Consider the following 57,671-nt stretch of genomic DNA (forward strand, 5'->3'; position numbering starts at 1 on the left):
CGATTATACTTTTTTTCTTAGGCGTACAATCGACGAAACCGACGTTAGAAATCAGAGTTCTTGCCCTAATTTTATTTTCTTTCAGAATATTCAGAAGCGAAAAGAATACGGTGATTTCTATAGGCCTACATATCGTTAGATATCTTTTGTTTTCGATCCTAAATCGTTCATTGAGCAATTCCGCGAATCCCGGAGCGTTTCCGTTCAAATTACTTCCTCTCGAATCGAAGAGACAAAAATAATCCAGATCTTCGAAAGAATGAGAATTGGTTTTAAATAGAAAATCCAACTCCGAGTTCGGCATTCCAATCGGATATTTAAACATTAAACTTGTCGGTTCGGATTTTTCGAAACGGAATGAAGAAAAACGGAATCGATTCCGTAGGCAATAAAACTGTAGTCCTCTTTGATCGCGGTTTCTAATTTTTGAATATCCGGTTGAACCACGTGAATCCCCATACCGATTCCATGTCGTTTCGCGCTTTCCTTTAATCTTTTCAGCGCGTCCTTAAAATCGTAATGTTCGAAATCTCCTGTGATCCCCATCGAAGCGGACAAGTCGTAAGGACCGACCATAATCGCGTCCACTCCTCCGTTTTGCAGAATCATATCGATGGAGTCAACGCCTCGAATGTGTTCAATTTGAGCGACCAACACCAGATTCTCGTTTATATGAGTTTTGTATTCTTCAAAGTCTTTTCCGAAAAGGTTTGCCCTGGAAAACCCTACGCCGCGGGAACCTTCCTTCGGATATTTTGACCAGGATACGAAATTAGAAATATCTTCGGGAGTTTCGATCATCGGACATATGATTCCGAGAGCTCCCGCGTCCAAAGCTTGTTTAATAAAATTAGAATCGTTTTTTGCGACACGAACGAAAGGAACCGTTCCTCCACATTGAATCGCACGCAATAGATCCGGAAGAATGTCGAGAGAAATGGAGCCGTGTTCCATATCGACGGCGACCCAATCGTAACCAGAATTTCCCATAATTTCGGCGATCGATCCGTTCGGAATTTGAATCCAACTTCCTACGGTACATTTACCGGCTTTTAATTTTTCTTTGATCGAGTTCGATTGATAACCGGGTCTACTCCAAAACGTACGATTCATTTGGAATTTCCCATTATATCCGAAACTTCGGCCAAACATTCTATCAATCCCTGTCCCATATCGGTAAATATCTCGGGCGCGAATTTTTCCCCGATTTTCGGAACGTAACTATAGGGAGTCACTTTGTAGTGATCCGAATTAGAATTGTTATCGAAAACTATTTCCACCCCGCCTTGTAGTATTTCCTGAATCATACTTAACATCGTAGCCACCGGAATCGCTTGATGTCCGGTAATCGTAAATCGTTTATTCAAAAACTCTGAACTAAGTATTTTAGCCGAAACTTTTGCCGCATCACGAACGTGGATGTATTCTCGAATTTCTTGACCGGAAAAATTACAGACGATCCGTCCCGTTTCCAAGGCTGATTTTAGATATCTATAGATAGAATTTCTTTCGTCCGCTCTCGGTCCGTAGAGGGTGCCGTATCGCAGTATAGTATAATTTAAATGGAATCTCTTATGATATTCTTCGATGAAAATTTCGGAAGATTGTTTGCTACATCTGTAAAAACCGCCTGAATCCGAATATACGTACATGGTACTTGCGTATACGAATTGTTTAACGGAGTGTTTTACACACGCATCCAAAATATTAAGATTACCTACGATATTCAAATTCGCTGTACGTTTCGGATTCAAGGAGGCCGTATCGATGTCCGCGTATCCCGCGAAATTATAAACTACATCCTTACCCTCAATGACCTCTTCCACTTGTGTTTCGTCCAGGATATCTCCGATAACCATCGTCTGATCCGGACGTATATACCGCGATCCGTGTAAATCGAATATCGTAATCTCGTGTCCGTAATCCGAAAGTTTATCGGCGATATGCGAACCCAAAAATCCGGATCCGCCGAATACGACGATTCTCTTTCGATTCAAAGAGGTTTCCATCATCTATTTCGAATCACCTTCGCAGGAACTCCTGCGGCCACAGAATACTCGGGAAGATCCTTAGTGACTACGGAGCCGGCCGCGATTACACAACCTTTCCCGACTTTGACGTTTGAAGTAATGACCACGTTAGCGCCGATCCAAACGTCGTCTTCGATTCGGATGATTCCTCCTTTATGACCTTGTTCCATAATGGGTCGAGTGGAGTCGGCAAATATATGATCGGCCGCGCGTAAAACGACGTTCGGACCGATTAGAACCTTATCTCCGATCTCGATTTTTCCATTGGAGGCACCGATGAAAACGTTATTGTTAAACGAACATCCGTTGCCGATTTTCAATTCAGCGTTATTCGCGTGGATTTTACATCCTTGCATAAAAGAAACCCCTTCGCCCATTCTTATATTCTCGACACCCGAAAATGTCACGTCCTCGTCCACGTAAATAGAACGAATTCGAAAAATTTCCTTATATCTCGATTCGCGTTCCATTTTGAAAAAAGGGGCATCCGAATTTTTGATCAATAAAGAATATATGTAAGACCAAATTTTAAAATAAGACGACATTCGAGAGAAATTTTTTTTAACTCTATATAAAAAAGAAACCACGTTAAGAAACTCCGAGAAACAGTATTCCGAAGCGGCTCGCAGTTTCGAAATCGCCAACGGCGTCTCCGATAAAAAGGGAACGACTCGGATTGATGTCATAGTTTCGAATCAAATTTCCGGTGATTTCGACTTTTGATTTTGGACTTCCGCAAACCTCGAGAAAAAAATCGTTCAACTTCTTCTCTTTCGTTATATAACGTAATTCCTCTTCCGGAGTTCCGGAAACGACGAACGAACGGATACTCGATTGGCTCAAATCGGTTAGTAGTTCCGAAATCCCGGGAAGAAGATCGCATTTCACAACCTTCTCGACGACAAGGGAGGCGAAATCGGAAGCCAAACGTTCGACCAAACTCGAATCATATTCAACTTTCATAAAATTCAACACGTATTCGATTTTTTTATATCGATCGATGCCTCCGTTCGATCGATGATATTCAAGAATACAATCCACAGCCTCGTTTCCGAATTCCTTAAACAGATCGGCGTAGGCTTCCGTTTTGATCCCGACGCTATCGACTACAACTCCGTCGAAATCGAAAAAAACAGAATCTATTTTCTCTTTTCTTAAAACGAAAAAATCCTGGATCACCTACAGCCCCACGTTTCCGAAAACCGTACACGGAGATCCGTCCGCACCTTCCAGCCAAAGCGGCGCGATCAGCACATTCTGTAATTTTAATATGTCCGATCCTAAATTTAGAAAATTAACATCTTCTAATATTAGAATGGGATCCTTCCTATTTAGGAACTTCCGGTGGGCGGTCCTTCCCACCTCCCGATTCGTATAACTCGAGAGGGAAATCAAATCAAAACCGAATATTCTAAGGTTTACGAAAGTGTTCCGTAAAAAGTCGGACATATCAGGCGCAATCCCCGGAGGGTTCTTCCAATATTCTTCCGAAGAACGGGAATCTCCCCAATGCGTTTTTAGAAAAAGAATTTCGGTTTTAGGATCGAGAAGATTCGCCTTTGTTCCTATGTGTTCCGGACCGATCAACGTCCCCGCTTCTGGTTTTTTATCGAGATCCAAAAGGGAAACTTTTGTGGAAAACCAAAATTCGGCCGGATAATCGGTAAGCCTTTTGCCGTTCGGATCAAAATGAAACGGACAATCGATATGAGTTCCGGTATGATTCGAGAAGTTTAAATTGAGAGTATTGCAAGAATCCCCGTGATCCAAACATTTCCCCTGCGTAACTTCCGGAAAACCGCTTCCTCCGTAGACGGGAGTATTTTTGCCGATTTCGTAAGAAAGAAGAATCATGGTCTCTCGAAATATTCCGCAATCGATTTTATTGCGGCTGTCCCCATCGCTTCCACGGCTTCCTTTGCGTTTCCTCCGATATGCGGAGTTACGATCAGGTTTTTTAAGGATAAAAATTCAAGATCGGTCGGAGGTTCCTCTTCGAAGACGTCAAGTGCGGCGCCTGCTATAACATCATTCTCTAAAGCCCTTTTGATATCGGATTCCTTTACGATATTACCTCTACTCGTATTAAGAAGATAGGAACTAGGTTTCATTTGCGACAGAAACTTGAAGTCCACCATATACAAAGTCCGTTCGGTAAGGGGTAGATGAAGGCTTACGAAGTCCGATTCGTTCAATAAATTCTCGATAGAAACCTGAGTCGCACCGTAACTTTCGCAAACTAATTTTTTATCCAAGATATCGTGAACCAACAATTTACAATGGAACGGTTGCAACAAACGTAACAAATCCTCGCCGATATGACCGCAACCCACAATTCCGACCGTTTTTCCGGAAAGCAAAACGCCGCCTTCTTTCTTCCACGACCCGCTCTTTAACAGATAACTCGTAAAAAAGACGTTCCTGCTCAAAGCCAAAAGATAAGAAAGAGCCAATTCGGAAACGGATCGACGATTTACACCCGGCGTCCAACCGATCGGCTTATTTAGAAAATTCGCATATTCTGTATCGATATTGTCGAGACCGACCCCGTATTTAGCGTATATTCGAATATTGGGCAATGAATCGATCACCCTACGGGAAATTTTTTCCAATCCGACGATGGCAGCATCCGCGTCTTTTAAAAATTCGATGACTCCGTCCTCGTCGAAACGTCTTCCCTCTTTGTTAAAGACGGAATCCGGATACAACTCTTTCAGCTTTTTTTCCAAAACTATATGATTGGAAAAAGAAGGTGATAAAACTTTAACTACGATTTTGCGATTGGACACTGAGACGATTATCCTTGGTACGAAACTTTCCCGGACAAACCGGGCTTTTAAAATTTGAGTTCGATACTTTCACTGGTCGAGGATATATAATCTTCCACTTGCGGCAGCATTTTAGTTCGAAATTCTTCTTGCTTGCCCAACCAGTAAAATACGTTGTCCTTAAGAGTATCATAATCTTCTGATACGATTTCTCGAATGGAATCCAAACCGACCGCATTTCTCCCGCGTTTAGGATTGTGGAAAATCGAAGGAACACCCAAGGCGACGGCTTCGAATCCGGTCGTAGCGAATCCAGGAGAAACGACCAAATCGGAAAGTAAAATAGGATATACCGAACTATATCGAAAATCGAAAACTTCGACGTTTTGTTGCGTTTTAAACTCCGAAAATATCGTATAAAAAGGAAGCCCCGATCTTTTTTCACTTTCTACAAAGGAAGAATAACTTCCGGATTCGGGAATTTTCGGTTTTAGAATGAATAGGTAATCGGGAAACTCTTTTACCAAACGCAAGACATCCGTATAAAAATTATAGAGTTCCTGAGCCGTAGGAAGACTGATTTCTAAATCCCTGCAAACTATACTTTCGTCGAAAATACAAATGATTTTATCGAAACGACTTGAATACAACCGCTTCTCATTTCGAACGAACTCCTTCATTTGGACGTTTGCCTGCGCTCTCAGGATTCCGGTGATGACCGAATCACCTCCGGGATAATACATCTTTTCCCGAAATTGAAGTACACTTTTTTTCCCTGCTAGAAAATACTTAGAATAAAGAAAATCCACCATATAAAGTTGGGTTCCGGCTCCCTCGACGAACCAACTTAAACTATCCTGAATATAAACATTATGAATCCCTTTTTTTTCAAGAGCCGCCGTTCTTAAAACTTGCTCCGGATCTATATCCAAACTCGTAAAATGGGCGACGGGACGACCAAATCCGACTAACGCAGTGAATGAGAAGTATTCAACCATTCCTTTGGCGATCCCGACCGCGAAATATTTTAGCGCGGAAGATGATAAAAGCGGAAGGAGTAAGATGCTGCAAACGAGCTCGAATCGATTTCGAAAACTTAGCTCAATATCTTTTGTACTTAAACTCAGAACCGACAATCCCTTTCGGTTTTTTAGAGATTCGATCGTTTCCGGAATCTCGTGCGATAACACGATCCGTATTTGTTTAGGATCGACGGAAAGACAATTCAAAAGATACAACGGATCTCGGTATTTCAAAGCGCCTTCGTCATTGTCGGCGTTCAAAGAATACGAGCGCGGGTCTAAGGACTCGATTCGAAGTAAATATTTATAACGCTCCTCTTCCGGTCTTCGAACGAAATTCGTTCGAAAGGAGCGTTTTAAGAGGATCAACAATGCCTTTATCGGTGACCTGAGGTTACGAAAAACTTGAGGAGAACTAATATCCGCACCGTAAAAGAAAACCGTTTTTTTCCAGGTTTCTTTTTGAACCTCCGATAAGTACGGAATATATTCATCGATCTTCTCCCGCTCAAAACGAGAGTAACAATGTATTTGGTCGTAACGCTCCGATAAATATTGTATCTTAATCGATAGCTTTGTGAATTCATAACAATCCCAAAGCACCAACTTATTGACGAACATTCGAAAGTATTTCGTCCCGATGACTAACGCGAAAAATCGGATAAGTAGACTATTGAAAAACTTCTCCGAAGTTAATCTTGAAATACGATACGCTTCGTCTTTTGCCTCCGCGATTTTTGATCGATCGATATCGGAAAGGGATAAAAAATCCTCGGAAAAATCCTCGGACCAAATCGAAGCGTAAATGTCCCAGTCGGAATACTCGTCCCTTTTCGAGTCCGGCAGAACGTCATAGATCACAGCTCTGGATGTCGAATTTTTCGGTTTCATACGTTTAATCACGGTGACACCTAACGCGCGAGGATATTTTAGAACCTAAAACCCGCGATCGGACCGTAAACGGTATGGATCGAGTCAAGGTGTTCGCGCAAAGAACACAGTCTCACGGTCTCACCTTCCAACCAATGTTTCACCTGGAGATACAAACCGGGCTTGTGAAGTCGGTCTAAACCGGATTCGTCGCAGACGACCTCTTCAATCGAAACGCTTTTAGTCATTTGTATATGCAATTTTTCTAAAGGTCGGAATATTATCTTTCTATTTTTAGTCTGAATTTCAAGCCCCCAACGGCCTGCGCTTTCCCAATTCGAGTGATACGAAAATGGAACGTGATTCTCGCAGACTCCGACTCCCACGAAAATAGATTTCGGCGTCCAGTCCAACCCGCCGAAAGATCTCGGGATTAGTTCGATCGGCCTTCCACAAAGATGAAAAGCAAGATCGATTACATGCGATGAATTTCTAAGAACCCAATTTCTTTTTTCGAGGATGGGCAGAGACAAAGATTCGATGGTATGAGGCCATTCGGTAAAATCGAAAGTAAACGATGTGACACCCCGGTCATCCTCTATCATCCGCTGCGCGGCGATAACGGAGGAATAAAATCTTCTATTATAAGCGATAAAAATCTCACCGTTGAAAGCGGAAGAAAGAGAGTATAATTTTTCAATATCGTCGGTCGTGATACCGCCCGGCTTTTCTACGAGAAGTTTATGAATCCCGCTTTTAAGACAAAGTGCGGAATGTTCTCCGAGAAATTCTGTGTTCGAGGACACGATCGCATGGCTATAACTCTGGTCCTTATCGGACGTCAGAAAGTTTTCCAAACCGCCGACGATTGCTTGTACTCCGGTCTTCTCGAAAAATACGTCACAAGAAGTCCGGCTTCTACCCACGGCCCGAAACGGAATCTTAAGCGCGTTCAGAACACGGGCGTATTCCGCTCCCATATATCCGGTCCCTACCAACAGGACGTTCGTTCGTTTTAAGTGATCGGACATTGAACTTCCGGATCCTTAAAACCGATCTCGTCTAAATGCCGAATCAGCTCAACGAGCATTTTTTTATGAAGAACGGAGTTCTCTTGGAACGAAGGTAAATCGCAAGTTCCTCTCGTGAACAAATCGTCCGCGATTTCAGAGCTGAGCTGACTCTGATATCGAATCGGTATCTGTCTAAGACCGGATCCGTCTTGGATTTCATAAAGATCGGATTTCATATTGATCTTCCAATTGAGTTTTGAGGTTGCTAGACTCATCGTAAAAGGAAGTTTCATCCCTCTTCTATCTTCGATTTTGATTGTATCCCCGTTGATCGTGCTACCCGATAGAATTCCCGAAAATTCGACGTATCCTGATCTTTTGGAGGAAAGGATTTCACGATCCAACAAAGAGGCATTCAGAGTAAGTTCGTTATTTTTAGTTAGGTGTGCAAACACGTCCAGAAAATGTATGGAATTGCAAGCCAATCCCCAATCGCTACCCGAAACGGAAAAATCGATTCGACCATCTCCGTCGTAAACGTTTTCAAAATCCGTAAACAGAGTTGAATTCGATCTTTTGTTGCAGTTCACCCAAACCCGAATACCGGAGGAAAGAAACATTTTTTCCGCTTCGTCAAAATCGGAAAGATTAGGAAACAATATTTTTTCCAGAATTAGATCGTGAATTTTTTCCACATTCGAGATCAGCGATCGGATAATCCCCAATCTCTCTTTGGAATTGCAGGCGACGATAACAAGATCCATTTTTTTCGGTAGATCGGCGATAGAAGTCAACGGTTCCAACTTAGGAGAATCAACGGTCTTGAATTGATCGTATATCTTTTTAGCGGAGTGTAACGATTCTTTACTGGGATCCACCGCGAAGAGTTCCGCTTTTTCGTTCAATCTTCCTAAGGACTGTAAATGGCGGCTTCCTAATTGTCCCGTCCCGACAACGGCAATTGTTTTCATCTTATTACGTTATCCGATGATCGACGGCAAATGGCGTTTTAAAGATTCGCCTACCCGATACATATCCTCTTCCGTCAAATTGACGGAACTCGGTAAACTAAATCCCCTTCGGGAAATAGATTCCGAAACCGACAAATCCGATCGAATATAACCTTGATAAGGCGGCATGGAATGGATCGGATAAAATACTGGGCGGGTTTCGATTCCGTCCAAATTCATACGTTCGGTCAGTTGCATCCTAGTTTCATTTCCTTCGGGTAACAAAAACGTATACAACCAATACGAATTCCAAGCCCAGCTCTCCTCCGGGGGAAGCGTAATTCCGGATATATTCTTTAATATAGAATTATAATATTCTGCTATACTTCTTTTTCTAAAAACGAAATGATCCAACCTTTCCATTTGCGCGACTCCCAACGCCGCCTGCAAATTGGTCATACGATAGTTGAATCCCACCTCCACGTGCCAATAGCGTTTTTCTTTGGACATACCGTGATCGCGCAAAACGGCGGCCCTTTCTGCCGATTCGGAATTTCGAAACAACACCATTCCTCCTTCACCCGTAGTGATCGTCTTATTTCCGAAAAAACTGAACGTAGCCGCGTCTCCGAAGGAGCCTACTTCGACTCCCTTATACTTGCTGCCCAATGCTTCCGCACAATCTTCGACGACTAAAAGATTTTTTTCCTCCGCTAATTTCAATATGGGAGCCATATCGCAAGGATGACCGTATAAGTGGACCGGCATGATCGCCTTGGTCTTTTCGGTCAAAAGTGGAATGATCGTCTCGACGGAAAGATTCCAAGTTTTAGGATCGATATCCGCCAAGACTGGAACCGCCCCGGCATACAAGATCGCATTTACGGAAGCCGCAAAGGTGAAATTAGGAACGATCACTTCGTCTCCTTCTCCGACTCCCAAAGCGACAAGAGCAAGATGAAGCGCCACGGTCCCGTTACTCACGGCCAAGGCACCGGCAACTTTCATCTTCTCTTTAAAAATACTTTCGAACTCCCGTACGTATTTCCCTTGCGATGAAATCCAGGAAGTTCTTATACAATCGGTGACGTAAGCCAATTCGTTTCCGTCCAGTTGCGGAGCCGCGACCGGAATTTGACGGACTTTTTTATTCGTCGCAAAATCTACGACCCGTCCTTCCGAATCTAAGAGCGGAATGATCTTAATCTGCTCGGAGAAGGAACGGACGATCCGTTCGTTATCGGTACCGACCGGTAAGGAAAAAAATTTCCGATTCATAACCGTTACGACGGAATCCGTTAAAACGGCCCCGTTTAATAAGGCACGACGAACGTCTCCGTCGCTGAGCGCTCCTAAAAGTTTCCGATTCCGATCTACGACGAAAACTATTCCGAGCGCGATTCGATCCAAGGACTCCAACGCTTCTTTGAGTGTGGTCGTTTCGAAAACTGTGATTTCCGTGGCTTTCAATTTACACCGGCCGCATTCTTTAACAAATCGAAGTGTTCTAGGATTTCATCGATATTCAGTCTTTTTATCTCCAAAACGTGCTGAGCCTCGCGGAAAAACCGCATATGTTTCAAGAACCAATACTGATTCGTCAAACGATCGTTGGTGTCGAGCACCCCCTCGTTATCGCTGTGGTGCAATCCGCGTATAACGGCTTTTAGTCGAAGCACGGCCTCGTCCGCATCGAAGGAAAGAGTGCCTGCGGAAACCTTTAAATGCGCCGTGTCCAAGAGTATTCCGAAATTTTCGTCTTTTATTATATTCACTGTTTCTAAAATTTCATCCGGATCGGCGCAAAGGAGCGGATTCCTACCGTCTTCCCTTAAATTCATTGCCGCGACGACGTTATTTTCTATTAAAAAAGGCATATTAAGAATATTAGAATAATCTAACACTTTGCGGATCGATTCTATGAAAATCTCCTTATTGGTTGACCTATTAAATTCCCGATCCTGCTTCAATTTTCTCCCGAGCTCTTCCGGTTTCGGATCGATACAAAATCCGGCGTGCGCGGCAAAAAAGGGAGACCGGGAGGCCGCCGCCAACTCCAAACCCCGTTTACAATGTTCAATGGACTTTTCCCTTATTTCCCGATCAGTACTCGCAAGATTGAGTACGAAAGGTTCCTTAGGGGCCGGAAAATAATTGTGCGGAAGTCTTTCTATTCCACTAGAAAGATAGATTGCTTCCATATTTTCCATGTAAGGCAATCCGGAGCTAAACTCGATTTGAAACGAATTGTTTGTCGCCAATTCAACGACGTCTTGAATCGGTATGCCGATAAAGGCCAGTGTACTAACCGCGATTTTCATTCAACCACTCGTAGATTTCGTATTTTTCAGTCTCTCCGACTTTTACGAATCCGTTCTTTATATACAACCGGATCGCAGTCGAATTGGGTTTATCCACGGAAAGGGTTAACTTTTCGATCTTGTGTTCCGTCGCAAACCGAATCAAATAATTCATCATTAATTTTCCGTAACCTAGACCTTTAGCGGATTGAACGACCGCAATCCCCAACCAAATTTTCGAATCATCCGGATCCAAGTGTCCGTAGGCAACCGGATGATCATCCGCGAGAAGTAACACAGTGACGATATGATTTTCGATCGCGCTCGTCGGTCGATTCCGGAAGTAACGGAAGGTACTCAAAGAATCTCCGGCTAACGATAAAAAACGATCCAAAAGATCCAGTTTGTTTCTATCGATCCTGACCCAATCCAAATTCAAGTCCAATCCACCATGGACAATTCCAATAAAGTATCGTTCGTTATGTTTTGAGTCGCCCTTTTACCTATGATGTCGGCGAGTTTTGACGGAGCAAGCCCGGTGTTCGGTCTTTTGAAACAAAGCATATCGTAGGTGAACGTCTCGCCCATAACGATATCCCGATTCGCCGCTACACTTCTTCGCATTCCTATCTTATTCCGCTCTTCCGCTTCCGTAGGTTCCTTAATGGAAGAACCCAAGGCAGCCTCCACTTCGCGGATTCCCCGAACCAATTCCGAAAAGCCGGACTGCTCTAACGAACAAGAATGATCCGGTCCGGGCAGCTTACGATCCAAGGTAAAATGTTTTTCGATCACCTGCGCCCCCAATGCCACAGCCGCAAAACACGCGTTATTCGATTCTACGTGATCCGAATAACCTACGACAACTCCTAACGCTTCTTTCAGCATGGGAATAGTCCTTAAATTTGCGTCTTCGATTCTGGAGGGATAATTCGTCGTACATTGCAAAACGACGATCTTTTGGTTCCCGACGTTTCTAACCGTTTTTACTCCGTCGGCAATTTCGGCTAACGTCGCCATTCCGGTCGATAAGATGATCGGTTTTCCGAACTTAGCCACGACTTCCAAAAAATAGGGTTCCACTAATTGTCCGGAAGCGATTTTAAACGCCTCCACTCCCAAAGAATTGAGGAAGTTCGCGTCCCCGATACTATAAGGTGTGGATAAAAAATCGATTCCGATAGACTTACACAGTTGCATCAATTCGGGATATGACTTTCTAGGAAGTTCCAATTTCCTCAACATATCCAATTGTGATTCCTGCGCGTCCGTCACTTTCAATTGGTAATCGGCTTTGGGAGCGCGCGCGCTTGCAACCTCTTCCGCCACGAAAGTTTGAAACTTTACGCAGTCGGCCCCCGCTTCCTTGGCGGAGTATATCAATTTTTTTGCAAGTTCCAAATCACCGTTGTGGTTTACACCCGCTTCCGCGATGATGTAGGACGGCTTCGGTTTAAGGTTTTGAGAATTCGGTATTTCGAGCATAAATCGTTTCACAAATATTTAAAGTATAAACTCACAGGTCGTTTTAGGATTTCAGTACGGTTTCGACGGCTTTTGCAACGGCCATATGACCGTCGTAGGAAAGATGTATACCGTCTTCCAAAAGCATTCGATCCGCATCCTTTGCGGGATACGGGTCGATAAAAGAACTTCCGAATAATTCCTTAAGTATTCCGTTATAAATTCCGACGGCTTCCGATAAAAAAGGATTTTTCTTTGAAAGCGTTGCGTTTGGAAGAGAAATGGCTACGGCGAAAACGCGGGCGTATTTAAAAATTTCCTTAAACCGTTTTAGATTGTCCTTAAACTCGTCCGGATGAACGTATTTAATCCTACGTTTAGTTATCAATTTGATATGATTGCGTTTGACGTAGGAGTGAATGATATTCGAAATTCTATCCGGTAAAAATTGAAATAGTTTCAATTCCTTCTCACTCACCGATCGAGGTGTACAATCGACTATACCTATCTGCAGGATGATAATATCCGGAGAGTAGCCCGCTAGATAACCGAATTGACTGTGACTAACCAATTCCCTCGTATGAAGACCGCCGATCCGTTGAAAATAAAAGGAATATTTTTCTTTCAATCTTTCCGCGACGGAGTACGTCCAGACATCGGAATCCTGAATCGTAGGAGTATTCATTCGAGGAAGTCCTAAAGAATCGGTCAGCAACAACACCTTCTTTCTCATACTTCCCACACCTCAGTACTTCCCGATCGACCTTTTGTAAGTGACGCCGATTGCATCGGCGATCTTCCTCATTTCCGAATCCGGATCCTCCGCGTGACCGATCCTTTTATGAAAATCACGGATCAATAAATCGGGAAATGCCGCCTCGCACGCCGCGTACAAATACTCTCGTATTTCTTTTTCATTCGGTCGATAACCGGTTTGAATTTTATCCAAGGCCCTTTTTAAATCCTCTCGCGAGTGGATACGAAAAATGGACTTCATTCCGCAGAACCAAGATTCGCCGAAAAGTAGTCCAGGTTTTCCTCTGACGACACCTTCTAAAACGGCGGTTCCGGTAGCCGAAGCGACGGCGGCCGCATGATCAATCAGATCGAAGGAAGGAACTTCGGTAGGTATGATACGTAATTTCGGAATTTCAGACAAAAGTCGGTAGTATTCCTCATCCCTGGACATATGCGCTTCCGTAATCGACCAGAAGGTCGCAGGATGTTCTTTATAATAAATTTTCCAATCGGCGGGTAATAAGGAGGACAAAAGCCGGATAATTAAAACTAAATTGGCGTAAATGCCAGAACTCGGGGAAGTAGTGGCTTCCGGTTGATAATTGGCCGCGAAATAAATATACTTCTCATCAAACGAAGGGGAAGCGGAAAGATTTCGATACAATCTAAGCAGCCTTCGCCGATTATGGTTGGACCAATATTTATATAAGATAAAGCTAATTTGATTGAGAGTAGCGCCGTTCCGTTTTATGGGAATCGTATTAAATTTAACGTGTTGTTTTCCGAAAGGACGCGACTTGGAAAAAATTCCGTCGATCAAAATTTTAAAGTCGTCCCACTTCTCTTTCCAAAAGGGATTCTTAGAGGAATGGTCCTTCTGCATATTCATGTATTTCGGAATGGCAAGTTCATAAGAAGATTTTAATTTTCCGATAAATTGCTCGACGTCCTTTTCGATCGTTTCGGACTTTTTTTTGCGGTTTGTTTTTAGTCTTTCAGAAATAAAAAAAGAGTGGTTCTCGATCGAGTTGATGATCAAAAAATACCGATCAACGACGGCGGTCGCGTCCACCATAAGAACCGGAATTTTTTTCTCTTTGCAAACGGCATACAAAATATAATCGGTAACCGCGTGCGGAATAACGTAAGAAACGAAAACGTCCGGTTTTAGAGAATCGACGATTCCGATCCAATATCTCAGTTCCGAATAATAGTATTCGATTCGCTGTCTATAAGGAAACATCGATCCGGTCGCATCAAACCGATCCATCATGGTCAGTGCCACCGACTCGTATCGGCTATACTTATGGATCTCAGTTTCGTCCAATGCGGGAAACTCCGAATCTTGGATCGAATCGGGTCGAATCCCCCTCCTCGCGGAAATTACGTCATGTAGAATCGCATCGGGGTATTCACGGGATATTTTATCGAACGTACTCACGGAAGACAACCAATAGATCGGTTCGAAATTATAATTCCGCTTCAGACTCGAAATGACCAGCTCGTGCAAATCGTACATAAACGAGCCGTAAATCGCACGGATATTTTTCGTGTTCTTTTTCATTCTGAAATTCTAGAATATTTATCGAATAGAGACTGGTTCGTTCGTACTCGACGGCAGGAACCTGGAAAGAAACATCACCGTTCTAAACTCCATTGGAATTGAGGTCGTATCGGAGTGCTTCCGTTTACGTATTTCGTAATTCCGTTGTATCCTAAAAAATTGACTTCGAAAGCGAATACGTTTTGAAAACGAACGTGATGAATGGAAGGATCTGAAAGATAGACGGATGCGAAAAATTGATTTCCGCCGAACGTATTCTTCTTTAAGACACACTTCCAATTATACTTTCCGGGTTTCAAACGTTTATACGTTTGCATTTCGGGATCATCCGTCGAACACGTGGCTAAAATTTCGTTACCGATCCTATCGTTCACCACGATTAACAATCGGAAATCCGCAATTTCTTCGATCACCGAAAAACCGACGTTAATGACGATATCCTCGTCGCTTTTAAACGAACCCTTAAGAAGTCCCGCCGAATCGGATATCGATAAGGATTGTACGGAAATAATCTCCTTATCGACAAATCGTTGTTCTTCGAGTGCGTTTTTGAGTTCGTCCGCTTCCAATTTCAACCGCGTCGCTTTTCCTTCCTGTCCTAAATATCGAGCGACGGCGCCTTCGGTTTCCCCGTCGTATAGAACGGAACCCTGGTGTAAGACAATTCCTCGTTTGCACAATTTTCGGATCGATGCCATGTTGTGGCTCACCACCAGAACCGTACGCCCCTCTTGTTGTGTTGCGGCTTGCATTCTTCCGATCGCTTTTTGTTGAAATTCCGCATCACCCACGGCGAGAACCTCGTCCACAATCAGAATATCCGGCTCGAGATGCGCCGCCACTGCAAACGCCAAACGAACATACATTCCGGAAGAATATCGTTTCACGGGAGTATCGAGATATATACCGACGCCGGCAAAGTCCACGATTTCATCTAACTTAGAAAGTACTTCCGACCTACTCATTCCGAGAATTGCCGCGTTTAAAAAGATATTTTCTCTACCCGTTAAGTCGGGATGAAATCCCGTACCAACTTCAAGTAAGCTGGAAATTTTACCTCTGACTTTGATGGAACCTTTCGTGGGGTTCGTCACGCGGGAAAGGATCTTGAGTAGTGTTGACTTACCCGCACCGTTTTTTCCGATGATTCCCACGACCTCGCCTTTTTTTACGGTCAAGGAAACGTCTTTCAAACCCCATACGTAATCCGTCTTCTCGGTGGAATTTCTGTCGTTGGTCTTTACGTTTTCAAAATTGGGATTCGATTTGCCTCGAATCAAATGCCACCATCGATTTAAATCATCACCTAACGTATTCACCCCGACTAATCCGAGTTTATACAATTTGGATACGTCTTCGATTTTAATTGCGATATCGTTCATAACTTTCCTAAAGTATAAAATACGATCTAATTTGTTTCACGACTGAAAAAGCCGTTACTTGATATTTTTGATTTTTGTAGCGTTCGAAAGATACATTTTATAAAAAAGAAAGCAACAAACGTCTCTCCCGCTCCGATATTTCCGCATCCTAGAACCAAGGATCGATATTTTTTCAAAATTCTCCCCAATTTAGATCCTCGTTCGCCCTTCGATAATCCTCTTTGCGACCGATGTCCAACCAGTAATCTTCCATGACGTAGGCGTATAAGCCGGAGTTTGTCGTTTTAATTTTTTCGAGTAAATCGGGCATGTCGAAATACGAATCCGAAGGAATCAGATCCAAAACTTCCGGTTTAAAAACGTAAATTCCCGCATTGGCGAAATATTCGACGGTCGGCTTTTCCTGCACTTCTTCGATCAGAAAACGTTCGTCGAAATTGATTTTAGCAAAGGGAATCTGATATTGATTCTTCTTGACGCAAACGGAGCCGATCGCTTTGGATCGCTTGTGGAATTCCAAAAACGAAACGAAATCCACCGTGGTCAAGATGTCCGCATTGGTAACGAAAAACGAATCGTCGATTTTGTCCTTAGAGATCAGACTTAACGCACCGGCGGTGCCCAACCTTTTTTCTTCTACTGTGTAATCGATCACTACGCCCCACTGCGATCCGTCCCCGAAATAGTTCCTTATGATTTCGGATTTGTAATTTAAGCATAATATAAATCTGTAAAATCCGAAGTCTCTAAAACATGTGATTATGTTTTCCAAGATGGGGCGATTCCCCACTTTGAGCATGGGCTTCGGAACGTCTTTGGTCAGATCGCCCAATCGAGTTCCCAAGCCGCCCGCCATAATGACCACGACGTTCGTTCTCGGGGCGAATTCATAATCGTCGAGAATAAGAATATCCTTTAGAACGCCCAGATCGTCCACGATCGGTATTTGTCTTCTATGCGCGGATCTTAATATTTTAAGCGCTTCTAAGCGTGATGTGCTCGAAGACAACTTCAACGGATGAAAATTGATAAAATCCTTGAGATCGGTTTTTTTATTTAAAATTCCCCTTCTTACGTCGCCGTCGGTGATCAATCCGATTAAACGTCCCTGGTCATCCACGACCGTCAAAGTCCCGTTTCCGTTATCGTCCAATATTTTCAACGCCTCTTCCAACGTAGAGTTTTCCGAAAGAACGAGACTTTTTTTCATTTTTGATTTACGCTTCTTTCCATTAAATATTCTGCATATTCGAAATCTTCCAAGGTATCGATATCCACCGAACGGGATCTCGGCATCAGATATGCGTAGGAACGATCCGAATAATACTGTTTCTTACGGATCATCTCCGAATTAAAAACGAACACACAACCGTTGGGATAATAAGACTTTCGATTGTCCTGTCGATTTTTAATATTCTCTTCGAAGATGTTTTGAAAACTCAGATCTTCGTTCACGTATCTATGCCACACGACCGGGTGCGCTTCTTCCGTATAACTGACCACCGAATCCGCGTTCCGTTCACGGAAGAGACGGATCGCTCCGTCTATGTCTTCGGAAATTCTCAACGGTGAAGTCGGTTGAAGCACCACAAACGATTTTATAATTTCGTTTCCTTCCCTCTCCAATCGTTCGATCGTATAAATGTAGTTATCCACTCCTAACGCGGTATCGGTCGCCAATTCGGGCGGCCTCATAAACGGCAATTCGGCCCCGTAAGATGTCGCGACTTCGGCGATTCCGACGTCGTCCGTCGAAATTACGATCCTCGTTATCTCTTTAGAACGTTTAGCGGCTTCTATCGTATATGCGATGAGCGGCTTTCCGAGTAAGGGACGTACGTTCTTTCCCGGTAATCCTTTCGATCCGCCGCGCGCCGGTATAATGGCCAACATGATTAAACGAAGTCCTCCCAAGACACAACCTGATCCTCGGCGATGTCCCGCGAAACGATCTTACCTACCAAAGAGTAAACCTCGTTCGGAGAAATTCCGGTTCCGGGTCTTTTAAATAGGAAATCGTCTAAAGAAACTTTTTTACCTTTGGAAATCGATTTCGCGGCGACGACGGATCTTCTAAACTTGAATTTCTTTTCCTGCTCCGCCTTTGAAACGGTTCGTCTCCAACTCCCGAGCGATCGAACGATGTTTTTAGACTGAAGACATATCTCCTTCATCTCGTTCGGATCCGCGGAAATTTCATGATCCCAACCGGGTAAGTTCTTATCGGTAGTAAAATGTTTCTCTATGATACAAGCTCCCAGAGCAACACTCGCCAAAGGAATCGAAGTGCCTATCGTATGATCGGAAAATCCCACGGGATAACCGAACGTCTTTTCCAACATGGGAATGTTATTCAAGTGAATGTCCTCGTACGCGGGAGGATAAATGGAAATACAATGCAACAAAACTATATTAGAATTTCCTTGTTTTTCGATCGTCTCCACGGCGGTTTCGATTTCGGCCAAGGAGCCCATTCCGGTGGATAGGACGACCGTCTTCCCAAAAGATGCCGTATATTTTAGCAATTCCAAGTTATTCAAATCCATGGAAGCGATTTTAAAAAATGGGACGTTCAGATTTTGAAGCAAATCCGCCTCTTCCTTTGAGAAAGGAGTGGAAAGAAAATCTACGTCGTGCGCCTTGCAGTATTCGGCCAGTTCGTAGTGTTGTTCCTTATTTAGATAGTAGGCTTCCACCATTTCCTTTAAGGAACCGAAGTGTTTCTTTTTAGAATCGTTATACGTCTGGTTTCTATCGTATTCCTCTTTGGAAATCAAAGAGTCGGGGGTCCAGGACTGGAACTTAACTGCGTCCGCTCCCGTGGATACGGCGGAATCGATCATACGTTTTGCTAGTTCGATGTCTCCGTTATGATTCGCTCCGATTTCCGCGATTATGTACGGTTCGCAGTAATTGTAAACTTCCTTACTCGGCGTTAATTGTATTTTCATCAAATTCCTCGAATAACATTCCTTCTTCCCACCAAAGCGGATTTGCGGGAAGAAAACGGATTACTTTTTTATAATATTCTTCGAATATCGCTCTGGATCGAATCGCTTCGATCGTATCCCTGGTTCTTTTGGACTTAGTTTTAAAGACGCCAGAATCGACCGACAACGTTTCGTAGTGTTTGAGTTTTACGTTCAACGACCTCAACACACTTTCTTCGGAGACAGTTCCCAAACCGACCGAATTGGCTCCGTACTGCCGATAGAACGTTTTGGCTTCCGAAGTAAACGAAGCCTCCCCGCTCCAGTATTTCGTAAAAAAAAACCAATCCACGGCGAGCAAATCCGGCGGAATTTTTACCGCCGGAAGACCGGACAATCGCATAGCGGAATTCCCCAATCCTGCAAAATTATAATTTTCTAATGAACCTTGTGTAAAATCGAAACTCTTTCCGAATCGTTTGCCGATATAAGATTCATTCTTTTTTTTCCCATCTACGTCGGTCAGATCGATGTCGTTGACGACTAAATGCCTACTCTCGAGAAGGTCCAAAGCCGCTTCGACCCGATTTTCCGAAAACGTATCGTCAGTATCTCCGAAGATCGCGTATTCATAACCGGAGGAACGAAGATAATTCAATCCGAACTCGCGTATGCCGGCGGGAGTTCCATCACACGAAAGCAAAACCAATTTTTCTTCGGGAAAGGAAGCCAGGATTCTATCCAGGGATTCACATCCGTCGTTGACTAAAACCAAATCGAACTTAGAATAACTCTGTTTCGTTAAGGAATCAATGAAATATTCGAAAAATTTAATATTGTTCGGAAAAATTACCGAAAAAAAGGCGACCGTATTTGCAGACACAGTTTTTTAAACTTCGAAATCGAAAGTATCGACTCGAAATATTTTAATTATGTTTAACAAGTTTTTGAGAGGGGCTTCCGACATAAATACCGGGTTCCGAAATATCCTTAATCACAACCGAGCCCATACCGACGGTCACGTCATCGCATACCGTTACGCCCTGACGAATACTGGAATTCGTTCCGAAATAAACTCGATTCCCTATTTTACAAGCTCCGCTTATATTCGCCGCGGGTGCGGTTGTAAAATAATCGCCGCAAATCGTATCATGTCCGATGGTCGTATGTAGGTTTAACTGGGAGTGCATCCCAACGGTAATATCGCATGTTAAAATCGAGCCGGCCGTAACGACACTTCCGTCTTTTATATTCACCCATTCGGAAATTACCGCACTCGGATGAACGACGGTCGCAAAATGCGTATTATGCGGTAAATGACCGACTATTTTTTCTCTTTTTTCCGGATTCGAAACGCTTACGACGGCCGACCAAACCGAAGGATCAAAGAGAGATTGGGGGATCACCTTAAAATCATGGATATTTCTTTCGGTAAACCCGTCATCCGGCTCAACAAAAATGATTCTATCGTGAATTTTTTTGGACGAGTATAATATATCTTTAATACAAGTCAAAATTTCACGGGCAAAATCACCTGCTCCGATAATGGCAACTTTTTCCAAAGGATATCGTTTCTCATGTTTATTCAAAAATCTTCCATCCTCTATTTCAAACTCGCGCGCTGCTCGGCAAATTCACCACAGTATCGTAGAGATGATCCGTAATCCTAAGATCTCCTCTGGGACACGAAGCATAAACGGAAAGTCGATGCATCGGCCTCCAAAGCGAACGTGTAGCGACGCCTGAGTCGTTGGAGAAATTTAAGAATTCGTCCTTTTCGGAATGATTCCTAAATTGGACAGAATTCAACCAGTAATTGGATTTTCCGAACGGGGGTTCCGAAACGAATTTCCATTCCGTATTCGAAAAAAAATCCGCGTATCTTTCCGCGATCTCGCGTTTCGATTCCAACAAACGGGGAAGTTTTTCCATCTGTGCAACGCCTAACGCCGCGTTGATGTTCGGAAGTCTAAAATTATAACCTACTTCATCGTGAATAAACTCGAAACGATGCGGAAGTTTCGCGGTTGTGGTGAGATGTTTCGCTCTTACACCCGTCTCCTCGTCGTCGGTTAGGATCATTCCTCCGCCCCCGGTTGTGATCACCTTATTGCCGTTAAAACTCAAGGTTCCCAAAAGTCCGAATCTACCGGTATGTTTACCGTCCACAAAACTACCCAGACTTTCCGCGGCGTCTTCGACCAACGGCAACGAGTATTCTTCGCAAATACGCGCTATTTCGGAAATTCGACAAGGATGACCTAACGTGTGCATGGGAACGACGGCGGATATCGCCCTTCCGGAAACTCGGTTGTACAACTTTCCGTTTTTGTTATGCGTCGAATTTTTCAAAAAGTTAGAGAGAACCTCCGGACTCAATCCCATCGTATCGGGATCTACGTCCAAAAAATGCGGAATCGCGCCCGTATATTGGATCGCATTTGCGGTCGCGATAAAAGTCAGAGATTGCGTGAGCACTTCCGTTTCAGGTTCGACACCGGCCAATTTCAAGGTTATAAAAAGGGCCTGTGTGCCGTTGACTACCGCGATCGCTTTTTTTGCGCCCGTATACTCGGCTATTTTTTTTTCGAATTCGTCAACGTATTTTCCCACGCTGGAAACGAACGTAGAATCGATACATTCCGCCAAATACGACTTTTCGTTTCCGGAAAAAACGGGCTCATGAAGAGGGACGTTTTCGCGATTAGGATAAAGGGAACGTATAAACTTTAGAATTTCAGAATATTCCATTTGAATTATACGTTATAGATGCCGGACTTGTATCCCGCTCTATTTTGAGGGACGCGGAACCATTCGATGGTTTTGGACAGACCTTCCCTGAGTTTTACTTCCGGAACCCATCCCGTAAACGATTTTAATCTGGTATTATCGCCGATCAGTCTTTCCACTTCGCTTTTGTCAGGGCGTTTACGCCTCTCGTCGGAAACGATCTTGGCCTTCGGATTGATCTGAGAGATGATTTCTTGCGCCAGTTCGCCGATCGCGATTTCGAAATTGGTAGAAATATTGACTTCCTGTCCGAGGGCGAGTTCCGATTTAGCGAGTTCCACAAAACCTTTCGCGGTATCTTTTACGAAAACCAAATCCCGAGTCGGATCCAATGCCCCCAATTCTATCTCCGTCTTTCCATCTAACAATTGTGTGATGATCGTCGGTATCACGGCGCGAGCCGATTGTCGGGGACCGTAGGTGTTAAAGGGGCGAACGATAACGACGGGGAGCTGGAAACTCCGATAAAAGGATTCCGCAAGCGAATCGGCGCCTATTTTTGTCGCCGAATAAGGTGATTGTCCTTGGCGCGGATGTTTCTCGTCGATCGGAGCGTACAACGCCGTGCCGTAAACTTCGGAAGTCGAGGTAACGACTATCTTCTCCAAACCGAGATCCCTTCCCGCCTGTAACACGTTCAACGTTCCGCGGACATTCGTATCGACGTAACTGTCAGGAGAATGGTAACTGTACGGGATTCCTATCAGAGCCGCAAGATGAAATACCGCGTCAACTCCCTTCAAAGCCGTCCTTACCCCGTTTGGATCGCGGATATCTCCGGAAAAAATCTCTACGGATTCCTTTTTGTCGGCAGGGAGAGTGTCGATCCATCCCCAACTATTAAATGAATTATAATATACGAATGCTTTTACCGATGCACCTTCTTCGAGAAGAGTTTCGACGAGATGAGAACCGATAAATCCGTCTGCCCCGGTAACCACGACTTTTTTTCCTTTTAACTGCATAAAACCCCGTATCTTATCCGATCAAACAGTGTCCACAAAGGTCTTTTCGATTTTATTAAACAGAAACACGCCGAATGTAAGAACTAAAAGCGTGATAAACCAACCGAACAGATACGACTGTAGATTGACCGTACCTTTTCCGAAAAATATAAAGCGAAATACTTCCAAGATCTGAACGATCGGGTTCCAATCCACATACTTACGCATATCCACGGGAACTTCCGCCAAAGGATAAACCACCGGTGATGCGTACATCCACAGTTGGACTCCGAATCCGATTAAATAAGTAAAGTCCCTGTATTTCGTGACCAAAGAGGAAACTAAAATCCCGAAACTCAACCCGAGCACGCCGAGTTGAACGATTAACAAAGGCACCAAAGGAAGATAGGCGAAATTCAAGGAAGGGATCGTTCCTTGGGATCTATAATACACCCATATGATCACGAACAAAGAGGATTGAATTCCGAGTTGGATCAAATTGGAAATGATGACGGAGACCGGAACCGTCAGCCTAGGAAAATAAACCTTTCCGAAAATAGCGGAATTGCTGACGAACGTGTTGGAAGTTCCGAGTAGGGAATTGGAAAAATACCCCCAAAGTACGATTCCGGACATATAAAACGCGATATGCGGAATTCCGTCCGTGGGAATTTTAGCGAAATTCCCGAACACGACGCTGAATACGAACGTGGAGAACAAAGGCTGAATGATATGCCATAACGGTCCGAGTATGGTCTGTTTGTATTTCGCAACTATATCACGATATACGAATAAACGGATCAGATCCCTGTATTTCCATAAACCCGATAGATTTAGATTCCACCAACGATTTTCGGAGGAGATCACAAGGTCCCAGTCTTCTTCTTTTTTCATCCTAGGTTCCTTGTTAAGAAATCTTCGTACGCGATCCTAATTCCGTCTTTCAACTCGATTTGATGTTTCCAACCCATCCGATGCAGTTTACTCACGTCCAAAAGTTTTCTCGGTGTTCCGTCCGGTTTGGTGAGGTCAAATTTCAAAGTCCCCGTATAACCGACCACGGATTTAACCGTCTCCGCAAGTTCTCGAATACTTACCTCGATACCGGAACCAACGTTCACGATTTCTCCGCCGTTCGGTTGTCCTTTCGCATCGTAGGAATTCATCAAAAATACGCAGGCCCGGGCTAAGTCTTCCGAAAACAGAAACTCCCGCAACGGATTGCCCGTTCCCCAGATCACCACCTCGGGAAGCGCGTTTTTTTTCGCCTCATGAAAACGACGGATGAGCGCGGGTAAAACGTGCGAATTTTCAGGATGATAGTTGTCGGCGGGGCCGTAAAGGTTCGTGGGCATCGCGGAAATAAAATTCGTTCCGTATTGGCGATTGTAACTTTGGCACATGACGATCCCGGCTATCTTCGCGACCGCATAGGGTTCGTTGGTTGGTTCGAGTTTTCCGGATAACAGTTGGTCTTCGTCCATCGGTTGTGTGGCGAATTTCGGATAAATACAAGACGAACCTAAAAAAAGCAGCTTTTGGGTTTTCGTCCGAAAACACGCGTCTATGATATTGTTTTGGATCTGAAGGTTTGAATAGATGAACTCTGCGGGATACGTATTGTTCGCGATGATTCCGCCCACCTTCGCCGCGGCTAAAAAAACGTATTCCGGTCGATTCTCTTTAAAAAATTCATCCACTGCGGCTTGATCCGCCAAATCCAACTCGGAGCGGGTTCTTAAAATCAGATTTTCATAACCCGCTTCTCGGAGAACTTTCACCAACGCGGAACCTACAAGCCCTCTGTGGCCGGTTACAAATATTCTTGAATTCTTCTGCATAAACGATCCTAAGTAATTATTCCCCTTCCCCTATTTCCTTTTTCAGTTCTTCGATTTCCTTTTGAATTTGTTCGTATTCCTGCAATTTGACTTTGAGATAGCGGACGGTTAACACCGCTTTTTCTTCGAGCCCCATAGGCGTCAGAAAATACGCATAGGCCAATTTGTTTTTGCTGTTCTTAAAGTTTCTGGCCTTTACCCAACCCTTATCCATCAACGCTTTGATACAATAATTGACTTTTCCTAAACTGATTCCGAGGATTTCGGAAATTTCACGCTGATTGACCTCCGGATTTTCCTCGAGAATTTTCAGCAGCTTGTGTCTGAGTGCGTCATCCATAACTGGGTTCGGGTGAAAGGAACGAAACTAGGATCGTACGAAAACGAAATCGGATCGGATTCGACCAAAACCGAAGATTCGGTCCGGTTTATACAAACGGAAAGATCCAAGTTTCGGAGATACGGGACTACGATCGAATGAATTCCGCAAAGGAAGGTTTCGACAAACGTTTGTAAGTCGATCCGGAGACGCTCGAAACGTTTGCCGGCCGGTTTGAAACCGGTAAAACCGAAGTGCATAGCTTCGCCGGGTGGGTCCCAAAGTCCTTCCTTTCATTGCGTACAAGGGAAGTAAGGAAGTCAAGGAAATTTGTTCAACTATTGAACGAATTGAGGTTCGGAATTCTGTCATTGATTCTTGTCGTTTCTTGTCGATTCCCGAGAAGACGGGAGCGAGTTCGTACGACTTCCTTGCTTTTTTTGCGTTCCATTCTGCGGAATACTTGCCTCTTCTTGGGAACGTTGCCTGGAACAAAGGAAGAGACCGGTCTTGCGGCAACGGATCGTTTGCTTCTTTCTCCGAAAAGAGTTTTGTGTTCGAAGGATCGGATGAATTTACGATGAATGCAGCGTGAAAGGGAGAAACGAAACTTCAATTCCGGCGCGGTTTCACTTTTTTCTTGCAGAAACCATTCTTAGATCAAAGTATATCCAATTTCTGCCCCGCATATTTTAGGAGATTCTAACAGTATGGCCGACTCTGCTATTGTCCGTAAATTGGACGCAAGGCTGATCGAAGATGATATCTTGGATCCAGCCTTTGAAGAAGACTACTCTCTCGTTCACCAAAAACTGAATGATGAAATTCATAAATCGGGAAGATCCGCTCAACCCGAAGAAACGTTCGCCCTAGGCGAAAAAATTCTCAGAGATTGGTTGCACGGTCTCGCACGCCAAGGAGCGTCTCAAGAGAAACTCACGAGTTATCTGCGTTGCGGACTTGCCCACCTTTCGTACGATTTCGTAGAATCCGCGAACGAAGGTTTAGAGACGAGCGACGTCGATGAATTGATCGGAAGAGCGCTTGTCTCTTTTAAGAATCGCGATTTTGAAACTTCTTTCTTCCGAATGAGCGAAGGAGACAAATCCGTCGTTCGATCTGGTTCTGCAAAGAAGAAGGCTGCCGTTAAAAAGGCCGTCGCGAAAAAAGCTGCGAAAAAGAAGGTAGCCAAGAAAAAAGCGGCCAAAAAGAAAACCGCAAAGGCTACTGCAAAAAAATCCGCAAAGAAAAAACCTACGAAGAAGAAAGTTCTCAAAAAGAAGGTGGCGAAGAAAAAAGCCGCCAAAAAGAAAATCGTTAAGAAGAAGGCGAAAAAAAGATAAATTCGCTTTCTTACGAATCCTCAAATCGACCGACCTTGGGGCCCGCTCCCTTTACCGATGCTGGCTCCAAGGCGAACCTTCCTTCCACCCATCACGCAACCGCATCTAAGTTCCGAATCATCACCTAGTTGAAACCATTTTGAGAAACGCACCGGGGAGAGCCCGATTGTGTGAGAGTTCCCACGCGGCGAGCCGAGAACGCACCGGGGAGAGCCCGAGCTGTGTGAGAGTTCCCACGCGGCGAGCCGAGGACGCACCGGGGAGAGTCCGAGCTGTGTGAGAGTTCCCACGCGGCGAGCCAAGGACGCACCGGGGTAGCCCGAGCTGTGTGAGAGTTCCCACGCGGCGAGCCAAGGACGCACCGGAGAGAGCCCGGAGTTGTGTGAGAGTTCCCACGCGGCGAGCCAAGGACGCACCGGGGAGAGCCCGAGCTGTGTGAGAGTTCCCACGCCGGCGAGCTCATCCTCTCCCCTTGAACAATTTAGCACTTCTAAAAAAAGAGTGCTAAAAAATTAAAAAATGAATTGAACTTTTTTAACAATCTGGCACTCTAAGAATCAGATTGCCAAAAGAGGAAATCCAATGATACACGAATTCAGAATGATAGAAGACCTTCATAAACTACAAAACCAAATTTCGAACCTTTGGGACCCGTTCGTCGGAAACGGAGGAAGCGCCTATCCGGCTCTGAATATCCGTAAAGGAGCGGATGAAATCAGCATAACGGCCTTAGTTCCCGGAATCCAACCCGAATCCCTGGATATCACCGTAAGCGGAAATCAACTTCGCCTGAGTGGAGAAGTCGGTTCGGATCTTCCCAAGGAAAAAACAGGCCCGGTTCGTGTAGAACGGTTCCACGGAAAGTTCCAAAGATCGCTCGAACTGCCCGCAGAAGTGGACCCGGAAAAAACCACGGCGGAATTCAAAAATGGAATTTTGACCTTGACCCTTCCGATCCGCGAAAATGTAAAACCGAGGAAGATCCAGATTCAAACAAAATAAACCGCAACAGATCCAAAGTACATAAGGAGAATTGAATATGACTAACGCAGTATTAAACAGAGAAACCGAAAACGCAGAGTATAAAAGTGCAACCGAAGTAAAAAGGGAAAAAACGAGAATTCTAACTCCGAGGGTGGACGTCTATTCGGACGAAGAACAAATCCATCTATTTGCGGATCTTCCCGGAGTGGAGGAAAAGGACGTTCAGGTTCAAATCGAAAAGGATCAACTGATCGTTTCCGGAAAAACCGCGGAACAGAATCCTCCCGGCGAACTCCGTTATTCGGAATTCAGAACCGGAGAATACAAAAGAACCTTTACCCTCACCGAATCGGTCGAAGAAGATCGTATCACCGCCGTTTACAACAACGGGGTTTTGCATCTCACTCTTCCGAAACGAAAACCTTTGACGAAAAAAATCGAGGTTCGCTCCAAATAACCGCTTTCCGAACGCCCTGGCCGATCTTTCGAAACAATCCGCCAGGGCGACGGAGAGCCTCCCTCGAACTCGACGTGAAAACGCAACGTAGTCCGTAAACGTTATACTTACCTGAAGTCTAAAACCCACATTCGCCCCGGAATCCCCGGGGTTTTCTTTTGAAACGGGTTCTCGTTTTCCTTCCGCCCACGACGTTTCCGATTTCGGATTGTCATCCGATCCGGCTCTTACGAAGTTTCCTTTATGAAAACCTTCCTACTTCTTCTTTGCTCCAACCTGTTTATGACGTTCGCTTGGTACGGACATTTGAAATTTTTTCACGGATGGAGCCTTCCCCTTACGATTCTTTTGAGTTGGGGAATCGCGTTATTTGAATACATACTGATGGTGCCGGCCAATCGGATCGGTTACGGAGAAGAAGGTTACAGCGCGTTTCAGCTCAAGATTTTACAGGAAGTGATTACCATTTCCGTTTTTATCGTTTTCGCGTCCTTGATTCTCAAAGAAAAAATCAAATGGAATCACGCGGTAAGTTTTATTTTGATCTTGGGTGCGGTCGCGTTCGCCTTTTACGACAAAACGCCGGCACGCTGAAGGTTTTGATGAACGGTGCCGACCGTGGCCCGGAAAAGTAAAAGGGAGAATTTCATGAGTCCGTTCTCCGGAAAACCTCCCCCCGAATTTACAAAAAACGACGAATCTCGTCCGCGAGAATTTTACCGTCCGTTCCCCCGGGATACGCGGCAACGATCCTGTTTTGATCGTCCATCACGTAAAGAAAAACGGTATGATCCACGGTGTAACCTCCTTCGATCTGCGGATTGTTCACCTTTTTGGAAACGGCCCCGAAGGCCGCTTGCAGACGATCCAACTTCGACTTTTCCCCCGTCAACGCGAGCAAACGTTTCCCGGGAAACTGCTTTACATAGTTTGCAAGTAGTTCGGGAGAATCCCTCTCCGGATCTACGCTGATAAAAACGGGAGTCAAAGAATTCCCCTTCTCCCCTAAAATCCGAACCGCCGAGGACATATCGAGCAACGCCCTCGGGCACATGTCCGGACAATGGGAAAATCCGAAGTAGACAAGTTTCAGTTTTCCCGGAATTTCCGAAGGAATCACTTCCTTACCTTCCGTATTTTTGAGTGAAATAGAGGACCATTCGTTTACGACGACGGGATCCCGAACCTCTCCGGATCGGGATTGGAATTTTTTCCAACCGAAAAAACCGATCCCGACGCCAAGGATCAGAATCGATACAACTAGGATTTTTTCCTTCAAAGGATTCCCCCAAAGATTGATGACCAACAGTTTACAAACGTTAGACGAAACCGATCAAACGGCGACGATCCAACCCATGGCTCCGTTCTCGGCCATTTTTGTCTGATGTGGATGAAACATGTATCTTCCCCGTTTCGGCAAAGTGAATTCGATTACTACACGTTCGGTTTGTCCGAGCGTAACCACGTCCGTATGATCGTCCGGAGTCAGCCTCGTTCCGGTTCTGTAGACGTCGAAGGTTTGCGCGTGCAAGTGGAACGAGGCGACCGGCTCGTATTCACACATGTTTGCGATATAAAGACGCACCTTTTGACCGACCGGAACCTTGATCGGATAACGATCGTAAAAACCCGCCATCCCGTTCCACGAATAGATATCGTTTCTCCCCTTGTCCTCCAAATCCCAACCGGAAAGAATGAGCATGAACTCGTGGGCGGGAGGACGACCTCCCGGAGGATCCACGATCAATCCGCCGTACAAACCCTTGGCCATATGACTCGCCAAAGGAGGAACGTGACAATGATACGGATGAAATCCGATCGGTCCCGCGGTGAGCTTATACGTCTTTTCTCCGCCGGTTACGATCGGTTCCCAACCGTCTTCGTTGGGATCGTGACTTCCGTGAAAGTGAATCGAGTGCGGATGTTCGGAATCGTTCCGCAAAGTGATTTCCATTTTTTGCCCGAGCCTCGCTCGGATGACCGGACCGGGAACCGATCCGTTGAACGTCCAAGCCTTTACGACCGTGTTGTGTGCGATCGTAAGAGGCATTTCGACGATGCTCAAGTGTCTTTTTAAAATCGGTCCGGACGAAGGGACTTCCGTCTCCGCAAGACGTTTCAAATCCATTCTCGAAAGATAATCCGGATCCGTTTGGAAGGGAGGATGCACCATACTTCCGTACGAATTATTACCCGGATTTCCGGGAATCGTGGACTCCTTGTTGACCCCCACGATTCCGGGGCGGACCTTACAAAGAAATCCTCCGCCCCCTTCCTTATCTCCGATCGAACTGATCCCGGCTCCGGCAGCAAGCCCGGCGCCTCCCAGTCCGATCCATTTGAGAAACTGTTTTCGATTCAACGACGTTTAGAATTTAGCGACCGAAGTAATCAGAATGATCAGCGCTAAAAACCCCACTCCCCCGTAGACGAGGGTGCTTTTCAACCAAGAGGGAAGTTTGGATCCGCCCGCAACAAGATAAGCGCCCGCCCCCAAAATGGGAACGAGAAGAATCGCGCCCGTCCAAATCGATCCGATCTTGGAATCCACGTCCTCCCGTTTTACGAGATCCACGAGCGCCAAAGGCGCCAGTAGAGTGTAGAGTATGAACGGAAAGTAATATCCGTAGAAGTTGAATAATAAAGCGAAAAATCCGGGTCCGCCGATTACGTTTTGTTCCATTGTGTTTCTCCTTAAGTAATTCTGAATATTCTAAATCGATCAACTGATCGTTTTGGTTCCGACTCCGTTCATAAGCGAAATGCCGGTGTAAGCCAAAAGAAGGAAGAACGCGATGATTCCGCCCCAAACCAAAGTCCGTTTGAACCAGGAAGGATATTTGTTTCCTCCGCCCAGAAGATAAACCGCCGAACTTAGGATCGGAATCAGAGTGATCGCCGCGATCCAACCGAGTTTGCGGTTCCGGTCCAGGTCGCTCCGATCCTTAAGATCGAACAAGGACATCGACGTCCAACAGATATAAATCGCAAACGGAAGCAAAAATCCCAACCAATGATAGAAGAACGGAAACAAACTGATCGGTTTTACGAGGGTGATCGCGCCCGTGGTGGGGGCGGGTTTTCTAGGAACGTTCTTCAAAACCTCGTCCGCTTCTTTGGGGAGTCGGATTTTATTCAGATCCAGATTGAAATCCTCGAAAGCGGTTAACGCGGGTTTTACGGGAGCGGAACTTCCCAAAGGCATGTTCGTTTGAGGACCGGGAATCGGTTGTTCCTTGTAATTGCCGGACGGAAATCTTCCACCGGAAGCCTGCACCATCAAACCGAGAGCGCCGAGCATCATGGAAAGATCTCCTCCCATGGGGAGACGCAGAAAGGAACCGCATCCGTTCCATTTTTCCAAGAAGGCCGGAAGTTCGGTTCTGTATTCGTTTCCGGAAAAACAATTCCCCGTGCTCATCGGACCGACGAGTGCGATGTCCGCTCTTCCGGAATTGTAAACGACGTTATCGCGCACAGAATTGTTATGCGAAATCCAAAATTTTTCGTCCAGGTTAGGAAGAATCACGATTCCGTTATTGAGATGATCGACCACGACGTTTCTTTCGATTACGTTGGAAAGACCGCCCGCGATCAAAATTCCGTTTCCAAAGGAAGGATATTCCAGGGCGGCTATGGGGGCTTTCGGATTATTGTTGTTATAGACAAGATTTCCGACGATCGTAGTTTCCCGTTCGGGGGGAAGAAGTTCCCGGTCCAGAGTATTGGGAGCGAGACCTACGATATTGTTCTTCCAAACCGAACCGACGAGATATAACTCTCCTCCTGAATTCGTACCGGAATAACCGAGCGCGTTGTATTCGGAAACCACGTCGTAAAGAATCGCCTTACACGGATAACACTGGCCGATGTAAATTCCAGAATCCGGGGAACCGGACGCGTAAGAATGTTCGATCACTCCGTTGACGGAATCGAATGCGTAAATCCCGTAATCTCCGTTGTTGTGCGCCGTAAGATACGAACCTCTGTATCCTTTGACTCCCGTCCAATAAAAGCCGTTTAACGTGGCGTTTCTCGCGGTCATGTTTTCGATCACCACCCCGTCCGCGGCGACGACCATAATTCCGTTTCCTCTTTGAAACTGACCGTCGATGATTACTTTGTTACGATCCACACCTCGGATCGTAATGGAAGGAGTGGTGACCGTAACTTCTTCCAGATAAACTCCTTCGCTGATCAAGACGAGATCTCCGGGTGCCGCTGCGTCCACCGCGTTTTGGATCGTAGGGTATTGAGAAGGAACCTTACGTGTGGTTCCCGAAAATTGCGCGACGTTCTTCCAGGACTTACCCGCTTTCGCGGCCGGGTTATAGGAAACGTTTCCTACGACCACGTCTCCCACCATCCCGCTTTTGCCGTCCGGGGTCGCGTGAAAGGAGCAGAAATACGGAAACACACCTTCCTGAGGAAATGTGATTTTGGTTTTACTTCCCCGGGGCATCACGAGATTTCCGAAACTCTTTTCGGTGGACCAATCCTTAGCCACGGCAATCGCGTTATGCGGATTGTTCCCCGAATTGACGAACTCGACTACGCCGCCCACGGGTATTCTTTGCATGGGAGGAGAAAAGGAGTTATCGATCATCAATACATGAGCGAAACCTTCGACTTCGTTTTTGTCACCAGAACAGGCCGAAACGAGGACCCCGAGACCGATTCCTAAAACAAGGAACATGCCCCAAGAAATGACTTTTCTGAATTCAAAACCTGGTTTTTTCATTTTTGGTTGAACCCCCGGGTTTTCCGGAATTTTTTTGTATACTGAAACTGAATCGAATGAGAAATGGGATCTCATTTATCTTTTAAATCGGGACGTTTGCAAAGCAGAATTTGAAGTCTTTCCGATCTATAAAACGGCTCCTTTCTCTCTGTTCAGAATAATGAGCATTTGCTCACATATTTTAAAAAACTCAAGACAAAAAATCTATGAGAGAAAATTTTCCAGACTTAAATTCGAACGACCGTTATCCGATTCAGGAAACGTGTGATCGTTTCGGGAAACGTTCGGGGCTATGAATTTCGCATCCACCTTACAGGAATTTTTCCAGCTTCAATCCCCTCAGTCCTCTCATCCGAATGCGTGGAAGCGGAATATCATCCAAATTTTATTGGTCATCGCTTCTTGTTTCGGTTTCGTCGTTTACATTCCGAGTGTGTATCTCGCCTGGGTGCACGGGCTCGGCGAAGTCGTCATCATCGATACGCTTGCCCTACTTCTCATTTGGTTTCTTCTCTTACTTCCCAATCGATTCTACAAATCGAAGTCTTATTTTCTTTTGGCCTTGGTGTCCATTTTGGGAGCGCTCCTTTATACGAAGATAGGTTTGGGTGGCGCGGGGATTCTTTGGTTTTTTTTGATCCCAGTGTTTTGCGGAATTTTTCTCAATCCCACTTTGGCGTTTTGGGGATGGATCGTTTCGAGCGCTTGCGTTTTCGGTGGAGCGTTGCTCGTTCATTATAGAATCTGGAAAGGGACCGAAAGCGTTCTTCAGATATTGGTCGTAGGAATCAATTTTTCCTTTCTCTGCGGACTTTTGACATTCGCAGTGATTTCGATTCTCCGGGGTTTTGCGCAGGGAATTCGAAAACAGAAACAACTGCTGCAGCTTCAAAGAAAGACGAACGAACAACTACAAAAGGAGATTTCGATCCGCAAAGAAACGGAATCCAAACTCACGGAAACGTTAAACGACAAGGAAACCTTGTTCCGAGAAATCCAACATCGTGTCAAAAACAACACACAACTGATTCTTTCGATGATGGCGTTGGAACAGGAAAAAACCAAATCGGAACCGGCGAAAAAAGCGATCGCTTCGGCGATGAACCGGATTCATTCGATGGCGATGGTTCAGGATTATCTTTTTCTTAAGAATTCCTATAAGGTCATTCATGCGAAGGATTATCTCGATTCTCTGATCAAACATTTATTTCTTTCCTACGGTCCGAGCGACGGTACAATTCAAGCCGATTGCAACTTAGAGGAAATTCATCTTCCGATGGAGAAGGCGATTCCTTGCGGTCTCATCGTCAACGAATTGCTTTCGAATTCTTTCAAACACGCATTTCCCGACAAAAGAAAAGGGAGGATTTCCATCGAATTCAAAAAATCCGAATCCGGCTTTTTGATCCTTCAGGTTGCGGACGACGGTGTCGGAAGAAAAACCTTGGATGAGGATAAAAATTCCGACGGTGAAAGTTCTTCCTTGGGTATGAGTTTGATCGAAGCTCTTTGTCAGCAATTGCGGGGCGAAATGGAAGTGGAAACGCGGAACGGTTTTTCCGTGCGTGTGCGTTTTTTTCCGTAGTCAGGAACGGTTTGTTTTAGAATCGGAGAATCGTGGGAACTCACACGGGACACAGGCTACAAGCAGCAAATCCTTGGTACGACAAACTGCGTGGGAACTCACACGGGACGCTGACTACGGGCAGCAAATCCTTGGTACGACAAACTGCGTGGGAACTCACACGGGACGCAGGCTACAAGCAGCAAATCCTTGGTACGACAAATTGCGTGGGAACTCACACAATCTTACTCAGGAAAGGACTCGAAACAAAGAGTTCTCTCTTTCAAAAACGAATGAAACTGCTTGTGAGAAGCGCACTCTACTTCCGTGCTCACAAAATAATCGTATCCTCCGCCCTTCATCTTGATCCTACAACAACCCGGAACTGCGGCAGGTTTCGGATCGCCCGACGAATTTCTTTCCGAATCTTTTTTATCCGTTTCCTTCGCGAACGAGCCGAACGGAACGAAACAAAACATCACAAACAAAACTGCCGCTGCGAAAATCGATTTTTTATTCATCACAAATCCCAGTAAAATTCCATCGGCTGTAGCGCGAATCTAAAATCCTTCTTTTTTATGATCCTATCTCTAAATCTTCGTTTGTTCCGACACAAGCGATTTTCGCCGGTGATCCAATCCTAAAAATGCGGGAACACAAAGAGCACAAAATTTTTTCCGTTCTTCCTAAAATAGGATCGACTTTGATTCGTTTCGATTCGTTTTTTCGGAGCGTTTCTCGGAAATCCTTTGGAATTCAATTGCAATCTTGAATTTTTCGTCCATTCTAATTCGCGAATTTAAACAAAAAATCAGACAGGCACGCGATCCCAATGAAAACAAAAAGACACCCCTCACCACGAACACTTTTTCTATTTTTGATTCTTCTGATAACACCTCGGCTTTTCGGAGAAACCGTACTTTTGAAATCAGGAGGAAGGACCTACGGGACGGTTATCGACCAGGATCCGGAATCGGTTACGATTATCCGGGAAGGCAAACGCGAACGTTTGGTCAAAAGTAAAATTCTCAAAATCGTTTTCAAAGAGATTAAGGACGAGCAGGAGATCGCCAAAATCGTGGAAAACGAACGCAAAAAACTGAACAAAGAAGGAAGACGAAACGAACGGGAAGAACAGGCGGATAATATCTACCTGGAACAGATGATTAAGGAGAATAGTTACAAGATCGTACAAAAACGTTTGGCTTTATTGGAAAAGTATCTCGAAGAACGGGACGGAGATTGGGAACGATACATTTCCGCGAAACGGAATCCTTGGGAACCTGTTTGGAAGTCAGCGCTTCTACCCGGTTGGGGACAAAGTGTGATGCGACAAGGGGAATGGAGCAACACCTATTCCACGATTTTTTTCGTATCGCTCATCGCCTATTTCGCGTTAGACGCCGCCGAAAAAGACCGCGCAGACGCGTACGACAAAAAGATAATCAAGACCTTGGAACAAAAAATCACTTTGGGTTTTTTACCGTCTGGTTTGATTCCTGCTGCCGCTTTAGAACAATACGACCAGATACAAACGATCAAAACCCTTGAATCCCTCGGATCCATCCGCTCGGACGAATCACAATACAAAAACGCCAAACACGCAGCTCTCGGAGTCGCCGTAGGAATTTACTGTATCCAGTTGGTGCATTCCTATTTTTCGGGAAAAACATGGGCCGCGCACAATGTGATACAAACTCCCGCAGGAGAATCCGTACGAGAAGGTTTTGGTGTCCGCGGAAATCCTTTGGTCTCTCGGGAAATCGCGGGAGGAATCAAAAGTATCGACGCCGGAGGACAAATTCTCTACAGCGTATTTTTTTAAAAAGGAGTTAGGTTCCGACGGGGAGTTTCAATCCTTTGGATTCCAACCATTGTCTGTTGAAAATCCTGGATTGATACCTGGCTCCCGAATCGCATAACACAGTAACGATGGTATGCCCGGGTCCGAGTTCTTTGGCCAATTTTACGGCGCCCCCCACGTTGATTCCAGTGGAGCCTCCCAAAAACAAACCTTCTTTGTGCAACAATTGATAAACGACATGTAAACATTCTTCGTCGGAAACGCGGATCGCGTCGTCCATGGGAGCACCTTTCATATTTTCGGTGATTCTTCCGTTTCCGATTCCCTCGGTGAAAGAGCTTCCTTCCGCAAGGACCTCGCCTTTTTTGACGAAGTTATAAATACCGGAGCCGAACGGATCGACGACTACGGTTTTGATCTTGGAATTTTTTTCCTTGAGAAACAAGGAAACTCCCGCATACGTTCCTCCGGTTCCGAGAGAAGTGATCCAGGCGTCGATCTTTCCTTCGGTTTGCTCCCAAATCTCGGGGCCGGTGGATCGAAAGTGCGCTTCCCGATTGGCGAGATTGTCGAATTGGTTGGCCCAGATCGCGTTTTCGGATTCTTCCGCGATTCGACCGGACAACTTTACGTAGTTATTCGGATCCTTGTACGGAACCGCCGGAACCGTTCGAACCTCCGCGCCTAACGTACGCAATAGATCGATCTTTTCCTGGGATTGTGTATCGGGGATGATGATGAGGGTTTTATAACCCTTGGAATTGCAGATATGCGTCAGACCGATTCCGGTGTTTCCCGCAGTACCTTCCACTACGGTTCCTCCCGGTTTCAAACGTCCGCTTCGTTCCGCGTCCTCAACGATAAACAACGCGGCGCGGTCCTTGACCGACCCCCCTGGATTGAGAAATTCCGCCTTACCGTAAATTTTACATCCGGTTTCTTCGCTGAAACTTCGAAGCAGAATGAGCGGCGTATTTCCCACCGTTTCCGAAAAATCTTTTTTAACGTTCATAGCGCCTTCTTCGTAAATGCTGGAATGCTCTATTCTAAAAATCGAATCGAAGATCGGAAACGAATCCTTTCCTTCGACCCCGTTCCCGCCTTTTTTTATCGAACCGATTCGGCGCGGCTCAACGGTGCCTCACACGTTTCGTCCACAGGAGCTTCGAAAGAAAATCCTATTTTTATAATATTCAAAAAATGAGATAGAGTCTGGTTTTCCGGACGAGCACGTTTTCCCGATCGTCGCGAGGAGGACCGAAAAACCGGACGCTTTCGAAGACGGGAAAAAGAACGGTGTGAAACGGCTTTCACGCGTTCAAGCTACAAACCGCAGTGGAACGCGTGAAGAAGTCCGAATTACGCGATCGTCACGTCCTTGGAGAGATAGACGTCTTGGATCGCGTTCAAAAGAGCGACTCCGTCCTTCATCGGTTTTTGGAACGCCTTTCTTCCGGAAATCAATCCCATACCGCCCGCTCTTTTGTTTACGACCGCAGCTTTTACAGCGTCGCCGAGGTCGTTCTCGCCCGAAGCTCCACCGGAGTTGATCAGACCTACTTTGCCCATGTAGCAGTTCGCCACTTGGTAACGCGCCATGTCGATCGGGTTATCGGCGGAAAGAGTGGTGTACATTCTGTCGTCTTTTTTACCGAATTTCAAATCTTTAAACCCGCCCGCAAAAACTTCGGGAAGTTTTTGTTTTACGATGTCCGCTTGGATCGTAGCGCCTAAGTGGTTCGCTTGTCCGGTAAGATCGGTCGCGAGGTGATAGTCGATCTTGTCAGGTTTGAATCCGTCGTTTCTCAAGTACGCCCAAAGAATCGTTACGAGTCCGAGTTCGTGCGCTCTGTGGAAGGCTTCCGAAATTTCCTGTATTTGGCGGGAAGATTCTTCCGAACCGAAATAGATCGTGGCTCCGACAGCAACAGCTCCCATATCAAACGCTTGTTCCACGTTCGCAAAAAGAATCTGGTCGAACTTGTTCGGATACGAAAGAAGTTCGTTGTGGTTGATCTTTACGATAAACGGAATCTTGTGCGCGTATTGTCTGGAAACAAGTCCGAGCACTCCGAGTGTGGAAGCGACCGCGTTGCAACCGCCTTCGATCGCGAGTTTTACGATGTTCGCGGGATCGAAATACGCGGGATTTTTTGCGAAGGAAGCGCCCGCGCTGTGTTCGATTCCTTGATCCACGGGAAGGATAGAAGTGTAACCGGTTCCGGCAAGTCTTCCCGTGTTCAGGATCGCCTGATAGTTTCTGAGAACGGAGTTGTTTCGATCGCTTTTGGAAAGAATATCGTCCACGTAGTTGGCGCCGGGGAGGCTCAATGATTCCTTGGGAATCGTTTTACAAGTATGGTTTAAAAGAGAATCCGCTTCTGCGCCCAGTGCGGCTTTGATTTTATCGATCATTCCTTAGTTCCTTGCTCGATTTGAATGTTGAATACAGGTTTTTTCAACTCACCTGGATTTTCCATCGCTTTTCGAAGCCAAAACTGTCCGGAAATCGTTTGTGAATGAGAACGAAAGGGCTGTGATCGGTCGTTTTTGTAGTAAAATCGATGAACCGGATGGTCCATTGTTTTGCAGTTTCCGCGGTAAAATTCCTTCGAGATACAAACTTCTGTGGGAACTCACACGATTTCACACTCACACGGTAGAATTCCTTCGAGATACAAACTTCTGTGGGAACTCACACGATTCCACGCACTCACACGGCAGAATTCCTTCGAGATACAAACTTGTGTGGGAACTCACACGATTCCACACTCCCACGGCAGAATTCCTTCGAGATACAAACTTGTGTGGGAACTCACACGATTCCACACTCCCACGGCAGAATTCCTTCGAGATACAAACTTGTGTGGGAACTCACACGATTCCACACTCCCACGGCAGAATTCCTTCGAGATACAAACTTGTGTGGGAACTCACACGATTCCACACTCCCACGGCAGAATTCCTTCGAGATACAAACTTGTGTGGGAACTCACACGATTCCACACTCCCACGGCAGAATTCCTTCGAGATACAAACTTGTGTGGGAACTCACACGATTCCACACTCCCACGGCAGAAGCACGGCCCGAGCGAAACCCTAAAAAGAGCCCCGCGCAAGAAACGCACACTTCCCTCAAACCGGAATTTTAACGATAAAATCCCAGCCTGCCTCCGATTTTTTGAGGAGAAGTTGTCCCCGGTTCGCCTGCAAAATCCCATAACAAACCGAAAGCCCCATACCGATACGAGCATCGTTGGAGCGGAAATTTTCGAACGGTTCGAACCTACTTTCCTCGCTCAGATTCAGCTCCAGCTTCCCGGAAACGAGAAGTTTCAGATACGGATTTTCCCCTGCCTCCAAATCGGCGCGTAAGTGAATCTGGGCCTTTTTTTGATTTTCGGAATAATAATACAGGATATTGTAAAGAACTTCCCGCACTTGATTCGGGCGAAGTTTCACGTTCAGCGAATCGGAAATGGACGTATCGAGAAGGATTTCCTTCGACTTCAGCATCTGCGAAATCATACCTTCCACGGAAACCACGAGTTGTTTGACGTTGGTATCGACCGGTTGTTCCGGATCCTGTCTGGAAAACAAAACCAGATTGCGGATGATCGAGGCGATTCTTTCCCCTTGTTCGATCACGAGACGAGCGTAGTTTTTCGTGTCCGCGTCGCCACCCGTATGATTGCGGATGATATGGCCGTAGTTGATGATTCCCATCAAAGGATTGTTGATTTCATGCGCCAGACCGGCCGCCAGCTTCTGAATGGAATCCAATCTTCTTTCCGATTGAATCACCCGTTCCATTTCGGAAATCTCCTGTTCCGAAACCGAAATCGAGGAAAGTTCGGAAAGGGTAAGAATGGAACCGGCGATACTTCCCTTCTCGTCCCGAATCGGAGAAACGCGGAACGCAACCTGAATCCGAGTCCCGTCCTTCCGTGTCAAAAGGGAAGGAATGTATTTGAGATGATGTAGTTTGGCGGAAATCGCCTCGGTATTTAAATTTTCCCCCGCGTCCGTGGAAAGGATTAAAACCTTTTCCCCGGAAGTTCCTTGAACCTCGGAAAGGGACCAACCGGTCAGAGACTCGGCGGTGCGGTTCATAAACAGAATTTTACCATCCCGATCCAAAGAAATCGTACCTTCTCCGATATTTTGAATCACATCCCGAAATTCTTTGCCTTCTTCTCTCGCTTTGCCGAATCTCCTTTGTTGTTTGAGCGCGATTTCGATCGAATTCTTAAGCGCCTGCGGTTGAAACGGTTTGGAAATATAACCGAAAATGGAAGCCTTGTCCACGGCACGGTTGAAGGTTTCTTCGTCGGCAAACGCGGTCATAAAAATGACCGGAACATCCATTTTCTTTTGAATTCGTTCCGCGGCTTGAATTCCGTCCAATTCCCCCTCGATACGGATATCCATCAAAATCAAATCGGGTTTATGACGTTCCGCTTGTTCCAGCGCCTCATCGGCCGTACGCGCCGTTCCTGCGATCCGATAACCCAACTTTTGTAAGGAAACCTGAAGATTGAACGCGATCAACCATTCGTCGTCTACGATGAGGATCGAGGGGATCGGGTGAGTATCGGAAAGTTCCATTCTGGTTCGGATTACCTTGGCGAAAAAAATGTAAAAGTATACGGGAATTGAAAACCATTTTTCAATAACGAACAATAGAATTTGGATCGGAATCGCATATCGATTGGAAAGTTCTTCCTTGAAATCGAGAAAAATCCTTGAATCGGAAAGCGAAACGCTCTAGCATATAAGGAACTTCTCTTAGGGAATGAGACGACCGAAAACGAACGGAACAAAAACGAGCATTCCTTAAGGAATCCGAAACGGACCTTTCGAAACCAAAAGATCGAATACGGAGACGGTATGTACGTAAAACAGATCCTCGCGAAAAAGGACAGAAAACTTCTATCGGTGGAACCGGAAATTTCGGTGATGGAAGCGGTCAAGTTTATGACCAAGTACGATATCGGCTCGGTGATCATTTTGGCGGAAGGGAAACTCAAAGGGATTTTCACAGAACGCGACGTACTCCATCTTTCCGCAGAATTGGGATTGGACTTCTTCCAAAAAACGGTTTCAGAGGTAATGTCCACTTCACTTACGACCATGTCCCCGGAGGACGACGTGGACGAACTTCTTTCCGTAATGTTGAAAAAAAGGATCCGTCACATGCCTATTTTAGAAGACGGACAGTTGATCGGAATCATATCGATCGGAGACGCCGTAAAGGCGAAAATCGAAAAAACGGAAGAGGAAAATAAAAATCTAAAACAATATATGTACAACGAAAACGGTTTTATCTGACCGAAATCCGACGTCGTCCGAATCGAACTACCAGGTTCGATCCAACCCCGGATCACAAAACGGAATCGATCCGAAAACGAAACCCATGTCGTAAGAACGGATTCCGGAAACGAAAACCGTAACTCCCTTCCCGGATCCGCATTTTTTCAGATTGCAGGAAACTCCGACCGAGTCAAATTAGAATAACTCCATGAAACTGATCCTTTTTCTACTGATGACGTATTTGGTTTATCGCGTCCTCTCCCGTTTTTTTTCCGGCTCCGCAGAACGATCCACTCGTCCCCAGTGGCGGACGTTTTACACCCGAGCCGAAGACTTTCGGGAAACCGGATCTCCCCGTGAGAAAGATATTTCCGCGAGAGCCCGGGTGGTAGATTCCGCTTCCCCCGGAGAAAAATGAAATCACCGATCGTGATGCGCAACCTACTACTCGGAGCGTTTTTTTTTCTTACTACGATTTCCTGTCTAAAACCGAGCGGAGAATTCGGTTGGGCCGTGTTGGACGAAGACAGTTTCGATCTACTCGAAAAAAAGAATATGACGGTCGGAGAATATACGATTACCCGCAACGATCTCGTATTTCCCGAAGACAAAACCATCCATTACATCTATCGATTTTCCCGATCGGTTCCCGAAACGGCCGAAACCTATGTGAGTTTGAGTCGGTTTCAACTGGGTTATAACGAAATGGACGTACTCCGCAAACGGCCCAATCCCTCCTCGCGTACGATCTCCGGATCGTTTCGGAACTTAACTCCAGGAAAATATCTGCTCAAGGTAGCGTTTGAAGGGGACGTCATCGACGAAGTGGAATTTTTAGTGCGTTCCGCGTCCAGGACGGACATCGGGGAAACTCCCGTACAAACCGAAGACGATATCGAAAAAGCGATGAAATAAAAAGATCAAAGCGGTTCCCGTTTGATCCCGTCCTCCAGAATTTTGTTGATCCGATCGATGTTTCTAAGAGAAAGATTCACTTCGATCTCGTTCCCGATCCGGACGATGTCTTCGTAGATTTTTTTCGCGCCCGCGAAGTCCTTTTCCTCTTCCAGCAAAACGGAAAGACGTTTCATGGCCAGAGTGACCGGCGTGGAATTCAACTTGGTGCGCGCCACACCCAAACGGCTCGCGGATTCCTGAAGGTCCAAATCCTTCAGACGATATTGAGCCATGGTGGAATCGTCGGTTCGTTCCAGAAGATTTTTTTTGATCTCCAAGGTTTCCTTCTTTAAAGCGGAATGTTTCGATTCTTCCGATCGAAGGATTTCGGATAACGTTTCATACGCTTGAATACTTCTTCGTAGAAAAACCTTCTCTTCCCTCGGTTTTCTTGCGTAGGCGTAAAAACGGGAGATTCCGTATTGAGCGGAAAATTCCTGACGATGTCTTTCACAAACATCGGAAAACGGAAGATCGGAATTCTCAGAATCGGAACGATCCTTAAGCCAATCCCCGTAAAACAAAACCGCCTTCTCCAGGTTTCCGGTTCGATTTTCGAAAAAGGATCCCAACTCGTAGGCGAACTTTTTTTTCTTTTTCGAATCCGCTTCCGCGCCGTAATAGGATTCGTAATACGAGGAAGCGAGGACGTTCTGTTTGAGCTCCGTATACAAGGAAGCGATCGCAAAATACGTTTCTGCGAGTTTCGATTCCTCCGTTTTTTCTTTCCGGGCTAAGTCCAGATATTTTTTATAGAAGTCGATCGCCTTCTCTTTTTTTCCCGAAGATTTGAGCTCCTTGGCCAGATCCAAATACGCATCCTTGAATTCTGGATCCAACTTGGTGACCAATTCCCACAACGCAGCGGTCGCGAAAAAGTCGGTGTTGCGTTTGTAATCGAAAAGTACGAAAATTCCGGTTCCGCTCACCGAAAGGTTGTTCACAACTTTGAGACGTTCCTTGTTTTCGTTTTCGGATTGCCGAATCAAACCGGCGAGATAATAAACCGTCTGCGCGTCTTCTTTCGATTTTTTAACGCGAAAAGATTCGTAGGCTGCGGCCTTGGAATCCGAATATTCCTTTTCCCTTCGTTCGAGTTCCTTTTCCGCCTGCGTTATGCGCTCTTTTAAAGCGGGAAGATCTTTGGCGAACAAAACGCGTTCCGTGGTGGCGCCGTTTCCGTTTTTTTCGGAAATTTTGGTTTCCTTTCCGCGGATCAGATTCGCTTCTACGAGATGGAAAAAATCCCGGGACGTTTTTAAATCCGCCGCCGCCTTTTCCCGATCCTCTTTGATTCTTCTGTGCGACGCGGCGGCTTGTTTTTCCGGAACGTCGTAAACTTCCGCGAGTCTACGTTCGTCCAAAAACTCCTCTTCGGTGTGACTGAAATCCCGGTAACGAATCGCGGTCAACGCGGCTTCGATCGCCTTGGCGTTCTGTTTTTTATCGTTGTATAGTTTGGACAAAAGCATATGCAGCTCGAAAAGGATCGGAGAATCCCGCATCAAACCGGAAGGGGAAAGTTTGGAAAGAAGTCCTAGGATCAGAAGACGGATCGTATTCCGATTCGTCTTTTCGTCGAAAATTTTACCGAGACGTCTTTCCTCTTCGATCCTTCTGGAATCGATGAATTGGGAATAATACCCGTTGAGCACTTTCTGAATTTCCGCTAAACCGTCTTTGGAAGGATCCTGAAGCGAAGTGCGAAGTTCGCTCATCGTCTGTTCCGTGATTCGTACGTGCGGCGGATCGTATATTTTTCGGGAATCGTATCTTCGATCCTGCTCTTCGGCCGAAACGGAAAACGTGCCTACAAAAACGAGGCAGGAAAGAAGGAAACATTTCGAAGCGAAGGAGGGAGTTGTAGTACGAAAGGGAAAGAGGAAAATCTCCGTTACAGTTTTAAAAAAAAAGCCCGGTCCGAAACCGATCGTAACAATTTCTCTGGAATCGTTACGAGAAAAAAAAACCGCTCCGAAACCAATCGCAACCCGGGAGACTAAAACTCGAGGCGTTCGATCGCAATCGCGGCTGTTTCTTTTTTCATCCGGCATTGTTTCCCAATTCGGCCAGCTCTTCCGCTCCTAAGATCTTTTCCACGTCTATGATGATGATGAAACGATCGTCCTTTTTTCCGATACCGGTGATGTATCTTCCGGAAATTCCTTTGACCGAAGGTGGCGGAGGATTGATGGATTCCGGAGGAAAAAGAACCACGTTAGACACCTTGTCTACGATGATTCCAACGGATTGACCGCCGACCTTGACCACGATCGCTCGGTCGTACGTCAATTCCCCTTCTCGAGGAACGGTGAGTCTGATCGCCAGATCCACCATCTTCACCACTTTTCCCCGAATATCCATGATACCGGCGAAATACGACTTCGCTTTGGGAATACGGATCAGATTGTTGATTTTGATGATTTCATCCACCAGGGAAATCGGAATCGCATATTCCTCGTCTCCTAAACTGAACAGGATGTATTGGTGGTCGATTTCGGATGACATACTTTACCTCAATACCGTGTGTATCCGACGTAGTAAAAGTAGGATCCTAAACTCATAAACAAAAGGACTTTTACGAAGAGCGGATTTCGTTTTCTCAGCATCCAGTCTAAACCGCCAAAAAGCAAACCGAAAACGCCGAGAGAAAAACCGAGCAGATAGAAATCGGTATAACCGTAATAGATACCGAACGCACAACAGATACCCAAAGTCAGATCCTGCAATTCGCTCCAGAATCTTTTTTTAAAACGAACGATCCACGGTTCTCTGTATTCCCTTCTTCCGGAAAAAATCCTATCCCAAAAAGAACGCTCCCGGTGAATTCCGAAAATATGATCGTAACGGTTGGAAAGTTCCCAAGGACGGACCGTTCTTTCTTCGGTTTGCCCCAGAGGGTTTCTGGAAATTCCGTACAGCCCGCCGAGAGTGTTCAAAAGATCGGAATCGGGAAGAGAGGAAAATATATCCTGAAACGGAGCGAGTTTGGAATAGATGGGAACCATTCTTCCGCTGGAAAGATCTTTCTCTTGAATGACCTCTCCGTTTTTCACGGTGGCGACGTAGATCCTACCGTTTTCACCCGCGATTTCTAAGGTAAGACGGACTTTTTTTTCGTGGAAGTTGAGATCCGCTTGAAGGATGTCTCCGGAAGGAGTGGTCGCGGAATACGATTTCGTATAACCCTTCGCAGGCGGTGTTTCTTTTTTCCACCATCTGCGAAAGAGGGAATAATCCTGATTGAAGCCCATACCGATTCTATCGGTCGAATCGGAAACGGGCTTAACGGTCGATATCTCAGCTTGGATCCGGGAGGAGCCCGGAACAGGAAGGAAAATCTACGGATTATTTTTTCTTCTTATGTCTGTTCGCTCTTCTCTTTTTCTTTCTTTTATGAGTAGCGATCTTTCTGCGCTTTCTTTTCTTACCTGAAGGCATTCAGAACTCCTTAGATTTCCTTCCTGTCAGAAAACTATTCCGTGTACTTTTGTAAAGTTTTATTTTTACGAAGCTCCGCGACTAGGTTTTTGATGTCGCCCACTCCGGTTTTACTGCTGATAAAAAGAACGTCTTCCTCTTCCACGACGATCAAATCCGAAACTCCCAAAACGGCCGTAAATTCTTTGCGCGTTTGAGTGATGTTTCCGGTCGCCTTGTGGAAAAGAATTTCCTTACCCATATGTCTGTTTCCGGAAGCGTCTCCTGGCATAACACGTTCCAAAGAATTCCAGGAACCGACGTCGTCCCAACCGAAACTCGCTTCCACCATTCGGATCCGGGAACTTTTTTCCATGATCGCCGTATCGATCGCTTCGGAGACGAGAATCTTAAACGCGTCAGCAAGTTCTCCCGCCTTTTTAAACGGAAATCGGTCCTCCAAAGGTTTTAGGATTTTCGGAGAATGTACATTCAATTCTTCTAAAATAGTAGAAGTCTTCCAGAGAAAAATCCCCGGATTCCAATAGAAGTTCTTCTTTTTGATGTATTTGAGCGCGGTTTTAAAATCCGGTTTTTCGTAAAAGGATTTCACCGCAAAACAGCCGTCAGTCGCCTTTCCGGATTCTATATAACCGTAACCTACTTCGGGACGATTGGGTTTGATTCCCAAAAGTACGAGATGATCGCCGACCTGAGAAAGCGCTTTCAGGATCGTTTTGGTGAATTCCTTTACAGGGTTGATCCAAGCGTCTGCCGAAAGGACAACCTGAACCGGATCCCCGTATTTTTCGCGGAAAAACAAGGAGGCGAGAGTTATGATCGGAGCGGTGTTTTTTCCTTCCGGTTCGATGATGAAATTTTTCTCGGGGAAATTTTTTTCCTGTGCGAGAATGGATTTCCTAAGACTCGCATTGGTTCCGATATAAATCCGATCGATCGAAGTGATCGTCAAAGCACGATCGAGAGTTTCTTTTAACAACGTTTTGTTGGAATATACTTTCTGTAATTGTTTGGGTGTGGAAACCCGGGAACGAGGCCAAAAACGTTCGCCCTTCCCTCCCGCCATAATCAGCACCACGGGTTTTTCTTGTTTCATTCTACCTCTTTAGGTTTTTTTACCGCGCCGTTCTTTTTCTTTTTGGAAGAAGGGATTTCTCCCAAGATCATCTCCGACGGAAGCAGGATCACTTCCACGTTGTCGGATAAACTTTCGTACAATAAAAACTCTCTCATATCGGGATTTTTGACCGCGAAGTCTTTGGTTCGTTCCAATCTTCTGAGCATCGCGGTCGTTTTGGCTTCTTCCTCGATCTTGATCGTTTCCGCCTTCGAAAGCGCGGCGACCAATTCTAATTTTTTCTGTAAGAGTAAATTCTGATTTTTGAATATTCCCGTTATAAGAGCCGGATCCGGAATCTGAATATCGGAGATACGGACCGTCGCACTCTTAAAGGACGTTTCTTCCGCGGTTAGATCCTTCGAAAAGTCGGAGGAAAGATACGAGAGAAGGTTCTGTTTGAGGGTTGCAGGATTGGAAAGATACTCGTCCGTCTTCTTGCGAAGAATCGAATATACGATTTTACTGATATACTGGGATACTTTCTCGTCGGAAACGCCGGACGCTTCCAAAAAACGAGGCACGTGATCCGGTTCGAGAGAATAGCGGATTTCCAAACGAATTCTGGCTTTGCCTTCGGACGAGGATTCCGGAAACAAACCGGAAGCGAGATCCACGTTCGTTATGATCTGCGACACCCGAGAAGAAATCGGAAAACGAACGACTCCGTAGTTCCAAGGAAACAGGGCTTTCCACTCGAAAACGTATCCCGGTCCGGAAGTATATTCCAGAATTTCTTCCGAACCATCGACTACGAGAAGGGAATCCCCCTCCTTGAGAGGGAATACGCAGAAATAGAGAAGAGCCGCAAGCAGTCCCGGAACGAAAATCCAGAACAATTTAGACCAAAACCGCATTATCCTTGCGCTGCGTCTTTGGTTTCCTCGGTATAGAGTTTGATGATTTTAGACGGAATGATCGTCGAAATCGCGTGTTTATAAACGAGGCTTTGTTTGTTTTCCTGTTCGAGAACGATCGTAAAGTTGTCGAAACTTACGACCTTACCTTTTAAGGGAACCCCGTTCAAAAGATAGATGGTAAGATCCATCTTATCTTTGCGGGCAGTGTTTAAGAGTTGGTCCTGTATATTGTTTTTAGCAGACATCTTTGTTTGTTTCCGTTACAGTCTATGTTTTATTGTTTCCAGCGCCTCGGTTCGACCCATCGGTTCCAGGTATGTTTCCTTTCGAAACCAAGTGATCTGCCTTTTGGCATAATTCCTGTGCGATTGACTTAAATCCCCGAGGAATGTCTCTACATTGGAGTTTCCTTTTTTATTTTCAAGTGCAAAATTGTAGCCCAAGGATTTGAGACCGGGACAATTCTCTCCGTAACGTTCCCGAATTTTCCAGGCCTCCTCCGCCATTCCCTCTTCGATCATCTGCGCCGCTCTTCGGTTGATACGGTCATAGAGTTCCGCCCGATCCAGATCCAAAAAAATACCGCATCCTATCCTCAAATCGAAACGTTTCATCGCGGACGTTTTCGGATCGATCTCCAACGCAGACCATCGTTTGCCCATCAAATTAACTTCCAAGGCCCGGCCCAATCGGTACTCGTCTCCCGGAAAAATTCGCACGAGGGAATCCGGATCCAGGCTTTGTAGTAATTCCTTTTTTTCCTCATAGGAAAGGGACAATACGCGCTCTCGAACCTCCGGATCGATTTCCGGAACGGGAAACATCCCGAACAAAAACGCCTTCAAGTAAAAACCCGTTCCCGCGGTAAACACGGGAATTTTATTCCGCTCCAAAACTTCCCGAAGAGCCTCTTCCGCCAATCGATTGTACAAACCTGCATCCACGGTTTCCGCGGGAGAAAGAACTTCCACGAGATGATGACGAATTTTAGATCGTTGTGTAGCGTCGGGAGCGGCGGTTCCGATCGGCATTTCCCGATAGATCTGCCTGGAATCAAAGGAAAGAATTTCGAACCGATCCGGATCGAGTTGTGTTGCCAGAGAGGTTTTACCCGCTCCGGTCGGAGCGGCGAGTAGGAGAATGGGTCGAGCCAAGAAAGAGATTACTCTTCTTGTTCTTCCGCGTCGTCTTCTTCTTCCAAAGCCTCTTCCAGAGGTTCTTCGGTGAATTCCATTTCTTCGTCTTCGGACAAATCTTCCTCTATGATTTCTTCCTCTTCGACAACCCTAGGTCGTACGGTTCGAGTGCGTGTAACGGGACGTTTGTTTTGATCGGCCCCGCATTTCGGACAGAGTTTCTCTTCCTTGTTGAGGTCGTAAAATTTCGTGGAACAAGTGTGGCAGGTCCATTTTTTTCCCAGAGGACTGAGGGCCGCACCCTTTGCGGAGGATTTTTTCGCGGTTCCGGCTTTGGCGGCGGGACTAGAAAGAGCCTTTTTGATGATCTCTTCTTTTTTTTTCGTCTGTGCGGCGGCCTTTTTGGACGCGACTTTCTTTGCCGCGGTCTTTTTTTTAGCCGCGGCCGAGGCAGGCTTTTTTGTCGTCTTCTTACTGGTTGCCATCGGAATTGACCATGCTCTGCGAGAGGTATTGACGTTCAAGCAGAATTATTCTTTATTCTCCGTCCCAAAAGACGGGCGCAAACCCTAACCGATTTTCGAAAAAAATGCAAGGAAAAGAATCGGGTTCGTCCGCATTTTTTTCGATTTTCCGATGGAATCAAACCTCTATCAGAAAAATCGTATGTTTCGAGGGAAATCTTTTGAAAGCCAAACTCAGCGTAAACATCAATAAAATCGCAACGGTACGGAATTCCCGGGGTGGAAATCTTCCCGACCTGGCCCGTTTCGCCGAACTCGTGTTAGCGGCCGGCGCGCACGGAATCACCGTACATCCCCGGGAAGACGAAAGACATATCCGTAAAGACGACGTTTTCGTCCTAAAAGACGTGATCGATTCCTACAACCGAAGACACAATACCTCCGCGGAATACAATATCGAAGGCGAACCCTCGCCCCGTTTTTTGGATCTGGTCCTCGCCGCAAGGCCGGATCAAACGACTTTGGTTCCGGTAACTCCGGGGGAAATCACTTCGGATCACGGCTTCGACTTCCGTAAGGACCTCGAGATCGTTCAAGAATATTCTAAAATTCTAAAGAAAGAAAAAATACGTTCGTCCCTGTTCGTGGAAACGGATCTCGAAAATCTGAAACTCGTCTCCTCCACGGGAGCCGATCGTGTGGAATTTTATACGGGCCCGTTTGCCGAAAAATTCGACGTCTCGCCGGAAGCGGGTCAAAAAATATTTAATTCCAGTTACGTTCCCGCGGCAGAAGAGGTTTTGCGACAGAAACTGGGAATCAACGCGGGTCACGATTTGGATCACAACAATCTACGTTTGTTCTCCCGACTTCCGGGTTTGGCCGAGGTTTCTATCGGGCATCGTCTGATTTCCTACGCCATCGAAGTAGGAATCGCAGAAAGCGTCAGGGAGTATCTTCGAGCTCTTTCGTAAGATCCCGAAATCCTTCGAAACCCGGATCCCCTTGGATCAGATAATACGCCGCTCGTTTGAGATGTTGTGCGAAAAACCGGGCGTTCTGATTTTTTTGGGAAACCGCTTCCAAACCGAGTTTGAATTTTTTCAATTGTTCGGAGGCTCGTGGTTTGTTTTTGGAACGGACGGATTGCCTAAATTCCTTCCAAGCCTTGGTCACCTCGTGTTCGGAGACCACGTTTTTTTCCAGGGTTTGTTTGCGGACGGTTCCGGATACGTCCCAAACCTCACGATACGGATGCGAGTGTTCCAGAAATTTATAATATTCTTTCGTATATGAAACCGGGTTCGGTTTTACGTTCAGAAGAGCTTCCGCTTCCCCAACACACTCGGAAAAAATTCCCCGTTTGAGGGATTCCTTTCCGATTTGACCCAGCTCGGCCAACACCGCCAAGTCCGCGATCGTTTCGTTTCGTTTTCCTTCCTTACAATTTTTGATCGCGCGGAAGTATCGGCGCTCGACGTCGTCGGCGGACAAAGTCTCTCCTTGTTCCGATTCCAAAAAATACGCGGATTGAAAGACCTGATCCCGATACAACGTATCCTTCGGCTCGGCTTTTCTCGCTCGAAGAGCGTATTCCAACGCGTCGGAATATCGTTTTGTGGAAAGATACAATACGGATACGTTGTAACAAGACAAGGCCCGATCCGGACGAAGCGACCGACAGCTCGATCTCAGAAGTTGGATCGCGGATTCCCGTTCTTCCGGGGTTCCGTAAAATTCCAGAATGGCCTGTTCCTGGATCATTTCGAGCGCGAATCTTCCCGAGCCGGGCAAAGAAACCGAAGAACAAGAAACCGACGCCGTCAAAATCGACAGGAACACGAGGGAAGTTCCGCTCCAAAGGGATTGACACTTTGAGATTTGAATGGAGAATGAACTGAAAATTTCCTGAAATCCGAGGGACACCAGTTTGAAAAAAGGATCTGCCGCGCTTTCTTTGTTACTTTCCACTCTATTGACCATATTTATCCTGTACTGCGAGCCTACGTCCGGCAAATCTCCGGTCAAGGCGGACTTTACTCTCAAAGATTTCGAAAACGTAGTGAGCACCGTTTCCCGGTATTATATCGACAAGAACATCGATAAAAACCGAGCGTATCGCGAAGCCGCCGTGTATGCGTTGCTCGCGCTTCCTCATCCCTTGTATCTTTTTCCGGAAAGTTATTATAAGGAACGGGACAAATACGAAGAAAAAGACGAAATTTTCCCAGGCAAGACGTTTAAGATTTCCGTGGACGATTCCTTCGTCGTCTTCGATCCGGATTACGCGGAAGTGGAAAAGATCCGTGACAGAAAACTGAAAGAGGACGCCAACAAAACCAAGGTCAACGACGAAGAAGTCAAACGCCTCGTAGAACGCGAAAAAGTGCGTAAGAACGTTCTTTCCTCCAAATGGGAACAAACCGGTTTCAGCAAAAAGGACTTTGATCGAATCCTCGCCTTTATCGAAACCAATCTGAACAAATACAAAGACGCTCCGATCAAGGATCCGTTCGGAGATTCCGAGGAAAAATCCAAAGAACCGTTTACGATGAACGACGTGCTTCTCGCGGCGGCCAACGGCTATTTGTCCTCTCTAGATCCTCACAGTAACGTGTTTTTGCGTTCCGCTTGGGAAGAATCCATGTCCAAAATCCAAGACGGAAGTTTTGAAGGAATCGGAGCCATTCTTTCCGGCGGAGGAAACAGGGAAGTAGTCGTGGAAAATCCGCTCGAAGGAAGACCCGCGGTCAACGCGGGAGTCCGCTCCGGGGACGTGATCCTCGCCGTGGACGGAAAATCCATCAAGGGAATTCTTTTGGATAAGGTCGTAGAAAGGATCAAAGGAAAAAAAGGATCCAAAGTGGCCCTTACCATCCAAAGAAAAGGAGTTCCCGGTACCCTGAACATCGAGGTCGTACGGGACACGATCGAAATCAAAAATCTGACGAGCAAACTCATCGAAGGTCACGAACATATCGGGTATATCAAACTGACCGGTTTCGTAAAATCGGACGACGGTCCCTCCGTGGATCGGGAACTCGTGGACAAATACAAGGAATTGGAAAAAGAAGCGCAGGGAAAAGGAACCCAACTCAAAGCCCTGATTCTGGATCTACGAAGCAACGCCGGAGGTTATCTGGATTTGGCGATCGACATCGCGGATATGTTCATCGAAAAAGGTCTGATCGTTTCGACAAAAAGTCCGAACCGTAGTCCCGAAGACGCATACGCGAAAAATAAGGACATCACCAATTTACCGTTAGCCGTTCTGATCAACGCGAAATCGGCCTCCGCCTCCGAGATCGTTGCCAGCGCGATCAAACACCACGGAAGAGGTTTGATCTTAGGAGAAAGAACCTTCGGTAAGGCGACGGTCCAAAAACTCATGCCTCTCGGAAACGAATATCTGATCAAACTTACGCAAGCCCGTTATTACTCTCCTTCCGGAAATACGATCCAAGTTGTGGGAGTAAAACCGGACATAGAAATCTCCTCCGAAGAGGACGGATCCTTTCCGTTCCGGTTCCGCGAGGAAAACATGTGGAATCACCTTTCCGAACTTCCCGCCGCATCCGAGGAAAGAAGCTCCTTCGACGTGAAGAAGTTGGAGAATTGGGTGCAAAAAAACGGAAAGGCGGCCGAATTTATCGCGGTTCATAAAAACGATCCGATCAAACCGGATTATCAACTGATCCGTTCTTTGGATTACATAGAAGCTCTGATTCAAACGAAAAAGAAATAATATGCCCCGCATCAAAACGGACTTTTTAGTCCTAGGGAGCGGAATTACGGGTCTGTTTGCGGCTCTAAAACTCGCTCCCTACGGTTCCGTCGTAATCGTAACCAAAAAATCGGATTACGAATCCAATACCAACTACGCGCAAGGCGGAATCGCTTCCGTATTCGCGGAAGGCGACAAACTCGAGGATCACGTACGGGATACTTTGGAAGCGGGGGCCTGGCTCTGCGATCCCGCGGCGGTTCAGGTTTTGGTGGAGGAAGGGCCTCCTCTCGTGAAGGAACTGTTGAACTACGGGGTTCCGTTCAACCTCGAGGCTTCCGGAAAATTCGATCTTTCCCGGGAAGGCGGACACGGAAAAAACAGGATCGTCCATGCCCACGACAGAACCGGCCGCGAAATAGAAAAAACGCTCCTTAAAGTCGTAAAAGCAAATTCAAATATTCAAATATTAGAATTTCATACTTTAGTAGACTTAATCACGCCGCATCACCTGAAACGAACCGGCCTCATCTGTTACGGAGCCTACGTCCTTTCCAACCATACAGGAGAAGTGTTTCCCATATTGGCGCGGGAAACCATCCTCGCCACGGGAGGAGCCGGACAGGTGTATTCCCATACCACCAACCCTAAAATCGCCACCGGAGACGGAGTCGCTTCCGCCTATCGCGCCGGAGCCCTCGTCAAAAACATGGAATTCTATCAATTCCATCCGACTGCTTTGTTTCACGAGGATGGAAATTCCTTTTTGATCTCGGAGGCGGTCCGGGGGAAAGGCGCGATCCTTATGACCAAAGACGGGGAACCGTTTATGAATCGTTATCATCCTATGGCGGACCTGGCTCCGCGCGACGTCGTGGCTCGGGCCATAGATTCCGAAATGAAAAAAAGAGGGGAACCGCACGTTTGGCTCGACATCACCCATCTTCCGTCTTCGCAAATCAAGGATTCGTTTCCTTCCATCTACGAAAAATGTAAGGAACTGGGAATCGACATCACCACGGATCGGATTCCCGTGGTTCCGGTGGCTCATTTTCTCTGCGGAGGAGTTGCCTCGGATTTGGAAGGAAGAACCACGATCTCGAATTTATCCGCGGCGGGAGAAACCGCGTGCACCGGCGTCCACGGAGGCAATCGTCTTGCATCCAACAGCCTTTTGGAATGTCTCGTATTTTCCAATCGGATCGCCAAACGGATCGAACGCGAAAAACCGGAATTTACCGAAGATCACGATAAAATTCCCTCCTGGAACAAGGAAGGAATGGTCAACACGGAAGAATGGGTTCTTATCTCACACGACCTAAACGAGATCAAAAGTACGATGAGCAATTACGTGGGAATCGTACGTTCCAATCTACGTTTGGAACGCGCGAAACGAAGAATGGATCTGATCTACGAAGAGGTCAAAGATTACTACAACCGTACCGTGATCACCAATCCCCTCGTAGAACTTAGGAATTTAGTGATCGTCGCCGAACTGATCATACGATCCGCGCTGGCTCGAAAGGAAAGCAGAGGACTTCATTTTTCCACGGACTATCCGGAAAATAGAAACCCTTCCCGGATCGATACCGAACTCAGAAACGACAAGGTTTCCCTCTGATACCCGAACTTTCGGAGAATCCGAGAGGTACGAAATCCGCAGAGGATATATCTTTCGCTTCGTAATCCGCAGTCGCTAAAGATCAGACGATCCACCGCGCGTCTAAAACCCGCACGATCAATACCTTTTTACAGACCCAAATATTCTAAAAATGGAATATTCTGTTTTTAAAATACGTGATTGAAGTTCACGAACAACTGCTTGTCTTCCCGGGATTCCGCATAATCGATCATGATGATCGTGGCCTGATTCCAAGCGATCCGTAAACCCAAACCCTGGGAATATTTGTAATCCCGAAATCCGGCCTTGTGTTCGTCGTTCCAAACGCGTCCGAAATCCCAAAACGGAACCAAATTGAGCGCGAAATACTCGCCTCCCACGGAGAAGTCGAAAAACTTCCAACGAACTTCCAACGTTCCGAAACCCATCGCACGACCCACGAACCGATCCTGTTTGTAGCCGCGTAAGGTTCGTAGTCCGCCCAAACCGGAAACGGAATTTTCCGTTCCCCAAAGATTTCTGTATTCGAAAAACGGAACGTCTCCGTCCGAAACTCCGAAACCGAAACGGGAAGCGAACACAAGTTTTTCGAAGGTTTTCGGAAACGGGCTGTAAAAGAACTTCGCATGGCCGAAATATTTCTGAAAATCGAAATTAGAACCGATCGCCTTCGATGCCTTCTCATACGTCGCTTCCAAAAAGACGCCTGAATTCGGGTCGGGTTCGAAGTCTCTGGTATCATACACCAAACCGACTCTGGCCGTATTTACGAAACCGCCTTGATATCCCGAAATTTTTCCGGCTTCCGCGTCTTCGGTCAAACGGGTTTTTCCGTTGGGAACTTCTCCCGAGTTACTCAAAGGGGTTCCTTCGAAAACCGGATCCACGGATTTAACGAACTTACCGTCGTAGGATCGGATGATATTGTTGGACAAACGAAATCCCGCGACCAATCGTACGGTTCCGTGAAAAAAAGAACGTTCCGAGCTGAAATTCAACTGCGGAGTTTGAATCGTATAACGGTTGTACATACGATCCGTCACGAGAAATCCGGGCTGCGCCGGCAGTCCGCCGTAGGTTTTACCGCCGAGTTCGATCGGATCGCCGGGCCCGCCCGGTCTTTGAAACGTGAACGTATTTTCCTGGGCGCCGTATTGCCCGTTGTTGACCTGAGGCGCTCCCGGCTGATTCCGTTCCTGATAACTCAAGGGTTTGAGGGATGATTCGCCGACTCCGAAAAACAGAGTGGTCGGAGTGATCGTCAAAAGCGCGTCCGCGCGTAACCTCCACTGTGTGTTCGCGACATACGGCATATCCAAACTCAACTGGTGATACTGAGCGTTCTTTGTCGTATTAAAATATTGTGCGAAAAAACGAAGTCGATACGGCGTATATTCGAAAAACGGATCGGATTTTTTACCGTTGTTATAACCGTAAACGCGGACTCCGTATCCGATTCCTTCGTTCGGATCGGAATTGATCAGAGGAAGTCCGGTCGGATACCAGCCTTCCTTTTTGTTGTCCAAATCCTTTTTACACATCTGTTTGACGCGATCGATGGAAAACGGTAAGTCCTTACGCGCTTCGGGTTTATCACAACCGGAGAAATTTTCCTGAGCGGTTACCGAGGAAACCGAAATAAGATAAGGTAGAAAAAAAAGGGAAAGGGAAACCCGAAGGAGTGGAATCGTATCGTTCATCATGCAGCACCGAAAACTGTGGAATTTCTAACCAACCGACGTTCTCTGTCAATTCGAATATGAGATTTTACTCATATTCTTTTTACCCGGGAAAGTACGTCGAAAACAATCCCTCGCTTTCGGGTCGAAACGGGTTTGTCCAAAAACAAGGTTTCGAATGCCGAACGAAAAAAATCGGATCCGCAGTTCGGTTTGCGGATCCGAAGGGGAACGTTTCGTAGAAGTTTCGAACGCCGATTTTTAACGATACGCCAAAAACCGGCCTGCCCTTTCTTCTTACGGTAAGTTCCTCACACAACGTACGAAATATCTTGCTGTTTTGTTAAAAACGGTCTCTTCGCCGAAATGAGCTCGGGTAAAATTCACCGCTCGAGCCGTATCCACCGTACCTTCCTTCGCCCAGGAAGTCCAATAGTAGTCTTCCACCGTGTTCGGAAATTTAACGAGTAAAGCGTTCAAACTTCCCGATGCGGTGAGCGCTTTGAGTTCCGGAAAGGAGGCCACTCTCCAGTCGTTGTATCCGCCGGTCCTGTCCGCCGAACACGCGTTAAACGCTTCGCTTATGCCCGTAAAAGCGGCGGTTTGTCCCGTTAGCACCGCGGGAAGGGAGATCGTATTGCAGTCGTTCAGATTCAGAGAACAATACTGTAACAAAGACGCTCCGTATCTTCCGATCACGGTGGTGGTATTGTTGACGCCTTCACAGTCGTATAAACCGTTCGCCCCCACGCGAAGAACCTGTCCTTGTGTGCAGATCTTCCACATCAAACCGGTTGTGGAATCGCTGATCGTCCCGGAGGCCGGATCGGCCACATACGGACTGAAAAAAACCATACCCGCGAGAAGGACGTTAGCGTCCTCGTTTACATAGCCGAGTGTTGTATCGTCCGGTTTCTCCTCGCAATTCGCGAAAAGAGAAAGAGCGATACTAAGTATTAGAATATTCTTATATTTTCTCATGATTGCCTCAGAAAATGTGGTTGAAGTTCATAAATATCTGTTTGTCTTCTTTGGAAACGGCGTAGTCCAACATCAGGATCGTACTCTGGTTCCAAGCGATTCGGAAACCCACACCTCGGGAATACTTATAATCCTTCAACCCCACGTTGTGTTCGTCGTCCCATACGCGACCGAAGTCCATAAACGGAACCAGGTTCAACGCGAAGTGTTGTCCAGCGACCGTAAAGTCGAAGAATTTCCAGCGAACTTCTATGTTCCCCCAACCCATCGCTTTACCCGCAAAACGGTCCTGTTTGTAACCGCGTAAGGTCCGTAGTCCTCCGAGTCCGGTGATACCACCTTCCGTGGACCAAAGGTTTCTGTATTCGAAAAAGGGAGCGTCTCCTTCCGTCAAACCGAACGCACCACGACCCGCCACGACCAGTTTTTCGAAGGTTTTAGGAAACGGACTGTAGAAGAATTTCATCTGAGTGAAGTATTTGGAATACTGAAAATCCGATCCCAAAGACTTGGCTACTTTTTCGTACGTGGCTTCCAAAAAGATTCCCCGGTTCGGATCC

57 protein-coding genes and 2 pseudogenes (2 of these 59 cut by a window edge) are annotated in these 57,671 nt (G+C 46.1%); 12 read left to right on the top strand and 47 right to left on the bottom strand.

All coding sequences use genetic code 11. The features are described 5' to 3' along the window. The 27 genes from EHQ17_RS14450 to EHQ17_RS14580 all read right to left on the bottom strand — a co-directional run. Window positions 1-325: the 5' portion of a hypothetical protein gene (locus EHQ17_RS14450; protein ID WP_135590667.1), read on the bottom strand. The gene continues 449 nt to the left of window position 1, outside the view; 325 of the gene's 774 nt are visible here — the first part of the coding sequence; its start codon is at window positions 323-325; the stop codon falls past the left edge of the window. Then, window positions 325-1,113: an HpcH/HpaI aldolase family protein gene (locus tag EHQ17_RS14455; protein WP_135590666.1), complete on the bottom strand. Its 789-nt coding sequence runs from the start codon at window positions 1,111-1,113 to the stop codon at window positions 325-327. The genes EHQ17_RS14450 and EHQ17_RS14455 overlap by 1 nt, the downstream gene beginning before the upstream one ends. Beyond that, window positions 1,110-1,997, bottom strand: coding sequence for an NAD-dependent epimerase/dehydratase family protein (locus EHQ17_RS14460; RefSeq protein WP_246057568.1), 888 nt, complete (start codon window positions 1,995-1,997; stop codon window positions 1,110-1,112). The genes EHQ17_RS14455 and EHQ17_RS14460 overlap by 4 nt, the downstream gene beginning before the upstream one ends. An 11-nt stretch (window positions 1,998-2,008) precedes the next feature. Beyond that, complete coding sequence (locus tag EHQ17_RS14465; protein ID WP_246057569.1) at window positions 2,009-2,500, bottom strand: acyltransferase; 492 nt, start codon at window positions 2,498-2,500, stop codon at window positions 2,009-2,011. Window positions 2,501-2,618: 118 nt separating this feature from the next. Next, window positions 2,619-3,209: an HAD family hydrolase gene (locus EHQ17_RS14470; protein WP_135590664.1), complete on the bottom strand. Its 591-nt coding sequence runs from the start codon at window positions 3,207-3,209 to the stop codon at window positions 2,619-2,621. After that, window positions 3,210-3,884, bottom strand: a complete 675-nt coding sequence (locus EHQ17_RS14475; RefSeq protein ID WP_135590663.1) for a cyclase family protein — start codon at window positions 3,882-3,884, stop codon at window positions 3,210-3,212. After that, window positions 3,881-4,819, bottom strand: coding sequence for a phosphoglycerate dehydrogenase (locus tag EHQ17_RS14480; RefSeq protein ID WP_210414555.1), 939 nt, complete (start codon window positions 4,817-4,819; stop codon window positions 3,881-3,883). The genes EHQ17_RS14475 and EHQ17_RS14480 overlap by 4 nt, the downstream gene beginning before the upstream one ends. Before the next feature lie 47 nt (window positions 4,820-4,866). Then, the gene (locus EHQ17_RS14485) at window positions 4,867-6,711 is read right to left on the bottom strand and encodes a hypothetical protein (RefSeq protein ID WP_135590662.1); all 1,845 of its coding nucleotides are present in this window, start codon (window positions 6,709-6,711) and stop codon (window positions 4,867-4,869) included. A 38-nt stretch (window positions 6,712-6,749) separates the two neighbouring features. Continuing rightward, a complete protein-coding gene (locus tag EHQ17_RS14490) occupies window positions 6,750-7,721 on the bottom strand; it encodes a Gfo/Idh/MocA family oxidoreductase (protein WP_135590661.1) in 972 nt (323 codons plus the stop codon). Then, window positions 7,706-8,674: a Gfo/Idh/MocA family oxidoreductase gene (locus EHQ17_RS14495; RefSeq protein ID WP_135590660.1), complete on the bottom strand. Its 969-nt coding sequence runs from the start codon at window positions 8,672-8,674 to the stop codon at window positions 7,706-7,708. The genes EHQ17_RS14490 and EHQ17_RS14495 overlap by 16 nt, the downstream gene beginning before the upstream one ends. A 9-nt stretch (window positions 8,675-8,683) precedes the next feature. Continuing rightward, complete coding sequence (locus tag EHQ17_RS14500) at window positions 8,684-10,123, bottom strand: aminotransferase class I/II-fold pyridoxal phosphate-dependent enzyme (protein ID WP_135590659.1); 1,440 nt, start codon at window positions 10,121-10,123, stop codon at window positions 8,684-8,686. Continuing rightward, window positions 10,120-10,974, bottom strand: a complete 855-nt coding sequence (locus EHQ17_RS14505) for a sugar phosphate isomerase/epimerase family protein (RefSeq protein ID WP_135590658.1) — start codon at window positions 10,972-10,974, stop codon at window positions 10,120-10,122. The genes EHQ17_RS14500 and EHQ17_RS14505 overlap by 4 nt, the downstream gene beginning before the upstream one ends. Continuing rightward, window positions 10,958-11,398, bottom strand: a complete 441-nt coding sequence (locus EHQ17_RS14510; RefSeq protein ID WP_167881177.1) for a GNAT family N-acetyltransferase — start codon at window positions 11,396-11,398, stop codon at window positions 10,958-10,960. Before EHQ17_RS14510 ends, EHQ17_RS14505 begins: the two co-directional genes overlap by 17 nt. Continuing rightward, the gene (gene neuB, locus EHQ17_RS14515) at window positions 11,389-12,438 is read right to left on the bottom strand and encodes an N-acetylneuraminate synthase (RefSeq protein ID WP_135590656.1); all 1,050 of its coding nucleotides are present in this window, start codon (window positions 12,436-12,438) and stop codon (window positions 11,389-11,391) included. Before neuB ends, EHQ17_RS14510 begins: the two co-directional genes overlap by 10 nt. A gap of 43 nt (window positions 12,439-12,481) precedes the next feature. Continuing rightward, window positions 12,482-13,150, bottom strand: coding sequence for an SGNH/GDSL hydrolase family protein (locus EHQ17_RS14520; RefSeq protein ID WP_135590655.1), 669 nt, complete (start codon window positions 13,148-13,150; stop codon window positions 12,482-12,484). Window positions 13,151-13,162: 12 nt separating this feature from the next. Continuing rightward, window positions 13,163-14,719, bottom strand: a complete 1,557-nt coding sequence (locus tag EHQ17_RS14525) for a hypothetical protein (RefSeq protein ID WP_135590654.1) — start codon at window positions 14,717-14,719, stop codon at window positions 13,163-13,165. A 74-nt stretch (window positions 14,720-14,793) separates the two neighbouring features. After that, on the bottom strand, window positions 14,794-16,101 hold the full coding sequence (locus tag EHQ17_RS14530; RefSeq protein ID WP_135590653.1) for an ABC transporter ATP-binding protein: 1,308 nt from the start codon (window positions 16,099-16,101) through the stop codon (window positions 14,794-14,796). Between the two features lie 172 nt (window positions 16,102-16,273). Beyond that, window positions 16,274-17,311 carry a nucleotidyltransferase family protein gene (locus EHQ17_RS14535; RefSeq protein WP_135590652.1) on the bottom strand — a complete coding sequence of 346 codons (1,038 nt, stop codon included), beginning with the start codon at window positions 17,309-17,311 and terminating at the stop codon, window positions 16,274-16,276. Then, window positions 17,308-17,994, bottom strand: coding sequence for an acylneuraminate cytidylyltransferase family protein (locus EHQ17_RS14540; RefSeq protein WP_135590651.1), 687 nt, complete (start codon window positions 17,992-17,994; stop codon window positions 17,308-17,310). The genes EHQ17_RS14535 and EHQ17_RS14540 overlap by 4 nt, the downstream gene beginning before the upstream one ends. A 2-nt stretch (window positions 17,995-17,996) precedes the next feature. Further along, window positions 17,997-19,052, bottom strand: coding sequence for an N-acetylneuraminate synthase family protein (locus tag EHQ17_RS14545; RefSeq protein ID WP_135590650.1), 1,056 nt, complete (start codon window positions 19,050-19,052; stop codon window positions 17,997-17,999). Next, window positions 19,027-19,914, bottom strand: a complete 888-nt coding sequence (locus EHQ17_RS14550; RefSeq protein ID WP_135590649.1) for a glycosyltransferase family 2 protein — start codon at window positions 19,912-19,914, stop codon at window positions 19,027-19,029. The genes EHQ17_RS14545 and EHQ17_RS14550 overlap by 26 nt, the downstream gene beginning before the upstream one ends. Before the next feature lie 43 nt (window positions 19,915-19,957). After that, a complete protein-coding gene (locus tag EHQ17_RS14555) occupies window positions 19,958-20,620 on the bottom strand; it encodes a NeuD/PglB/VioB family sugar acetyltransferase (protein WP_167881178.1) in 663 nt (220 codons plus the stop codon). Between the two features lie 19 nt (window positions 20,621-20,639). Beyond that, window positions 20,640-21,782, bottom strand: a complete 1,143-nt coding sequence (locus EHQ17_RS14560; RefSeq protein ID WP_135590647.1) for a LegC family aminotransferase — start codon at window positions 21,780-21,782, stop codon at window positions 20,640-20,642. Window positions 21,783-21,787: 5 nt separating this feature from the next. After that, entirely contained in the window at window positions 21,788-22,786 is a 999-nt protein-coding gene (locus EHQ17_RS14565; protein ID WP_135590646.1) for an NAD-dependent 4,6-dehydratase LegB, read from the bottom strand. Window positions 22,787-22,807: 21 nt separating this feature from the next. Then, window positions 22,808-23,659, bottom strand: coding sequence for an ABC transporter permease (locus EHQ17_RS14570; protein WP_135590645.1), 852 nt, complete (start codon window positions 23,657-23,659; stop codon window positions 22,808-22,810). Next, entirely contained in the window at window positions 23,656-24,606 is a 951-nt protein-coding gene (locus tag EHQ17_RS14575; RefSeq protein ID WP_135590644.1) for a GDP-L-fucose synthase family protein, read from the bottom strand. The genes EHQ17_RS14570 and EHQ17_RS14575 overlap by 4 nt, the downstream gene beginning before the upstream one ends. Before the next feature lie 16 nt (window positions 24,607-24,622). Continuing rightward, on the bottom strand, window positions 24,623-24,946 hold the full coding sequence (locus EHQ17_RS14580; protein WP_135590643.1) for a MarR family EPS-associated transcriptional regulator: 324 nt from the start codon (window positions 24,944-24,946) through the stop codon (window positions 24,623-24,625). Between the two features lie 689 nt (window positions 24,947-25,635). Here EHQ17_RS14580 and EHQ17_RS14585 point away from each other — a divergent pair. The 4 genes from EHQ17_RS14585 to EHQ17_RS14600 all read left to right on the top strand — a co-directional run bounded on the left by EHQ17_RS14585 (window position 25,636) and on the right by EHQ17_RS14600 (window position 28,303). Further along, the gene (locus EHQ17_RS14585) at window positions 25,636-26,268 is read left to right on the top strand and encodes a hypothetical protein (RefSeq protein WP_135590642.1); all 633 of its coding nucleotides are present in this window, start codon (window positions 25,636-25,638) and stop codon (window positions 26,266-26,268) included. 585 nt (window positions 26,269-26,853) lie between these two features. Further along, window positions 26,854-27,270, top strand: coding sequence for an Hsp20/alpha crystallin family protein (locus EHQ17_RS14590; protein WP_135590686.1), 417 nt, complete (start codon window positions 26,854-26,856; stop codon window positions 27,268-27,270). Between the two features lie 37 nt (window positions 27,271-27,307). Further along, window positions 27,308-27,709, top strand: coding sequence for an Hsp20/alpha crystallin family protein (locus EHQ17_RS14595; RefSeq protein ID WP_135590641.1), 402 nt, complete (start codon window positions 27,308-27,310; stop codon window positions 27,707-27,709). A gap of 243 nt (window positions 27,710-27,952) precedes the next feature. Further along, window positions 27,953-28,303, top strand: a complete 351-nt coding sequence (locus EHQ17_RS14600) for a DMT family protein (RefSeq protein ID WP_135590640.1) — start codon at window positions 27,953-27,955, stop codon at window positions 28,301-28,303. Between the two features lie 88 nt (window positions 28,304-28,391). Here EHQ17_RS14600 and EHQ17_RS14605 read toward each other — a convergent pair whose 3' ends face one another. From EHQ17_RS14605 to EHQ17_RS14620, 4 genes are read right to left on the bottom strand one after another with little or no spacing between them, the layout of a single operon-like run. Continuing rightward, window positions 28,392-28,988: an SCO family protein gene (locus tag EHQ17_RS14605; protein WP_135590685.1), complete on the bottom strand. Its 597-nt coding sequence runs from the start codon at window positions 28,986-28,988 to the stop codon at window positions 28,392-28,394. A 54-nt stretch (window positions 28,989-29,042) separates the two neighbouring features. Then, window positions 29,043-30,071, bottom strand: a complete 1,029-nt coding sequence (locus EHQ17_RS14610) for a multicopper oxidase domain-containing protein (RefSeq protein ID WP_135590639.1) — start codon at window positions 30,069-30,071, stop codon at window positions 29,043-29,045. Window positions 30,072-30,077: 6 nt separating this feature from the next. Next, entirely contained in the window at window positions 30,078-30,392 is a 315-nt protein-coding gene (locus EHQ17_RS14615; protein ID WP_135590638.1) for a PLDc N-terminal domain-containing protein, read from the bottom strand. 39 nt (window positions 30,393-30,431) lie between these two features. Further along, a complete protein-coding gene (locus tag EHQ17_RS14620) occupies window positions 30,432-32,450 on the bottom strand; it encodes a right-handed parallel beta-helix repeat-containing protein (RefSeq protein WP_135590637.1) in 2,019 nt (672 codons plus the stop codon). A 292-nt stretch (window positions 32,451-32,742) separates the two neighbouring features. On the opposite strand from EHQ17_RS14620, the gene EHQ17_RS14625 reads away from it, so the two are divergent. Further along, a complete protein-coding gene (locus tag EHQ17_RS14625; protein ID WP_135590636.1) occupies window positions 32,743-34,035 on the top strand; it encodes a sensor histidine kinase in 1,293 nt (430 codons plus the stop codon). Window positions 34,036-34,259: 224 nt separating this feature from the next. Here the strand turns inward: EHQ17_RS14625 and EHQ17_RS14630 are convergent, their stop codons facing one another. Next, window positions 34,260-34,493, bottom strand: a complete 234-nt coding sequence (locus EHQ17_RS14630) for an LIC_11321 family protein (RefSeq protein WP_246057577.1) — start codon at window positions 34,491-34,493, stop codon at window positions 34,260-34,262. 422 nt (window positions 34,494-34,915) lie between these two features. Between EHQ17_RS14630 and EHQ17_RS14635 the strand changes: the two are divergent. Beyond that, window positions 34,916-35,839: pseudogene (locus EHQ17_RS14635) on the top strand (LA_0442/LA_0875 N-terminal domain-containing protein); the annotation flags it as partial. A 7-nt stretch (window positions 35,840-35,846) separates the two neighbouring features. Here EHQ17_RS14635 and EHQ17_RS14640 read toward each other — a convergent pair. The 3 genes from EHQ17_RS14640 to EHQ17_RS14650 form a co-directional block, all read right to left on the bottom strand. Then, window positions 35,847-36,830, bottom strand: a complete 984-nt coding sequence (locus tag EHQ17_RS14640) for a cysteine synthase A (protein ID WP_135590633.1) — start codon at window positions 36,828-36,830, stop codon at window positions 35,847-35,849. 347 nt (window positions 36,831-37,177) lie between these two features. Then, complete coding sequence (locus tag EHQ17_RS14645; protein WP_135590632.1) at window positions 37,178-38,233, bottom strand: class I fructose-bisphosphate aldolase; 1,056 nt, start codon at window positions 38,231-38,233, stop codon at window positions 37,178-37,180. Between the two features lie 720 nt (window positions 38,234-38,953). Continuing rightward, a complete protein-coding gene (locus tag EHQ17_RS14650; RefSeq protein WP_135590631.1) occupies window positions 38,954-40,426 on the bottom strand; it encodes an ATP-binding response regulator in 1,473 nt (490 codons plus the stop codon). Between the two features lie 282 nt (window positions 40,427-40,708). Between EHQ17_RS14650 and EHQ17_RS14655 the strand changes: the two genes are divergently transcribed. The 3 genes from EHQ17_RS14655 (at window position 40,709) to EHQ17_RS14665 (ending at window position 42,046) form a co-directional block, all read left to right on the top strand. After that, entirely contained in the window at window positions 40,709-41,149 is a 441-nt protein-coding gene (locus tag EHQ17_RS14655) for a CBS domain-containing protein (protein ID WP_135590630.1), read from the top strand. 190 nt (window positions 41,150-41,339) lie between these two features. Then, window positions 41,340-41,549 carry a hypothetical protein gene (locus EHQ17_RS14660; RefSeq protein ID WP_135590629.1) on the top strand — a complete coding sequence of 70 codons (210 nt, stop codon included), beginning with the start codon at window positions 41,340-41,342 and terminating at the stop codon, window positions 41,547-41,549. A 14-nt stretch (window positions 41,550-41,563) separates the two neighbouring features. Continuing rightward, a complete protein-coding gene (locus tag EHQ17_RS14665; protein WP_425460718.1) occupies window positions 41,564-42,046 on the top strand; it encodes an LIC_12238 family plasminogen-binding lipoprotein in 483 nt (160 codons plus the stop codon). A gap of 5 nt (window positions 42,047-42,051) precedes the next feature. Here the strand turns inward: EHQ17_RS14665 and EHQ17_RS14670 are convergent. The 8 genes and pseudogenes from EHQ17_RS14670 to EHQ17_RS14705 form a co-directional block, all read right to left on the bottom strand. Further along, window positions 42,052-43,926: pseudogene (locus EHQ17_RS14670) on the bottom strand (tetratricopeptide repeat protein); the annotation flags it as partial. Between the two features lie 205 nt (window positions 43,927-44,131). Continuing rightward, the gene (locus EHQ17_RS14675) at window positions 44,132-44,596 is read right to left on the bottom strand and encodes a chemotaxis protein CheW (protein WP_135590626.1); all 465 of its coding nucleotides are present in this window, start codon (window positions 44,594-44,596) and stop codon (window positions 44,132-44,134) included. An 8-nt stretch (window positions 44,597-44,604) separates the two neighbouring features. Further along, window positions 44,605-45,342: a hypothetical protein gene (locus EHQ17_RS14680; RefSeq protein ID WP_135590625.1), complete on the bottom strand. Its 738-nt coding sequence runs from the start codon at window positions 45,340-45,342 to the stop codon at window positions 44,605-44,607. A gap of 221 nt (window positions 45,343-45,563) precedes the next feature. After that, window positions 45,564-46,625 (bottom strand): mannose-1-phosphate guanylyltransferase, encoded by a 1,062-nt coding sequence (locus EHQ17_RS14685; RefSeq protein WP_135590624.1) that lies wholly within the window; start codon window positions 46,623-46,625, stop codon window positions 45,564-45,566. Beyond that, window positions 46,622-47,503 carry a hypothetical protein gene (locus EHQ17_RS14690; RefSeq protein WP_135590623.1) on the bottom strand — a complete coding sequence of 294 codons (882 nt, stop codon included), beginning with the start codon at window positions 47,501-47,503 and terminating at the stop codon, window positions 46,622-46,624. The genes EHQ17_RS14685 and EHQ17_RS14690 overlap by 4 nt, the downstream gene beginning before the upstream one ends. Further along, window positions 47,503-47,751, bottom strand: coding sequence for an RNA chaperone Hfq (gene hfq, locus EHQ17_RS14695; protein WP_100745419.1), 249 nt, complete (start codon window positions 47,749-47,751; stop codon window positions 47,503-47,505). The genes EHQ17_RS14690 and hfq overlap by 1 nt, the downstream gene beginning before the upstream one ends. Before the next feature lie 15 nt (window positions 47,752-47,766). After that, window positions 47,767-48,660: a tRNA (adenosine(37)-N6)-dimethylallyltransferase MiaA gene (miaA, locus tag EHQ17_RS14700; RefSeq protein WP_135590622.1), complete on the bottom strand. Its 894-nt coding sequence runs from the start codon at window positions 48,658-48,660 to the stop codon at window positions 47,767-47,769. Between the two features lie 8 nt (window positions 48,661-48,668). Beyond that, window positions 48,669-49,127, bottom strand: a complete 459-nt coding sequence (locus tag EHQ17_RS14705; RefSeq protein WP_135590621.1) for a TIGR02300 family protein — start codon at window positions 49,125-49,127, stop codon at window positions 48,669-48,671. A 200-nt stretch (window positions 49,128-49,327) separates the two neighbouring features. Here EHQ17_RS14705 and EHQ17_RS14710 point away from each other — a divergent pair, with 200 nt between their 5' ends. After that, window positions 49,328-50,080, top strand: coding sequence for a pyridoxine 5'-phosphate synthase (locus EHQ17_RS14710; protein ID WP_135590684.1), 753 nt, complete (start codon window positions 49,328-49,330; stop codon window positions 50,078-50,080). On the opposite strand, the gene EHQ17_RS14715 is transcribed toward EHQ17_RS14710, so the two are convergent. After that, complete coding sequence (locus tag EHQ17_RS14715; protein ID WP_135590620.1) at window positions 50,052-51,089, bottom strand: hypothetical protein; 1,038 nt, start codon at window positions 51,087-51,089, stop codon at window positions 50,052-50,054. The genes EHQ17_RS14710 and EHQ17_RS14715 overlap by 29 nt on opposite strands. On the opposite strand from EHQ17_RS14715, the gene EHQ17_RS14720 reads away from it, so the two are divergent. Beyond that, a complete protein-coding gene (locus EHQ17_RS14720) occupies window positions 51,037-52,851 on the top strand; it encodes a S41 family peptidase (RefSeq protein WP_167881132.1) in 1,815 nt (604 codons plus the stop codon). The genes EHQ17_RS14715 and EHQ17_RS14720 overlap by 53 nt on opposite strands. 1 nt (window position 52,852) lies before the next feature. Then, window positions 52,853-54,451, top strand: a complete 1,599-nt coding sequence (gene nadB, locus EHQ17_RS14725) for an L-aspartate oxidase (RefSeq protein ID WP_135590619.1) — start codon at window positions 52,853-52,855, stop codon at window positions 54,449-54,451. Window positions 54,452-54,618: 167 nt separating this feature from the next. Here the strand turns inward: nadB and omp85 (EHQ17_RS14730) are convergent, their stop codons facing one another. The 3 genes from omp85 (EHQ17_RS14730) to omp85 (EHQ17_RS14740) form a co-directional block, all read right to left on the bottom strand. Then, complete coding sequence (omp85, locus tag EHQ17_RS14730; RefSeq protein WP_135590618.1) at window positions 54,619-56,154, bottom strand: Omp85 family outer membrane protein; 1,536 nt, start codon at window positions 56,152-56,154, stop codon at window positions 54,619-54,621. Window positions 56,155-56,427: 273 nt separating this feature from the next. Next, the gene (lsa25, locus tag EHQ17_RS14735) at window positions 56,428-57,111 is read right to left on the bottom strand and encodes a surface adhesin Lsa25 (RefSeq protein ID WP_135590617.1); all 684 of its coding nucleotides are present in this window, start codon (window positions 57,109-57,111) and stop codon (window positions 56,428-56,430) included. A gap of 7 nt (window positions 57,112-57,118) precedes the next feature. Next, on the bottom strand, window positions 57,119-57,671 hold the end of the coding sequence (omp85, locus tag EHQ17_RS14740; RefSeq protein ID WP_135590616.1) for an Omp85 family outer membrane protein. Its footprint extends 1,013 nt past the window's final position; only the last 553 of its 1,566 coding nucleotides appear in the window; the start codon falls outside the window, past its right edge; the stop codon is at window positions 57,119-57,121.

The organism is Leptospira gomenensis (assembly GCF_004770155.1).
Lineage (GTDB): Bacteria > Spirochaetota > Leptospiria > Leptospirales > Leptospiraceae > Leptospira > Leptospira gomenensis.

Excerpts from the sequence above, each read along its gene's own strand:
- EHQ17_RS14685 (WP_135590624.1), bottom strand. The coding sequence starts at position 46,625 with ATGAAACAAGAAAAACCCGTGGTGCTGATTATGGCGGGAGGGAAGGGC.
- EHQ17_RS14650 (WP_135590631.1), bottom strand. The coding sequence starts at position 40,426 with ATGGAACTTTCCGATACTCACCCGATCCCCTCGATCCTCATCGTAGAC.
- EHQ17_RS14545 (WP_135590650.1), bottom strand. The coding sequence starts at position 19,052 with ATGAAAATACAATTAACGCCGAGTAAGGAAGTTTACAATTACTGCGAA.
- EHQ17_RS14690 (WP_135590623.1), bottom strand. The coding sequence starts at position 47,503 with ATGCGGTTTTGGTCTAAATTGTTCTGGATTTTCGTTCCGGGACTGCTT.
- EHQ17_RS14600 (WP_135590640.1), top strand. The coding sequence starts at position 27,953 with ATGAAAACCTTCCTACTTCTTCTTTGCTCCAACCTGTTTATGACGTTC.
- EHQ17_RS14715 (WP_135590620.1), bottom strand. The coding sequence starts at position 51,089 with ATGGTCAATAGAGTGGAAAGTAACAAAGAAAGCGCGGCAGATCCTTTT.
- EHQ17_RS14660 (WP_135590629.1), top strand. The coding sequence starts at position 41,340 with ATGAAACTGATCCTTTTTCTACTGATGACGTATTTGGTTTATCGCGTC.
- EHQ17_RS14665 (WP_425460718.1), top strand. The coding sequence starts at position 41,564 with ATGCGCAACCTACTACTCGGAGCGTTTTTTTTTCTTACTACGATTTCC.
- EHQ17_RS14705 (WP_135590621.1), bottom strand. The coding sequence starts at position 49,127 with ATGGCAACCAGTAAGAAGACGACAAAAAAGCCTGCCTCGGCCGCGGCT.
- EHQ17_RS14455 (WP_135590666.1), bottom strand. The coding sequence starts at position 1,113 with ATGAATCGTACGTTTTGGAGTAGACCCGGTTATCAATCGAACTCGATC.
- EHQ17_RS14535 (WP_135590652.1), bottom strand. The coding sequence starts at position 17,311 with ATGAAAAAAAGTCTCGTTCTTTCGGAAAACTCTACGTTGGAAGAGGCG.
- neuB (WP_135590656.1), bottom strand. The coding sequence starts at position 12,438 with ATGCTCGAAATACCGAATTCTCAAAACCTTAAACCGAAGCCGTCCTAC.
- EHQ17_RS14595 (WP_135590641.1), top strand. The coding sequence starts at position 27,308 with ATGACTAACGCAGTATTAAACAGAGAAACCGAAAACGCAGAGTATAAA.
- EHQ17_RS14630 (WP_246057577.1), bottom strand. The coding sequence starts at position 34,493 with ATGTTTTGTTTCGTTCCGTTCGGCTCGTTCGCGAAGGAAACGGATAAA.
- omp85 (WP_135590618.1), bottom strand. The coding sequence starts at position 56,154 with ATGATGAACGATACGATTCCACTCCTTCGGGTTTCCCTTTCCCTTTTT.
- EHQ17_RS14520 (WP_135590655.1), bottom strand. The coding sequence starts at position 13,150 with ATGAGAAAGAAGGTGTTGTTGCTGACCGATTCTTTAGGACTTCCTCGA.
- EHQ17_RS14475 (WP_135590663.1), bottom strand. The coding sequence starts at position 3,884 with ATGATTCTTCTTTCTTACGAAATCGGCAAAAATACTCCCGTCTACGGA.
- EHQ17_RS14580 (WP_135590643.1), bottom strand. The coding sequence starts at position 24,946 with ATGGATGACGCACTCAGACACAAGCTGCTGAAAATTCTCGAGGAAAAT.
- EHQ17_RS14490 (WP_135590661.1), bottom strand. The coding sequence starts at position 7,721 with ATGTCCGATCACTTAAAACGAACGAACGTCCTGTTGGTAGGGACCGGA.
- EHQ17_RS14565 (WP_135590646.1), bottom strand. The coding sequence starts at position 22,786 with ATGCAGTTAAAAGGAAAAAAAGTCGTGGTTACCGGGGCAGACGGATTT.
- EHQ17_RS14680 (WP_135590625.1), bottom strand. The coding sequence starts at position 45,342 with ATGGGCTTCAATCAGGATTATTCCCTCTTTCGCAGATGGTGGAAAAAA.
- hfq (WP_100745419.1), bottom strand. The coding sequence starts at position 47,751 with ATGTCTGCTAAAAACAATATACAGGACCAACTCTTAAACACTGCCCGC.
- EHQ17_RS14570 (WP_135590645.1), bottom strand. The coding sequence starts at position 23,659 with ATGAAAAAAGAAGAAGACTGGGACCTTGTGATCTCCTCCGAAAATCGT.
- EHQ17_RS14560 (WP_135590647.1), bottom strand. The coding sequence starts at position 21,782 with ATGGAATATTCTGAAATTCTAAAGTTTATACGTTCCCTTTATCCTAAT.
- EHQ17_RS14640 (WP_135590633.1), bottom strand. The coding sequence starts at position 36,830 with ATGAACGTTAAAAAAGATTTTTCGGAAACGGTGGGAAATACGCCGCTC.
- EHQ17_RS14495 (WP_135590660.1), bottom strand. The coding sequence starts at position 8,674 with ATGAAAACAATTGCCGTTGTCGGGACGGGACAATTAGGAAGCCGCCAT.
- EHQ17_RS14530 (WP_135590653.1), bottom strand. The coding sequence starts at position 16,101 with ATGAACGATATCGCAATTAAAATCGAAGACGTATCCAAATTGTATAAA.
- EHQ17_RS14645 (WP_135590632.1), bottom strand. The coding sequence starts at position 38,233 with ATGATCGATAAAATCAAAGCCGCACTGGGCGCAGAAGCGGATTCTCTT.
- EHQ17_RS14485 (WP_135590662.1), bottom strand. The coding sequence starts at position 6,711 with ATGAAACCGAAAAATTCGACATCCAGAGCTGTGATCTATGACGTTCTG.
- EHQ17_RS14585 (WP_135590642.1), top strand. The coding sequence starts at position 25,636 with ATGGCCGACTCTGCTATTGTCCGTAAATTGGACGCAAGGCTGATCGAA.
- EHQ17_RS14540 (WP_135590651.1), bottom strand. The coding sequence starts at position 17,994 with ATGTTGGCCATTATACCGGCGCGCGGCGGATCGAAAGGATTACCGGGA.
- EHQ17_RS14655 (WP_135590630.1), top strand. The coding sequence starts at position 40,709 with ATGTACGTAAAACAGATCCTCGCGAAAAAGGACAGAAAACTTCTATCG.
- EHQ17_RS14620 (WP_135590637.1), bottom strand. The coding sequence starts at position 32,450 with ATGAAAAAACCAGGTTTTGAATTCAGAAAAGTCATTTCTTGGGGCATG.
- EHQ17_RS14465 (WP_246057569.1), bottom strand. The coding sequence starts at position 2,500 with ATGGAACGCGAATCGAGATATAAGGAAATTTTTCGAATTCGTTCTATT.
- EHQ17_RS14625 (WP_135590636.1), top strand. The coding sequence starts at position 32,743 with ATGAATTTCGCATCCACCTTACAGGAATTTTTCCAGCTTCAATCCCCT.
- EHQ17_RS14575 (WP_135590644.1), bottom strand. The coding sequence starts at position 24,606 with ATGCAGAAGAATTCAAGAATATTTGTAACCGGCCACAGAGGGCTTGTA.
- EHQ17_RS14615 (WP_135590638.1), bottom strand. The coding sequence starts at position 30,392 with ATGGAACAAAACGTAATCGGCGGACCCGGATTTTTCGCTTTATTATTC.
- EHQ17_RS14525 (WP_135590654.1), bottom strand. The coding sequence starts at position 14,719 with ATGAAAAAGAACACGAAAAATATCCGTGCGATTTACGGCTCGTTTATG.
- EHQ17_RS14675 (WP_135590626.1), bottom strand. The coding sequence starts at position 44,596 with ATGTCATCCGAAATCGACCACCAATACATCCTGTTCAGTTTAGGAGAC.
- EHQ17_RS14505 (WP_135590658.1), bottom strand. The coding sequence starts at position 10,974 with ATGAAAATCGCGGTTAGTACACTGGCCTTTATCGGCATACCGATTCAA.
- lsa25 (WP_135590617.1), bottom strand. The coding sequence starts at position 57,111 with ATGAGAAAATATAAGAATATTCTAATACTTAGTATCGCTCTTTCTCTT.
- nadB (WP_135590619.1), top strand. The coding sequence starts at position 52,853 with ATGCCCCGCATCAAAACGGACTTTTTAGTCCTAGGGAGCGGAATTACG.